This is a genomic window from Flavisolibacter nicotianae, from assembly GCF_003628535.1.
Classification (GTDB): Bacteria; Bacteroidota; Bacteroidia; order Chitinophagales; family Chitinophagaceae; genus Flavisolibacter; species Flavisolibacter nicotianae.
Genome location: NZ_RBCI01000006.1, coordinates 114,807 through 170,926 on the forward strand (window position 1 = coordinate 114,807; position 56,120 = coordinate 170,926).

The 56,120-nt window shown below is 49.3% G+C and carries 57 protein-coding genes (1 of these 57 only partly in view); 26 read left to right on the forward strand and 31 right to left on the reverse strand.

Annotated elements, in window-relative coordinates:
- On the reverse strand, positions 1–326 hold the 5' end (the start) of the coding sequence (locus D6024_RS16815; RefSeq protein WP_121355819.1) for an AI-2E family transporter. 823 nt of this gene lie to the left of the window's left edge; only the first 326 of its 1,149 coding nucleotides appear in the window; its start codon is at positions 324–326; its stop codon lies off the left edge, out of view.
- 176 nt (positions 327–502) lie between these two features.
- Between D6024_RS16815 and D6024_RS16820 the strand changes: the two genes are divergently transcribed.
- Positions 503–2,320: a M61 family metallopeptidase gene (locus tag D6024_RS16820; RefSeq protein WP_162944826.1), complete on the forward strand. Its 1,818-nt coding sequence runs from the start codon at positions 503–505 to the stop codon at positions 2,318–2,320.
- A gap of 1 nt (position 2,321) precedes the next feature.
- Here the strand turns inward: D6024_RS16820 and D6024_RS16825 are convergent, their stop codons facing one another.
- From D6024_RS16825 to D6024_RS16835, 3 genes are all read right to left on the reverse strand, one after another.
- On the reverse strand, positions 2,322–2,942 hold the full coding sequence (locus D6024_RS16825; RefSeq protein ID WP_121356023.1) for a GNAT family N-acetyltransferase: 621 nt from the start codon (positions 2,940–2,942) through the stop codon (positions 2,322–2,324).
- Between the two features lie 75 nt (positions 2,943–3,017).
- A complete protein-coding gene (locus D6024_RS16830) occupies positions 3,018–3,416 on the reverse strand; it encodes a response regulator (protein ID WP_121355821.1) in 399 nt (132 codons plus the stop codon).
- An 80-nt stretch (positions 3,417–3,496) separates the two neighbouring features.
- Positions 3,497–4,525, reverse strand: coding sequence for a fatty acid desaturase (locus D6024_RS16835; RefSeq protein ID WP_121355822.1), 1,029 nt, complete (start codon positions 4,523–4,525; stop codon positions 3,497–3,499).
- Between the two features lie 295 nt (positions 4,526–4,820).
- Between D6024_RS16835 and D6024_RS16845 the strand changes: the two genes are divergently transcribed.
- Together D6024_RS16845 and D6024_RS16850 are read left to right on the forward strand one after the other, a co-directional pair.
- The gene (locus D6024_RS16845; RefSeq protein WP_121355824.1) at positions 4,821–5,000 is read left to right on the forward strand and encodes a hypothetical protein; all 180 of its coding nucleotides are present in this window, start codon (positions 4,821–4,823) and stop codon (positions 4,998–5,000) included.
- 162 nt (positions 5,001–5,162) lie between these two features.
- Positions 5,163–5,795: a glycine zipper domain-containing protein gene (locus tag D6024_RS16850; protein ID WP_205573305.1), complete on the forward strand. Its 633-nt coding sequence runs from the start codon at positions 5,163–5,165 to the stop codon at positions 5,793–5,795.
- Between the two features lie 258 nt (positions 5,796–6,053).
- Here D6024_RS16850 and D6024_RS16855 read toward each other — a convergent pair whose 3' ends face one another.
- The gene (locus D6024_RS16855; RefSeq protein WP_121355827.1) at positions 6,054–6,731 is read right to left on the reverse strand and encodes a cytochrome b/b6 domain-containing protein; all 678 of its coding nucleotides are present in this window, start codon (positions 6,729–6,731) and stop codon (positions 6,054–6,056) included.
- Between the two features lie 237 nt (positions 6,732–6,968).
- On the opposite strand from D6024_RS16855, the gene D6024_RS16860 reads away from it, so the two are divergent.
- The 4 genes from D6024_RS16860 (at position 6,969) to D6024_RS16875 (ending at position 9,707) form a co-directional block, all read left to right on the forward strand.
- The gene (locus D6024_RS16860; RefSeq protein ID WP_121355829.1) at positions 6,969–7,259 is read left to right on the forward strand and encodes a DUF1272 domain-containing protein; all 291 of its coding nucleotides are present in this window, start codon (positions 6,969–6,971) and stop codon (positions 7,257–7,259) included.
- Positions 7,260–7,406: 147 nt separating this feature from the next.
- Positions 7,407–7,838, forward strand: coding sequence for a hypothetical protein (locus tag D6024_RS16865; protein WP_121355830.1), 432 nt, complete (start codon positions 7,407–7,409; stop codon positions 7,836–7,838).
- Positions 7,839–7,909: 71 nt separating this feature from the next.
- Positions 7,910–8,953: a sensor histidine kinase gene (locus tag D6024_RS16870; RefSeq protein WP_121355832.1), complete on the forward strand. Its 1,044-nt coding sequence runs from the start codon at positions 7,910–7,912 to the stop codon at positions 8,951–8,953.
- Positions 8,934–9,707 carry a LytR/AlgR family response regulator transcription factor gene (locus D6024_RS16875; RefSeq protein WP_121355834.1) on the forward strand — a complete coding sequence of 258 codons (774 nt, stop codon included), beginning with the start codon at positions 8,934–8,936 and terminating at the stop codon, positions 9,705–9,707. Before D6024_RS16870 ends, D6024_RS16875 begins: the two co-directional genes overlap by 20 nt.
- 30 nt (positions 9,708–9,737) lie before the next feature.
- Here D6024_RS16875 and D6024_RS26790 read toward each other — a convergent pair whose 3' ends face one another.
- From D6024_RS26790 to D6024_RS16890, 4 genes are read right to left on the reverse strand one after another with little or no spacing between them, the layout of a single operon-like run.
- Positions 9,738–9,935 carry a hypothetical protein gene (locus D6024_RS26790; protein WP_162944827.1) on the reverse strand — a complete coding sequence of 66 codons (198 nt, stop codon included), beginning with the start codon at positions 9,933–9,935 and terminating at the stop codon, positions 9,738–9,740.
- Entirely contained in the window at positions 9,907–10,578 is a 672-nt protein-coding gene (locus D6024_RS16880; protein WP_121355835.1) for a sigma-70 family RNA polymerase sigma factor, read from the reverse strand. Before D6024_RS16880 ends, D6024_RS26790 begins: the two co-directional genes overlap by 29 nt.
- Complete coding sequence (locus D6024_RS16885) at positions 10,538–11,023, reverse strand: DUF2231 domain-containing protein (protein ID WP_121355837.1); 486 nt, start codon at positions 11,021–11,023, stop codon at positions 10,538–10,540. The genes D6024_RS16880 and D6024_RS16885 overlap by 41 nt, the downstream gene beginning before the upstream one ends.
- Before the next feature lie 9 nt (positions 11,024–11,032).
- Positions 11,033–11,368 carry a hypothetical protein gene (locus D6024_RS16890; protein WP_121355839.1) on the reverse strand — a complete coding sequence of 112 codons (336 nt, stop codon included), beginning with the start codon at positions 11,366–11,368 and terminating at the stop codon, positions 11,033–11,035.
- Positions 11,369–11,647: 279 nt separating this feature from the next.
- Here D6024_RS16890 and D6024_RS16895 point away from each other — a divergent pair, with 279 nt between their 5' ends.
- Positions 11,648–11,935 carry a GlsB/YeaQ/YmgE family stress response membrane protein gene (locus D6024_RS16895; RefSeq protein WP_121355841.1) on the forward strand — a complete coding sequence of 96 codons (288 nt, stop codon included), beginning with the start codon at positions 11,648–11,650 and terminating at the stop codon, positions 11,933–11,935.
- A 312-nt stretch (positions 11,936–12,247) separates the two neighbouring features.
- Here the strand turns inward: D6024_RS16895 and D6024_RS16900 are convergent, their stop codons facing one another.
- The 4 genes from D6024_RS16900 to fbaA form a co-directional block, all read right to left on the reverse strand.
- Complete coding sequence (locus D6024_RS16900) at positions 12,248–12,730, reverse strand: hypothetical protein (RefSeq protein ID WP_121355843.1); 483 nt, start codon at positions 12,728–12,730, stop codon at positions 12,248–12,250.
- Between the two features lie 203 nt (positions 12,731–12,933).
- Positions 12,934–13,893 (reverse strand): CvpA family protein, encoded by a 960-nt coding sequence (locus tag D6024_RS16905; protein ID WP_121355845.1) that lies wholly within the window; start codon positions 13,891–13,893, stop codon positions 12,934–12,936.
- A 509-nt stretch (positions 13,894–14,402) separates the two neighbouring features.
- Positions 14,403–15,461, reverse strand: coding sequence for a class I fructose-bisphosphate aldolase (locus D6024_RS16910; RefSeq protein WP_121355847.1), 1,059 nt, complete (start codon positions 15,459–15,461; stop codon positions 14,403–14,405).
- A 292-nt stretch (positions 15,462–15,753) separates the two neighbouring features.
- A complete protein-coding gene (gene fbaA / locus D6024_RS16915) occupies positions 15,754–16,821 on the reverse strand; it encodes a class II fructose-bisphosphate aldolase (protein ID WP_121355849.1) in 1,068 nt (355 codons plus the stop codon).
- A 601-nt stretch (positions 16,822–17,422) separates the two neighbouring features.
- Between fbaA and D6024_RS16925 the strand changes: the two genes are divergently transcribed.
- Positions 17,423–19,426 carry a PAS domain S-box protein gene (locus tag D6024_RS16925; protein WP_162944828.1) on the forward strand — a complete coding sequence of 668 codons (2,004 nt, stop codon included), beginning with the start codon at positions 17,423–17,425 and terminating at the stop codon, positions 19,424–19,426.
- Positions 19,427–19,444: 18 nt separating this feature from the next.
- Here the strand turns inward: D6024_RS16925 and D6024_RS16930 are convergent, their stop codons facing one another.
- From D6024_RS16930 to D6024_RS16960, 7 genes are all read right to left on the reverse strand, one after another.
- A complete protein-coding gene (locus D6024_RS16930) occupies positions 19,445–20,518 on the reverse strand; it encodes a hypothetical protein (protein ID WP_121355854.1) in 1,074 nt (357 codons plus the stop codon).
- 9 nt (positions 20,519–20,527) lie between these two features.
- Positions 20,528–21,322: an ABC transporter substrate-binding protein gene (locus tag D6024_RS16935; RefSeq protein WP_121355856.1), complete on the reverse strand. Its 795-nt coding sequence runs from the start codon at positions 21,320–21,322 to the stop codon at positions 20,528–20,530.
- 449 nt (positions 21,323–21,771) lie between these two features.
- On the reverse strand, positions 21,772–22,116 hold the full coding sequence (gene yajC / locus D6024_RS16940; protein WP_121355857.1) for a preprotein translocase subunit YajC: 345 nt from the start codon (positions 22,114–22,116) through the stop codon (positions 21,772–21,774).
- A gap of 24 nt (positions 22,117–22,140) precedes the next feature.
- Positions 22,141–22,605, reverse strand: a complete 465-nt coding sequence (locus D6024_RS16945; RefSeq protein ID WP_121355859.1) for a DUF1573 domain-containing protein — start codon at positions 22,603–22,605, stop codon at positions 22,141–22,143.
- A gap of 39 nt (positions 22,606–22,644) precedes the next feature.
- Positions 22,645–23,571, reverse strand: a complete 927-nt coding sequence (gene nusB, locus D6024_RS16950) for a transcription antitermination factor NusB (protein WP_121355860.1) — start codon at positions 23,569–23,571, stop codon at positions 22,645–22,647.
- 144 nt (positions 23,572–23,715) lie between these two features.
- Positions 23,716–24,000, reverse strand: a complete 285-nt coding sequence (locus D6024_RS16955; protein WP_121355862.1) for a hypothetical protein — start codon at positions 23,998–24,000, stop codon at positions 23,716–23,718.
- A 186-nt stretch (positions 24,001–24,186) separates the two neighbouring features.
- On the reverse strand, positions 24,187–24,408 hold the full coding sequence (locus D6024_RS16960) for a PspC domain-containing protein (protein WP_121355864.1): 222 nt from the start codon (positions 24,406–24,408) through the stop codon (positions 24,187–24,189).
- Positions 24,409–24,541: 133 nt separating this feature from the next.
- Between D6024_RS16960 and D6024_RS16965 the strand changes: the two genes are divergently transcribed.
- The 3 genes from D6024_RS16965 to D6024_RS16975 all read left to right on the forward strand — a co-directional run bounded on the left by D6024_RS16965 (position 24,542) and on the right by D6024_RS16975 (position 27,731).
- Complete coding sequence (locus tag D6024_RS16965) at positions 24,542–26,809, forward strand: aconitate hydratase (RefSeq protein ID WP_121355865.1); 2,268 nt, start codon at positions 24,542–24,544, stop codon at positions 26,807–26,809.
- A gap of 85 nt (positions 26,810–26,894) precedes the next feature.
- On the forward strand, positions 26,895–27,278 hold the full coding sequence (locus D6024_RS16970; RefSeq protein ID WP_121355867.1) for a hypothetical protein: 384 nt from the start codon (positions 26,895–26,897) through the stop codon (positions 27,276–27,278).
- Between the two features lie 69 nt (positions 27,279–27,347).
- Entirely contained in the window at positions 27,348–27,731 is a 384-nt protein-coding gene (locus tag D6024_RS16975; protein WP_121355869.1) for a hypothetical protein, read from the forward strand.
- 17 nt (positions 27,732–27,748) lie between these two features.
- Here the strand turns inward: D6024_RS16975 and D6024_RS16980 are convergent, their stop codons facing one another.
- The 3 genes from D6024_RS16980 to D6024_RS16990 all read right to left on the reverse strand — a co-directional run bounded on the left by D6024_RS16980 (position 27,749) and on the right by D6024_RS16990 (position 31,815).
- Positions 27,749–28,315, reverse strand: coding sequence for a UbiX family flavin prenyltransferase (locus D6024_RS16980; RefSeq protein WP_121355871.1), 567 nt, complete (start codon positions 28,313–28,315; stop codon positions 27,749–27,751).
- A 98-nt stretch (positions 28,316–28,413) separates the two neighbouring features.
- Positions 28,414–30,597, reverse strand: coding sequence for a S9 family peptidase (locus D6024_RS16985; RefSeq protein WP_162944829.1), 2,184 nt, complete (start codon positions 30,595–30,597; stop codon positions 28,414–28,416).
- Positions 30,598–30,771: 174 nt separating this feature from the next.
- Positions 30,772–31,815 (reverse strand): sensor histidine kinase, encoded by a 1,044-nt coding sequence (locus tag D6024_RS16990; protein ID WP_121355875.1) that lies wholly within the window; start codon positions 31,813–31,815, stop codon positions 30,772–30,774.
- Between the two features lie 317 nt (positions 31,816–32,132).
- Between D6024_RS16990 and D6024_RS16995 the strand changes: the two genes are divergently transcribed.
- Both D6024_RS16995 and D6024_RS17000 read left to right on the forward strand, forming a co-directional pair.
- Positions 32,133–32,750, forward strand: coding sequence for a hypothetical protein (locus tag D6024_RS16995; protein WP_121355876.1), 618 nt, complete (start codon positions 32,133–32,135; stop codon positions 32,748–32,750).
- An 11-nt stretch (positions 32,751–32,761) separates the two neighbouring features.
- Entirely contained in the window at positions 32,762–33,454 is a 693-nt protein-coding gene (locus D6024_RS17000; RefSeq protein WP_121355878.1) for a hypothetical protein, read from the forward strand.
- 2 nt (positions 33,455–33,456) lie between these two features.
- Here the strand turns inward: D6024_RS17000 and D6024_RS17005 are convergent, their stop codons facing one another.
- Both D6024_RS17005 and D6024_RS17010 read right to left on the reverse strand, forming a co-directional pair.
- Positions 33,457–33,960 carry a TlpA family protein disulfide reductase gene (locus tag D6024_RS17005; RefSeq protein ID WP_162944830.1) on the reverse strand — a complete coding sequence of 168 codons (504 nt, stop codon included), beginning with the start codon at positions 33,958–33,960 and terminating at the stop codon, positions 33,457–33,459.
- Between the two features lie 119 nt (positions 33,961–34,079).
- Entirely contained in the window at positions 34,080–35,237 is a 1,158-nt protein-coding gene (locus D6024_RS17010) for a BamA/TamA family outer membrane protein (protein WP_162944831.1), read from the reverse strand.
- Between the two features lie 280 nt (positions 35,238–35,517).
- On the opposite strand from D6024_RS17010, the gene efp reads away from it, so the two are divergent.
- From efp to accC, 3 genes are all read left to right on the forward strand, one after another.
- A complete protein-coding gene (efp, locus tag D6024_RS17015) occupies positions 35,518–36,084 on the forward strand; it encodes an elongation factor P (RefSeq protein ID WP_121355881.1) in 567 nt (188 codons plus the stop codon).
- 142 nt (positions 36,085–36,226) lie between these two features.
- A complete protein-coding gene (gene accB, locus D6024_RS17020; protein WP_121355882.1) occupies positions 36,227–36,715 on the forward strand; it encodes an acetyl-CoA carboxylase biotin carboxyl carrier protein in 489 nt (162 codons plus the stop codon).
- A gap of 93 nt (positions 36,716–36,808) precedes the next feature.
- Complete coding sequence (gene accC, locus D6024_RS17025) at positions 36,809–38,146, forward strand: acetyl-CoA carboxylase biotin carboxylase subunit (protein ID WP_121355884.1); 1,338 nt, start codon at positions 36,809–36,811, stop codon at positions 38,144–38,146.
- Between the two features lie 124 nt (positions 38,147–38,270).
- Here the strand turns inward: accC and D6024_RS17030 are convergent, their stop codons facing one another.
- A complete protein-coding gene (locus D6024_RS17030; protein ID WP_121355886.1) occupies positions 38,271–38,777 on the reverse strand; it encodes a DUF1542 domain-containing protein in 507 nt (168 codons plus the stop codon).
- Between the two features lie 373 nt (positions 38,778–39,150).
- Here D6024_RS17030 and D6024_RS17035 point away from each other — a divergent pair, with 373 nt between their 5' ends.
- Positions 39,151–39,936, forward strand: coding sequence for a sterol desaturase family protein (locus D6024_RS17035; RefSeq protein WP_121355888.1), 786 nt, complete (start codon positions 39,151–39,153; stop codon positions 39,934–39,936).
- Between the two features lie 101 nt (positions 39,937–40,037).
- Here the strand turns inward: D6024_RS17035 and D6024_RS17040 are convergent, their stop codons facing one another.
- The 3 genes from D6024_RS17040 to D6024_RS17050 all read right to left on the reverse strand — a co-directional run bounded on the left by D6024_RS17040 (position 40,038) and on the right by D6024_RS17050 (position 42,319).
- Positions 40,038–40,811, reverse strand: coding sequence for an SDR family NAD(P)-dependent oxidoreductase (locus D6024_RS17040; protein ID WP_121355890.1), 774 nt, complete (start codon positions 40,809–40,811; stop codon positions 40,038–40,040).
- A 6-nt stretch (positions 40,812–40,817) separates the two neighbouring features.
- Positions 40,818–41,633, reverse strand: coding sequence for a phytanoyl-CoA dioxygenase family protein (locus tag D6024_RS17045; protein WP_121355891.1), 816 nt, complete (start codon positions 41,631–41,633; stop codon positions 40,818–40,820).
- 98 nt (positions 41,634–41,731) lie between these two features.
- Positions 41,732–42,319, reverse strand: coding sequence for a phosphatase PAP2-related protein (locus D6024_RS17050; protein WP_162944832.1), 588 nt, complete (start codon positions 42,317–42,319; stop codon positions 41,732–41,734).
- 342 nt (positions 42,320–42,661) lie between these two features.
- Here D6024_RS17050 and D6024_RS17055 point away from each other — a divergent pair, with 342 nt between their 5' ends.
- The 3 genes from D6024_RS17055 (at position 42,662) to D6024_RS17065 (ending at position 46,117) form a co-directional block, all read left to right on the forward strand.
- On the forward strand, positions 42,662–42,943 hold the full coding sequence (locus tag D6024_RS17055; RefSeq protein ID WP_121355895.1) for a co-chaperone GroES: 282 nt from the start codon (positions 42,662–42,664) through the stop codon (positions 42,941–42,943).
- 108 nt (positions 42,944–43,051) lie between these two features.
- Positions 43,052–44,692, forward strand: coding sequence for a chaperonin GroEL (groL, locus tag D6024_RS17060; RefSeq protein ID WP_121355897.1), 1,641 nt, complete (start codon positions 43,052–43,054; stop codon positions 44,690–44,692).
- 729 nt (positions 44,693–45,421) lie between these two features.
- A complete protein-coding gene (locus D6024_RS17065; protein WP_121355899.1) occupies positions 45,422–46,117 on the forward strand; it encodes an outer membrane beta-barrel protein in 696 nt (231 codons plus the stop codon).
- A 45-nt stretch (positions 46,118–46,162) separates the two neighbouring features.
- Here the strand turns inward: D6024_RS17065 and D6024_RS17070 are convergent, their stop codons facing one another.
- Both D6024_RS17070 and secA read right to left on the reverse strand, forming a co-directional pair.
- Positions 46,163–46,600, reverse strand: a complete 438-nt coding sequence (locus tag D6024_RS17070; RefSeq protein WP_121355901.1) for a GNAT family N-acetyltransferase — start codon at positions 46,598–46,600, stop codon at positions 46,163–46,165.
- A gap of 285 nt (positions 46,601–46,885) precedes the next feature.
- Positions 46,886–50,224 (reverse strand): preprotein translocase subunit SecA, encoded by a 3,339-nt coding sequence (gene secA / locus D6024_RS17075; protein ID WP_121355903.1) that lies wholly within the window; start codon positions 50,222–50,224, stop codon positions 46,886–46,888.
- A 210-nt stretch (positions 50,225–50,434) separates the two neighbouring features.
- On the opposite strand from secA, the gene D6024_RS17080 reads away from it, so the two are divergent.
- The 5 genes from D6024_RS17080 (at position 50,435) to D6024_RS17100 (ending at position 55,755) form a co-directional block, all read left to right on the forward strand.
- Positions 50,435–51,127 carry a hypothetical protein gene (locus D6024_RS17080; RefSeq protein ID WP_121355905.1) on the forward strand — a complete coding sequence of 231 codons (693 nt, stop codon included), beginning with the start codon at positions 50,435–50,437 and terminating at the stop codon, positions 51,125–51,127.
- Between the two features lie 213 nt (positions 51,128–51,340).
- On the forward strand, positions 51,341–52,171 hold the full coding sequence (locus D6024_RS17085) for a helix-turn-helix domain-containing protein (RefSeq protein WP_121355906.1): 831 nt from the start codon (positions 51,341–51,343) through the stop codon (positions 52,169–52,171).
- Positions 52,172–52,403: 232 nt separating this feature from the next.
- A complete protein-coding gene (locus D6024_RS17090) occupies positions 52,404–53,771 on the forward strand; it encodes a vanadium-dependent haloperoxidase (RefSeq protein WP_121355908.1) in 1,368 nt (455 codons plus the stop codon).
- A 43-nt stretch (positions 53,772–53,814) separates the two neighbouring features.
- Positions 53,815–55,182, forward strand: coding sequence for a vanadium-dependent haloperoxidase (locus tag D6024_RS17095; RefSeq protein ID WP_121355910.1), 1,368 nt, complete (start codon positions 53,815–53,817; stop codon positions 55,180–55,182).
- Positions 55,183–55,212: 30 nt separating this feature from the next.
- Entirely contained in the window at positions 55,213–55,755 is a 543-nt protein-coding gene (locus D6024_RS17100; RefSeq protein ID WP_121355912.1) for a hypothetical protein, read from the forward strand.
- Positions 55,756–56,120 lie beyond the last annotated feature (365 nt).

The following is a 56,120-nucleotide window of genomic DNA, read 5'->3' on the forward strand; positions in this document are numbered from 1 at the left end:
GTGCTCAGGTTGTTCAGGTGGATTTTTACGTTTTCCTTGATCTGTGGGAAGTCGGCCGCCAGGTTGCTGATTTGCGAGGAGAAAAACCAGATCACCAGCGCCACAATAACGATAAGCAGGAGCAGGGACAGGCCAATTGCCAGGCCTTCCGGCACACGGTGTTTGCGCAGCTTGCGGTACACGGGCAGCAGGATAATGGAGAGGAAAAATGCCATTACCAGTGGTGTGATCACGTCGCGGCCGATGAAAATAATGGTGCCTAAGAAATACAGCCCGATCAGTTCAACGGCTCGACGCACAGTTAGCGGAAGCGTATTGGATTCCATGTCTCAGCATACTTTGCGGCACAGCTAATAAAACCAGACCAGCGGTGATCTTTCAATAGGTGTTTCAAAAAAAAGGTCGTTCTGCGTATACAACTTTGACAGTGATGACGTTCAGACTTGCATGCGGAATTCCGGTTTCGGTCGAATGCCTTACTTTTATCCAAATCGCACCTTTGATGAAATCTTTCCTGTTGTTTTGCTGTTGTATCGCTTCTGGCGTTATTGGTTTTACCCAACAAATCCGTTACGATTTTGCTGCACCAAATCTGGCACACCACGAAGCAGAAATTTCGCTGACCGTGACGGGTCTGCCCACCGGCCCTGCATTCTTCCGCATGAGCCGCTCGTCGCCGGGTCGCTATGCCACGCATGAATTTGCAAAGAACGTATACAACGTAAAAGCCGCTGATCAAAACGGAAAAGCTCTCGCCATCGAAAAGGTTGATGCCGATGTGTTCCGTGTAGCGCAGCACAAAGGCACAGTGAAAGTGAGTTATACGCTTTTTGGCAACTATGCCGATGGAACCTATGCCGAGATCGATCCCACTCATTTGCACCTGAATATGCCCGCGACATTCCTCTGGGTAAAGGGCCTGGATAAAGCACCGATCACGCTTCGCATGACGCTGCCCAATCCTGCCTGGACGATTGCCACGCAGCTCAAGCCAACGGCCGATGTGTTCACCTTCACGGCGCCCGGGCTGCAGTATTTTATGGATTCTCCGATCAAAGCAGGTCAACTGTCCGTTCGGGAATGGAAAGTTCTCAATCCCGACCAAAAAACATACACTTTCCGCCTGGCGCTGGAAGCCGATGCAAAAGATACCGCGGTGGATGCGTTTGCCAACAAGGTAAAGACGATCGTGCGGGAAGCGCAGGCCGTCTTTGGCGAAGTGCCGGCATACGATTATGGAACGTATACGTTTTTGGCCAGCATCAGTCCTTATGTGAAAGGAGACGGCATGGAGCACCGCAACAGTACCATGATCACTAACCCGCGTCCGTTTATCAATAGCGCGGTGCTTCCCGGTGTGTTCGCCCATGAATTTTTTCACTGCTGGAACGTGGAGCGTATCCGGCCCAAAAGCCTGGAGCCATTCAATTTTGAAAAAAGCAATCTTTCCGAAGCCCTGTGGATCGCCGAAGGATTTACGCAATACTATGGCCTGCTGCTGATGAAGCGGGCCGGCTTTACTTCCGATGCCGATTTTTACCAGCAGATGGCCGGCTTGATTAATGCAAAGGAGAATACGCCGGGCGGGGCAGGGCACACGCCTGTTGAAAACAGTCAGATGGCGGTTTTTGTGGATGCCGGTGTATCGATCGACCGGACCAATTATCCCAACATGCACACCTCGTATTATTATCACGGCGGTGCACTGGCGCTGGCTCTTGACCTGCAATTGCGGCAGCAGTTTCGCAGGTCCATGGATGATTTCATGCGGGAACTTTGGAAGCGTTTTGGCAAGACGGAAAGACCCTATACACTACCAGAGGTAGAAAAGGCCCTGGGTGCTGTCAGTAGTCCCTCTTTTGCCGCAACGTTTTTCCGGGACTACGTCTACCATCCCGGTTCTGTCAATTATGCTTCGTTGCTAAAACCTGCCGGCCTCCGGCTGGAAAAAGCTGCCGGTGGCAAAGCCTGGCTGGGCAATGTACGTTTCCAGGCCGACCGAAATGGCAACCTGGTAATCGGCGGCAACACCGTTCGCAATACGCCGCTTTACAATGCCGGCGTAGATGTCGATGATGTGCTGCTTCAACTGGATGGAAAGGAATTGAAGTCGCCCGAAGATGTAGATGCCGTTTTGCGCCAGCGCAAGCCCGGTGAAACTTTGCCCCTTGTTTTTTCGCATCGCAGGCAAAAACAGGAAGCAACGGTTACCCTTGCCGAAGATCCCTCTTTCACCGTGGTGCCTTCCGGTACGATTGGGGAACCAGAAAAGGCGTTTCAACAAGGCTGGTACGGTTCTCATGCAACCGGCATTCATTGATTCAGCCATTGGCAGCCTGCCAGGGCAGTTGGGCATACCGGGAAAATACCGTTTGCTTCAGCCCTGGCCATTCTTCTTTCAGAATACTGTAGTAGATCGTTGTTCTTCGATAGCCATCGTTCATAACCGTGTGGCTACGCAGGGCGCCTTCGTACTGTCCGCCGATTTTTTCAATGGCCGTACGGGACGCCGTATTCCGTGCATCTGTTTTAAATTCCACCCGTTCGAAGCCGAGGGTTTCAAAGGCGTAGGAGAGAAGCAAAAACTTGCAGGCACGGTTCAGTCCTGTTCGCTGAAAACGTTTGCCGATCCAGGTCCAGCCGATCTCCAGGCGAAGGTCTTTGTTCGAAACGTTGGCAATCGACGTGCTGCCAGCCGGTTCGCCGGAATTCCTGTCGATAATGACAAACGGGTAGCGAAAGGCTTTTTGCCGGTCGGCCAGTGAGTCCTGCACAAACCGGTGCAAATTTTCCGGTGTATGGATTTTGTAGGGTGAATACAAGACAAGGTCACTGTCGCTTGTCGCCACAGCTTCCAGCAGCAAGGCGTCTTCTGGCGTCATGGGCCGAAGGAGAACATCGGCGTTCTGCAGGAGAATATCGGTTGCGAAATCAAAGGTCATTTTGGTCGTTTGTGCTGCAAAATAAAACTGTCCCCACAAGGGGGACAGTCAGAGTTCAAAGTTTATAGTTTGTGTTCATCTTACGCAAAATTTCACCAGGCGTTGCACGGCTTCCTTGAGATTGGCGTATTGCGGCGGTTTCGTGATCATCTCCACACCGTTTCGCTTGCAATAGAGTTTGTCCATCTGGCTGCTCGACGTTGTAAAAAAAACAACCGGGATCACCTTCAGCTCTTCGTCTTTTTTCAACTTGGCCAGCGTTTCTTTGCCATCCAGGATGGGCATGTTCATATCGAGGATAATGAGGCAGGGGAGGTCGTCTTTTTCCTTTGCTGCCTTCAGGTAATCCAGCGCTTCCTGCCCATTGTGCACTTCGCTAATGTTGTAGTCATCGCCCAGGTCATGCAGTACATGACGCATCAGCATCAAATCATCAATGTCATCATCGGCCCACAGGATATGTCGGTTGTTCATGGTCTTCTTATTTGGCACAGGTGGTTTTGGTTATTTGCCCGCTTGATATATGGTTTGGCAAGCCACAATCATTTTGCCGGTCAGGCAGTTTTCACGAGTTCTTCCTCTTTGGCCTCTACAACCACCATATCAATGTCCGGTTTCGATTCGTCTGTCAGTTTTACTTTTCCGCGGTTGTTCCGGATAATCCGTGACCACAATGAAAGTTCCTTATCAAACAAAAAGCGGAAGAACAGTTTCGTCCACGACATATGGTAATGCAGCGTGTCGTAGTGCTCCGTCGCCTGTTTGCGGATCAATGGCAATTTGTTCCAGGGAATGGACGGAAAATCGTGGTGTTCGTTGTGATAACCCACGTTAAACGCGATCTTGTTCAGCGGGCCGTAGTAGCTATATGTTTCCTGGTGACCTTTTACAAGATAATGTTCCTGGATCCAGCGGCCGCCCAGCGGGTGAAGACCCACGGAGAAGAAAAAGCTAAGTGTCAGGAAAGCCACGGCTTTCCCACCCAGGAAATACCAGATGGCAGCGGTAAACAAAATATTGGCCGCCCAGTTCAACGCCATCCAGCCGTCGAAAGGTTTGATTTCTTTCAGGCGGGCAACGCGGAAGGCCTGGAAAAGCGGGTAGAAAAGAAACCAGATCGCTTTGCCGATAAAATAATTGTTGATCAGTTTTGCCTCCCAGCGGTTCGGCAGGTCGGCATCGAGCTCATGCACACCCTGGAAGGAGTGGTGCTTGATATGGTAGCGTTCGAAGGCAACAGAGCTTGGGAAGATCTGCGGCATATTGGCCAGGATTCCCGCCAGCCGGTTGGCAACGGTTCCCTTAAAAATCAGTTTGTGCGTGGCTTCATGGATCATGACGAACAGCGAGTGGTCGGCAAAGGCACCGGCAAAATAGGCGGCACCGGCGATCCACCACCAGGACTTATCGTTGACAAACCAGGCAAGGGTAACCTGGAAGCTTACTAAAAAAAGTATGGCAAAAATGCTGTACACGTTTTTTCCAATCAGGGTCCTGATTTCGGGGTGTTGTTTCAGGATTTGTTTGGTACGAAGACGGTGGGGCTCGGGTGCGTTCGAGAAAATAAAATCATTTGGTTTCATGCCTTCCTGTTTTTTGTAAAGGCGTAAAAGTAAAAACCATGAGGCATAACGGCGCAATATTTCGTTGAAGCCATGAAAAAAGGGGATATAACAACCATTGTTTTTTCATGGGTTTGCTTGCCGCATGGTCCTATTCCTGCGCAAATGCAGCACGAGAAAGGGTTTGCGGGAATTGGTCGAAGAAATTTCGGGTTTTGCCGATGAAGGGAATACCGTTCGGTTTCGGAGCCTACTTTTGCCACCAGAATACCTTGTGTAAAATCCATATAAAAACCCATCTTTAACTATTCGGCACATGAAACAATATTTTACTGAAAAGAATGCATTAACGGTCTCGGTCAGCGTTTTTTGCTTTGTAATGATGATCATCGCTTTTGTCAGAGATCATTCCATTTGGCAGGGGATTGCCTTTGCGCTGGCGTTTAGTTTTTCCATCGAAGTTATTTGCCACCGGGCCAAAGAAGCAAAGCGATAAACCCCGGACCATCCGGGGTTTATCGCTTCCTGTTTTCCTGCTCTTGTCATATTTCAGAAGTCATTCTTTAACGGTTTTTAACAAGAACCTATCAAACATTGGTGTGCTTTTGGGGTCTATTGGTCTGCAAGTACGAACTTGCGAATACATAAAACCAAAAGCATGAAACAATATCTCCCCATCTTATCTCTCGCATTGTTCGCAGCGGCGTGTAACAGCAAACCTGCAGAAACAGAAACCCGCACCATCCAGTCTACGCAAACGACGACCATGGCGGCCGATACGACCGGCCTGGCAGAGTTCCAGCACTGGAAGGCGCAAAACGAGTTGGCTGCCGCCAACGAGTCGCAGCAAACCCAGCAGGCTCAGCAGCAAGCGCCGGCACCAACGAAAACGGTTACCGTTATCCGCGAAGTGCGGGTGCCACAGCAGACGACTACCCGCCGCACAACTAAATCAGCATCGCCTAAGACTCCTGCTCCTGTAAGTTCGGAGCCGCAAACAAACCCTGCACCTTCGGGCACTGCTTCTACCGGAACCGGTGACCAGGGAGCGGCAACAGGTGGCGCCTCCGGAACAGCCTCTGCACCGGCTACACAACCTGGCGCAACACAGGACAAAGGCTGGAGCAAATCCACAAAGGGCGCTGTCATTGGCGGAGCCGGTGGTGCCGTACTGGGTGCGATCCTGAATAAGAAAAACCGGGCAGCCGGTGCCGTTATCGGTGGTGTGCTGGGTGCCGGTGTCGGATATGGCATCGGAAAGAGCAAGCAAAAAAAGGATACAACGAATTAGTAAAATACAAAACACCTCCTCCTCAAAGAGTCTGCAACTGCAGGCTCTTTTTGTTTGGATGACCGTGTGTCTCGCAGGAAAACGCCTGTCAAAATGGAAGGTGGTTGTGATCGCCGGTTTGTTTGCCCGCTTACCTAAGATGCGCAATAAGATTTTCCAAAGAAGAATGGCTAAAAATGCAGGGAAAAACCTCAGCCGGTGATTGCGGTGAATGGACGCCTGTTTCGAACCCGTTACAAAGAACAGCAAAACGACTTATCAGCATACGTCTGCTCTCCGATTTGGACTTCTTTCTTTCTCTTTGGCGACGGGAAGTTCTCCGCCGTGGATCATTGCCGAAACAAGGTTTTTGTGTTGTCTTCGTTCGGCCCTGATGACTCCGGCCAAATGCACGAAAAGAAAGACCAGGAGCACAAAGAAACATTGCTGGTGAAATTCTTTAACCGCATGAACCGCATCGGCCGATGCGGTTCTCGTGAATGCCAGCCAGCATCCGCTGGCAACGATGGCGGTCAACAGCAGGTAGAAAAGGCTATAAATCGCGGGAACAAGAAAGACCTGCCATGATCCTCTCTTTTGGCCCTTGCGCTCTCTCCATGCTTTTCTAAAACGGGATGCGAGTGTTTGTTTTTTAGGTTGGAAGACTTCAATGACAATCCGGAATACAAACAAGCCTGCAAGAAAGTAACCAAGCACGGTATGTAACTGCCAAATGGGTTTACCGATAGCATCGGAAACGGAGAAGGCTTCGCCCATGTTGACGGCAACGCCCTGTTTTGCCAGGCGGTCTTTGATCAGGAACCCGTTTGTATAACTGTTCAGGAAAAACTTGCCTGCCAGGACGGTCGCCAGGAGCAGTGTGACGACCAGGAAGGTTGACCAGTGCCACAGGCGAATGCCTTTTGAGTAGTTGCGTTGTAAAGTGAGCGTTTCCATTGTATTGTTTTGTGCTGTTCGCGGAATCGGTTGTTGCGATGCCGTTCCGGTCTACAAAGATTTCTTCTGGTTAATCCAAAGGCAAGAGGAGTACACCCCGGTTCGCCAAAAGACTGTGTGAAGTTTCGTTTCGCCATCGCGAATCGTAGGTGTTGCGTTGCACTGTAGCGGACGGAAAAGTTGGCGGCCTTTGTGCTGTTGCTGTGAATCCTATTTTTGAATGCCTAAATAGTGCTTATGCTGGAAATGCGACCTGTATGTGAAAACTGCGGCAAAAACCTGCCGAACGAAAGCAGGGAAGCCATGATCTGCACCTTCGAGTGTACGTTCTGCGCTGACTGCGTGGAAAAAGTCCTTCACAATGTTTGTCCCAATTGCGGTGGTGGATTTGAAAGGCGTCCGGTGCGACCCAAAGAACTTTTAGAAAAGTACCCGGCCAAAAAAGACCCGCTGGTGAAACCGGTGCAAATGGAAAAATTTGCAGCCCGGCTGGAAGCGTATCGGAACATTGCGCCGCAGGACCGGTAATGCGCTTTCCGGATTTGTTAAACAGTGTTTCGCACCTTGATTCGATCGGTTGACTTGAACGTTTGGTCGCTTTGCGCATACTGCTCTTTCTTTCACTGTGCTGCCGTTCTACCTTGCCCCTGTTTAGTAAGCCCAAAATCGTTCACAATGAAAAAACTCCTCGCCACATCCGGAATTTTATTCCTGCTGGCTTTTTCGTCGCAGGCGCAATGTGAAAAAAGCCTCACGCTGACGTCTGCCAAAACGGAATTCATCGATTCGGAAGGGAAGGTGGCAGATGTGAAGGACCTGCCTACGACAGTGGAACTGACGCCGCGCCACATCATCGTCCGTTTAAAGCAGGGAGACGATGACATCATCGAAGGCGATGTCAAAAACCTCAAGTGCAACTGGAAAGAGGCATACAAAAGTGGGCAGGTAACTTTCGGTTCACTCCTGGCCAAGACAAACGGGGAAACAAGGGAGGCAACCTTTGTACTGGAAGCAAAGGATGGCAAACTTTTCCTGACCGTGGCGATGGAAAAAATGAGCGACCGGAAAATGCGTTTGCAGATCGATAGCTATAAGGAAAGCCGGTAATTTCCTGCTGTTTGGCGTTCATCATTTCGGCATGTAAAGAAAACGTTTTAAGTTTCGTGACAAACAGGTACATGGATCGTTTCAACGACAAGTGGATACGGGTTGGCGGGGTAGCGCTCTTGCTGCTGAATCTTTTTATTGCCGATTCGGGCGGGGGGAAGCGGCCGCTGGGGGCAGAGATAGTTTATATCGCTTTATACCTTGTTTTTGTCCTGGTGATTTTGGAAACCGGCCGTTTCATTATTCTTGCAATGCATCGAACGTTTCCCGCTTTCGTGCAGGGACGGAAACGCTTCTGGACAACCTGCCTCTATCTTTTTATCAGCAATGCGATTTTAATCCCGCTTACGTTCAATCTCTTTCACTGGGTTCGCGGGATGCACGCCGGCAACCAGCCGCAGTTCTTTGTCCTGTCAGCGATTGGCGGCCTGTTGCTGGCCCTGTTGCAAACAGGTATCTACGAAGGATTTTCCAATTTTAACCGCCTGCGCAAACTGGAACAGGAGCGGGAAGAATTGTTGCGGCTGAATCTCCAGAGCCAGTTTGATTCGTTGAAGCAGCAGGTAAACCCGCATTTCTTGTTTAACAGCATCAATACCGTTTCATCGCTTATCAGCATCGACCCGCAGAAAGCAAAAAAATTTCTCGCGGAAATGAGCAAGGTTTACCGCTACCTTTTAAAAGCCAACGAGGCCGAACTGACGTCGCTGCAGAAAGAACTGGATTTTGTGCAATCCTATTTTCACCTTTTAAAAACCCGCTTCGGTGAAGGCCTTCACCTGCAGGTGCAGGTGGATGCGGAAAGCCGGGCCAGTCTGTTGCCGGTATTGAGCCTGCAACTACTGGTGGAAAATGCGGTCAAGCACAATACGATTGAGGCCGCGCAGCCGTTGACGATCACGATTGCCATCACGTCCGACCGGCAGTTATGCGTGTCCAACAATTTGCAGAAAAAGATCAATGTGCTGGAGTCCAACAAAGTTGGCCTGAGCACGATCATGACGAAATACAAACTGCTCAACCAGCAGGAGCCCGTTATTCGCGAAACGGCTGATGAATTCATCGTCATTCTTCCACTTCTTCAAACCAACGTATATGAACGTATTGATCGTTGAAGACGAAGCACTGGCCGTAGAAAAACTGCGCAGCACCTTGCGTGCTGTCGAAGCGCAAGCCGCGGTTGTCGGCGTGACCGGAAGCATCCGTTCATCGGTAGAATGGCTGCGAACCCACCCGGCGCCGGACATGATCCTGATGGACATCGAACTATCCGACGGGCAAAGCTTTGAGATCTTCCGCCAGCTACAGGTGAGGAGCCCGGTTATCTTTACCACCTCGTACGATGAATATGCGATCAGGGCCTTCAAGGTAAACAGCGTGGATTACCTGCTGAAACCAGTGGAAGAAGAAGACCTGAAAGCAGCCATGCAGAAGTACCGCGATGTTCACCAAAAGCAGCCCGCATTGCCTGCATTCGATGTAAATGTATTGGTGAAAGAGTTGCAGGCACAACTGAAACAGCCGGAGTACCGCGAACGATTCCTGGTGAAGCTGGGGCAGCGGTTTGTGACGATCGATACCAGTGAAATTGCCTATTTTTTTGTGGACGGTCGATTGTACTACCTGGTCACTGCCGACGGCAAGAAATACACGATTGACTACACGCTTGAAGAACTGGAACAGATGCTTGATCCGAAGTTTTTTTTCCGTGCGGGACGGAGTTACCTGGTCCATCTTCGTTCCGTTGTGCAAATTCACAGCTATTTCAACGGAAAACTTAAGCTGCAGCTCAAGCCCGCCGTTTTGGGCAGCGATGTTGTCATCAGCAAGGAAAGAACCGGCGAGTTTAAGAAATGGATGGGCCGGTAGCAAGGAATAAACGGCGGCTCCACCATGAGCTCATTGTTTTTCGTAAAACACGGAAACCACAATGACAAAGCGTCCCTGCTTTTCGCACTGCGACTGCGTCACGTAACAAACCTTGATCTTCTGGCTGGGCAGCCAGTCGTTGAGTGCTTTTTCGGCCGCATCGGGGCTGTTGTGCACAAACATTTTTACTTCCATAACATTATTGCTGGTAACGGTTGATCTTCTCAAAAACAGCGTTTACAATGCCATCACAATACACAAGATTGAATTCATAGATATCAACGGCCGAGTAATACTTCTCCAGGTTTTTTTGCAGCATTGCTTTTGCCCTGTTCAGCCGCACTTTTACATTGGTGGGTGTAAGACGGAGCAGGTCTGCCGTTTCAGACACGCTGAATCCTTCTATCTCCCGCAGCACAAAAACGCTGCGATAGGAAATAGGCAGTTGTTGCAGGCATTCTTCGAGCACCTTCGCCAGTTCTTTGTTGATTACACTCCGCTCCGTGTTCTGTTTGGCCGGTCCATGCATGGGTAGCGTGTTTTCCGTGAGCAAATCGTTATTGGCTTCTTCGTATTTGCCAAAGCCATAGTTCAGTTTATGATAGCATTGATGAAGCAGGATCCGGGTAAGCCAGGTTTTATAACTGGCTTCATTGCGAAACGTCGCGAGCCTGGTATAGGCCGCAAAATGCGTTTCCTGCATGACGTCTTCCGCGTCGTGGTGCTTGAGTCCATACGAACGGGCTATTTTGTAGAGCAGGGCATTGTACCGCCTGATCAGCACTTCAAAAAACGCTGTCTCCCCCTCCAAAATCTTCCGGATGATTTCTTCATCGGGCAACAGGCCTGTTTTCATCTGCAGTTTTTCCATGTTCTAATTGTTTGTGTTCGATGCCGATAAAATGGCGGTAGATCAACTGGCCACCTAAGTAATTTCCGATAAAAAGCGCTAGCACCAAAATTCCTTTCACAGCCAGGATAGAAGGGGTAATCACAAAAGGCTGCGGGTATACCTTCCACTCTTTATACGCCATCACGCCAAACGCCAGGAGCAGGAACCCGTTGGTAAATCCATGGACCAGGGCACTGCCAAGGGCCGGTTTGTTTGACCGGGGAATGGTTGTTAGCTCCAGTAGCCCTGTTGCAATGGCAGCGAGGCCGGTCATCATGCCGCCGGCAAGGCAATAATATCCTGCGAGTGCAAACCGTTCGTTTCCGGTGGAGAAATGCAGAAACGACAACACAAGATCCATCGGCAGCAGGGCTGTCGGGAAATGGATAAACAACGGGTGAAGTGGATGTCCAAAAACTTTCATGTTTCGGGTTTAAAGTACGTTCAACAGGAGAAAAACAAAGCCAGTAACGGCAATCAGTCCATGCGCAACCGCCAGCCAGGTAGGGCTGAACTTTCCCTTTCGATCGCGGAAAAACATGTAAAGTCCGCCTGCCGCCGCGGCCGCAAAAAAGACGAAACTTGTGCGTAGTGCCGTATTGGGATGCCGGATGACCTGGATGAGCAACAACAGCACTGCGATGGCTGCAAACAAGCCGTGTACATAAATGACGGTGCGTGGTGTGTTGGACGATGTCAGCCAGTTTTTCAGGATCAGGATACCCAGAACGGCGGCCAGGGCAAATAGAACGATTGCGGTAAATAGCATAAACTCCTTTTCCAAACAGTGTAAGCAAGATCGAAAAAGGTTACAGGCAGAGAAAAAAAGATTCAGAATTTTCTCAAACACCGTCGTATTCGCGATGGCTCGGTTCTAATTCCAAATAAAGTCCGTTGCCTGTGCGTACGTCAAGAGCAATGGTTTGAATGCTGGTCCTGTTTCCAGCGGCTTGAGCCATAGCAACGCCGCCTGTGGTATAAACATTGATACTCTTCCTGCGTAGGAAAGGAAGATGCGAAGGGATTGTACACATTTAAACGAAAAGCAATGACACTTATCGGATTTTTAGTTCTCCTTTTGATTGCCGCTATCTGCGGTTCCATTGGCCAGTCGCTGGCAGGTTACGACCTGGGCGGATGCCTTGTTTCGATTATTGTTGGCTTTATCGGTGCCTATCTCGGCCTTTGGCTGGCCGCGAAAATGGGCTTTCCCAGAATTTTTGAAATCACTATTGAAGGCAAACCTTTCCCGGTTGTTTGGGCGGTGATTGGTTCGGCGATTTTTACTTTAATTGTCGCGCTGATTCGACGGGCGGTGAGCGGGCCGCGGTATTAGGTTCTGCCCGTAAAAATCCTGTTTCTCTAAACTACCGGGCTGTGACCGTCACCGGGGCAGGCCGGCTATCTGCAGAAATGAGCAGGTCGTGTTGATTTTTGCTGTAGCCAATCGACCAGGGAAATGGTGGAAGGCGCATGCATTTTTTGTAACAAACCTTCCATGAGGATTTTAGCGAAGAATTGTTTTGTTGCCTGTGATCTTGGCATGTAATGGTTGCATGAAGTCCCTGGATTTTGTTATTGCGGTTCTCTAAGACCAAGTGCCTACTCGCTGTCGATAGTGAAAACCAGCACTAAGGTGTGAAACTGCTTAGGCAAGGTCCACATCACTATAAATCCATTGGGATTTAATTTTCCGCAGCTTGATTAAATACGGAATAAGTACTGCCAGTTCGAGTCGTAAATTCAGGACAAAAGCTGAGTGGTTGTTTACAAAAGGTGCTATCGCTGTGATATAAACGCAAATAGCAATTCCCACCATTGCATCTGCCATTCCCAATGTTATAGCCCAATCTTTTTCAGTCCATAGGCCAAAGGCAACAATCCCTTTCAAAATGAACAACAGCAGGATAACCATTCCAGGGAATGACAAAGAATCATTGCTTTCCAATCCATAGAGTGCGAGTCGAAGTTTGGTACCTGAAAGTCCAGCCAACAGGCAGACGGGTGCTATAACGCCAATGATCATGAAAATCCAGATAAAAACTTTCATCCATACAGGGAGAAGGTCGCGTCTCTTTCTTTTATTTACATTGAGGAGGGTCTCTAAAAGCAGTTGTTCTTGCTGTTCCATAGCCTTTGGTTGTTTGCGTCAACATGCTGGAGTTTGCATGTTTTTCGTCCGGACAATGATAACGACTTTGCAGCGAATTTCATAACCCAGAAGCATGATCGCTAGCAGTTTCGTTGTTTCTGAAATCACTCGTTCGTAGCATATGCGTGCATTCAGAAGCAGGCAAAACCCAGTCGTAACTGCCGGGAAATTTTACTAATCGGTTAGTTCCTGAATTCCTGCGAGATCATCAGCCCATAGATGCCGCCATCCTGGATGCCGATGCCCAGCCTCCCGAACGAAGGATTCAGAATATTGGCCTTGTGGCCGGGAGAGTTCATCAGTCCTTCGTGGCAGATCTTCAGCGTTCGGCCCAGCGCCAGATTTTCGCCGGCGGCGAGAAACGTGATGTGCGCTTTTTTCATCCGGTCGAACGGGTCGGCTTTTTCGGGTGTGTAGTGCGAAAAATAGCCGCGGGCAAACATGTCGGCAGAGTGAGCACGGGCAACCGACGAAAGCGCTGGGTCTGGCTTCAGCGCAGGCAGGCCGCGACGAGTCCGTTCCTGGTTCACCAACACCAGCATCTGCGCTTCCAGGTCGGGACGCACCTGCGGATCTTTTACGGTGTAGTGAAGGTCCACGGTTTCGTCCGACTCCGATGGCTTTACCGTCAGCCGGTTCATGGTTTCCTTCGCAGCTTCACCAAAAATGGGGGAGAACTTTTCGTCGAGCCAGGCTATCTGCACACCCAGTTGGTTGGCGATCTTGCTTTCCCTTGCTTCTTTGGCCAGGCCGTTCCACATGGGCACACTCAGAAGCAGGGCCGCAACGATTGCGGCATAGATAGAACCGGTAATAAGGCCCGGGATCACACCGAAGGCCCTGTTGGCCGTTGACTGGTGTACGTCCGGGTCTGTGCGGTGAATAAATAAATTGAAGATCAGTGAGAGGACAATACGTGATAAAACAACCGTGACCAAAAAACCAATGGGAAAAAGCCAGGCACCAGAGGCCGGGATGAGTTTGTGCAGTCCTTCAGCTACATTCTGGTAAAAGATAAATCCGGTGAGCAAACTTCCAAGCCAGATGACAAGGTCGGTAATGCCGACAATAAATCCTTTTACCCAACCTGCCCACATGGCCAATGCCACGATCAGTAGCAGCATAACATCAATCAGGTTCATATACGCCGCGTTTTTCTTCGGTTAACATCGCCGATCCTGTTGCTTCCGGTCCAGTCTTGCTGAAAGCGGTTTTGTCATTAACCATGTGACGTAGGCACGGTGGCGGTTTCCATTGTCGCACGATCATCGTTCCGATTTTTTTCACAGGCGGTGATAGAATTGTACATTAATTATAATGCCAAAGATTGATCCGCCGATCCGCCATTGCAGAATCTGCACACAGCACAATTCCCTGCCAGACGTCCTGCCCGTTCGCTTTTCGGGGGCAGTAAACTATAGATGATTTTACGTTAAAGAAATAATACGACAACCGGCTTTGCCTGTTACACTATGGAGTCCGTACTTCTGTTTGCGAACCGGTTTGAACTTCAACAGGAGAATGACGACGACCCTTATGCTATTTAAAAATGAGAATACGAAGGCGTTTGCAGTCGGGTCACCATCCTTGCCAATTGCCGATTGCTGACCTGTTGCAACACAAAGATGTTACCGTTGTGCATCCGGCAACATTACGCGATGGTAATGCTTTCGTCGAGGTAAACATCCTGGATCAGGTTCAGGAACTGTACGCCTTCTGCAAACGGACGCTGAAAAGCTTTCCGGCCCAGGATAAGACCCATGCCACCCGCCCGTTTGTTGATCACCGCGGTGGCCACGGCTTCCTGCAAATCGCTTTGGCCCTTGCTCTCGCCGCCGCTGTTGATCAGGCCTACCCGTCCGCTGTAGCAATTCAAAACCTGGTAGCGGGTCAGATCAATGGGATGATCTGAGGTGAGTTTTTCGTAGACCAGCTTGTGCGTCTTACCGTGTTTGGTAGCCAGATAGCCGCCGTTGTTGGTGGGCAATTTTTGTTTGATGATATCGGCCTGCAGTGTTACGCCGAGGTGATTGGCCTGACCGGTAAGATCGGCCGATGTGTGGTAGTCAACACCATCGACTTTAAATCCATTGTTGCGGGTATAGCACCAGAGGATGGTGCACAGGCCGAGTTCGTGAGCCAGTTGAAACGCTTCGGCAATTTCCTTCAGTTGCCGTGCACTTTCGGCACTGCCCCAGTAGATAGTGGCACCGATGCCCACGGCACCCATGTCCCAGGCGCTTTTTACGGTACCGAAAAGAGTTTGGTCGTACCGGTTGGGCATGCTCAGGAATTCATTGTGGTTGATTTTGACGATAAAAGGAATTTTGTGTGCATACTTGCGGCTCATGATACCCAACACACCAAATGTGGAAGCTACAGCATTGCAGCCGCCTTCAAAAGCCAGGCGAATGATATTTTCCGGGTCGAAATAAATGGGGTTGGGTGCAAAGGCCGACCCGGCGCTGTGTTCAATTCCCTGGTCTACCGGGAAAATGCTGCAATACCCGGTGCCGGCAAGCCGTCCGTGGTTGAGAAGGTTTTGCAGGCTGCGTAAAACCTGGTTGTTGCGATTGCTGGCGATCCAGATGTCATCAACATGCGTGGGTGAAGGCAGGTGAAGATCGATTTTGGGAACCGTAGTAGATACATGGTTTAGCAGGAACTCAGCCTTGTCGCCGAGGAGCTCAAGAATGTGTTTGGAGGCCATATAGTTTGGGGTTTATAGCAAGCTAAAAGGGTTGTGCAAAGATAGGAGAGAATGAACCGCAGACCCGGTGAACAAGGATAATCAAACGTTGCAGTGCTTCCTTTCTTTACCCCTTGTTTCAACGAACAGGCTGACTGAAGAAAGAAAGATGAAACGGAAATACATCTAAAATCAGCAATTCTTTATTCACCTGTTTTGCGAGGCATTGGAAAAAATAAACCCCTGCAAATTCGCAGGGGTTTGATAAAATAAACTTTTCGCCGGTTTGACGTCTCACGCCTGCCGTTTGACATCAAGCGTTGCGGTTAATGCAGTTCAGGTCGTCGAAAGCCACTTCCAGGCGCTTCGAGAACGTTTCCTGCCCTTTGCGAAGCCAAACCCGTGGGTCGTAAAACTTCTTATTGGGTTTGTCTTCTCCTTCGGGATTGCCCAGTTGGCCCTGCAGGTAATGCTCGTTCTTTTTATAGAAGCCCAGCACGCCTTCCCAGAAGGCCCATTGGAGGTCGGTGTCCAGGTTCATTTTGATTGCCCCGTAACTGATGGCTTCGCGGATCTGGTTTTGCGGCGAACCACTGCCACCGTGGAAAACAAAATATACCGGCTTCGGACCCGTACCGAATTGTTCCTGGATATATTGCTGGCTGTTATTTAAAATTTCCGGACGCAATTCCACATTGCCCGGTTTGTACACACCGTGAACGTTGCCGAAGGCAGCGGCAATGGTAAACAGGTCGCCGACTTTGCGCAACTCTTCGTAAGCATAGGCCACTTCTTTCGGTTGCGTGTACAGCCTGTCATTTTCCACGCCGGAGTTGTCCACGCCGTCTTCTTCACCACCGGTTACACCGAGCTCGATCTCGATTCCCATACCCAGGGGCGCCATGCGTTTGAAATACTGAACGGAGGTTTCCACGTTTTCTTCGATCGGCTCTTCCGAGAGGTCGAGCATGTGGGAAGAGAAAAGAGGCTGGCCTTTTTCTTTGTAAAACTGCTCGCCGGCATCGATCAGGCCACTGATCCAGGGCAGCCATTTTTTGGCGGCATGGTCCGTGTGCAGCACAACCGACACGCCATAATATTTTGCCACGTTGTGGATATGCAGGGCGCCGCTGATGGCACCGGAAATGTTGGCCTGCAGGTTGTCATTGGGCATTCCTTTACCGGCAATGAATTGTGCACCGCCATTGGAAAACTGGATGATAACAGGGGAGTTGACTTTGGCAGCCGTTTCCAGCGTGGCATTGATGCTGTCTGTGCCAATGGTGTTCACAGCCGGCAAGGCGAAGTTGTTGTCCTTTGCGTCCTGTAAGAGTGCTTTGAGTTCTTCTCCAAAAAGCACCCCGGTTGAGTATTTCTTCATTTTTTACGTTCGGGATGTATAGTGATTAATGATTAACGAACCAAAGCAGGCAATCGTAAAGAGGGGCTAAGATAAGGATTTTGAAATAGAGTGAACGAAGACAAAACCGGTGGCACCTTCTCAACGGTTCGATTGCTTAACGGCCGTTTGCCCTGCGATGGCCACCTTAGGTGCGGCTAGGTAGTTTCCATTAATTAGTGAAAAATCCGGTCTGTTCTTCCCTGTGGTTACATGATTATTTTTACTTTCCTGTTTTGATTTGTCGGTTTGCTGCCCGGCTATCCTGCTGCAGCATCCAGAAGGCAACCAATGCAAACACCACGAATATGAAACACTGCCGTATAAGCCTGTGCCAAGGAAAAACACTCCTTGTTCTCCTTGCCTATCCACCCGCTCAGGCTTTTTCAAAAACAGCATCCCGGTGATCTTTTTTGTTCGTGCCTGATTCTATCAAACTTCTTTTCATGAAAGCCGATCGATTTTCTTCAGCATATGATCATGTGAGTATGGCGCAATACGCCTGTTTTGACCAGCAATGTTGTCGAGTAGGTTGCCCGGGTTTACCGGATTCTTCACGATTTCAACCTGTATTTCCCAGGCCATGAACTTGTTTTTAAAACGAAACCGCACCTTCATGGGCCTGCTACTGGGCCTTTACCTGTTGCTAAATTTCCTGATCTGGACGCAACTGACACGGCAGATCGAAAGCGACCGCAACGAAACGATCAGCGCTGCCATCCAGCACAGCAGCAACCTGGCGATTGCGCTGGAACAACACACCATCCGCACCGTTCGCGATGCGGATGCGACCTTGCGGCTGATAAAAGCGGAATACCTGCAACAGGGACATAAGCTCGACTTGAACCGAATGCTGAACAGCGGTGTACTCTCTGTCCCTGCGTTCAATGGACTGATCATTACCGACAGCACGGGAAAGGTCGTACTGGGATACCCGTTGCGACTGGTGTCTCTTAACCTCAACATCGGCGACCGGCCTTTTTTCGCCATTCACAAAAAAACACCGGATTCGCTGGTCATGACCAAACCGTATATGTCGCGCAGCTTAAAACAGAATGTGATTGTGTTTAGCCGCGGCATCCGCGACAACAGGGGGCGGTTCCGCGGTTGTATTGCCATACAGTTGCTGCCGTCAAATTTCATGTCATTTTACTCGCAGGCCAGTTTAAATGAGAACGATATTCTTTCGCTCATTTCGCCTGACGGGATTACCTACTCCCGGCGCACCGGTATGAAAGAGAGCAGTGGCGAGAACATCCGCAAAAGCCCGCTTTTCGGGCATGTCGGTGAAAGACCGATCGGTAACTATTATGCACGGGATGCGATCCGCAACATCCCGACTTTTTTCAGCTACCGCAAACTGAAATTTCTTCCAATTATTGCCACGGTTGGAACCAGTGAGAGCGATGTGCTGGCCAAGTTTCACCTGCGGGCAAAACGGGAATATTTCTTTGGGGCCGCCATCAGCCTCCTGCTTTTCATTTTTCTCCTGGCCGTTTTCATTGCATTCCGGGAACGGAAACGCACGTTGAAAGTGGTAAAAGTAAGCGAGGCAAAATACCGTTCCATTTTTGAAAGCAGCCAGGATGCCATTTTGCTTCTGCAACCGGACGGCTACGTGCAGGATATGAACCCTGCCGCAATCAGGATGTTCGGGCTTTCGGTCATGAATGGACAAAATATTTCCTTCCTGCAGCTTTTCGCAAAGGCAGAGCCGGAAGTGGATTGGGTGAATGAGGAAGGCACAGGCCTTCGTTTACAGGATAATGAAGTGTTGTTTCATTGCCTGAATGGCGGCAAGTTTATCGGTTACATCTCCTCGTCGCCGCTACAGGATGGCCGCGATCAAAAAAATACCCTGGTCATTATCCGCGATATTACCCAGCACAAACGGATAACGCAAAAACTGCAAAATGAACAGAAGCGGTACCAGCGCATCCTGACCAAGCAGATCATCGTGGCGCAGGAACGGGAGCGGGAAAGCATTGGGCACGAACTCCACGACAACGTGAACCAGATCCTGACCACCGTGAAGCTTTACCTTGAAACAGCGCTGCAGCGTGAAGAAGGACGGCAGGAGTGGATCCGCCGTTCTATTGATTTCCTGATGCTTTGCATCAAAGAAATCCGCAGCCTTTCCCATAGTTTATCGGCACCAACGCTGGGAACGAAATCGCTTATCGATTCCCTCCAGGCCCTGTTCGAAAATGTTTCCGACTGCACAACGCTGAACATTGATTTTACCGTCGGGAAATACCGCCATCCCATCGGCAAGGAGGTGAGCCTTGCGCTTTACCGCATAGCGCAGGAGCAAATCACCAATGTGGTCAAACATGCAAAGGCGACCACCGTGAAGGTGAGCTTGTCGCAAACAGAGACGGAAACACACCTGGTGATCGAAGACAACGGAAGGGGTTTTGAACCTGGTGGCCAGTACAGCGGTATTGGGCTGAATAACATTTCCAGCCGGGTCAAAGCGTTCAATGGCAAACATTCAATACAATCGGCGCCAGGGAAGGGATGCCGTCTTTCGGTGCACTTGCCCCACGTGGATGAACTGGAACTGGTTGATTCGGACTGGAATTGATCAATAGTCTTTGCTGCGTCAGTCAATGATTTTTCCAAGGTTTCGCTGGATGCGGGAAAGGTAGGGGCGCAGTGCAACGCGAAGCACGGTCTTCACCAGTTCTCCCATGGTCTTGCACCGGTTGAACGCCGTTGTCTGGAAATGCTCGCCCAGTTCGTTTTTCAGTTGTACCCTTTTTTCGTCGGTAGAGATCTGGTCTTTCGACATAATCTTCAGCAAGTCCATAATGCGGTAGCGTGAAGCGGCGATCCGGTAGGCGATCAGGGTTCGTTCTTCTGCCCTGTATTGTTCAATGGATTCAGCATTCAGGTATTTGAGCGTCAGTTCGACAAAGGGATTGTTTTCCTTGAAAAACTGCGGCAGGTAAAGATTTTTACGTCCTTCATACGACTGCTGGTCGAAGTCAATGGCTCTGATGCGGTACTGGTAGTCCTCGATGTCGGGTGTGATGGCCACTACGAAATTGTAGCTGCGCATGTCGCCGAGCAGGCGCAGGAAACAGCGTTCATTGAACTTCACAAATTCTTTTGCAATGCGGATCTTGTTGGTTTCGGTGCGTTCGAAATAATCCCGGATAAACACGTCGCCCGGAATTCCGGCAATATGTTCTTCCACCAGCGTTCCCTTGTGCGTGTAAAACGACATCCGGTTGGGCGATAGAATGTGCTCGAGTTCGAGGCCATACACACGGGATGCATCCTCTCTTTTGATATAGTAGTGATCGTAATTATCGTTGTAGCGGTTCACGATGCGGATGCGGAACGGGTGCGAGTTGCCAAAGGTGCAATAGTCTACCCGGGCCACGTCGAGATGCTTGGTGAAACTGTAATCGCCTTCAGTTTTTAAAATTGCATACAGGTTGATCAGTCCCTGCTTGATGTTCGACCAGTGCTCTTTATCGTACAGTGCTTTTTCCCACAGGGTGTCTTTTCCTGCTTTATCCAGGATCGGAACGGCATAGGCAATGTGCAGCAGGTCGTTGTAGGAGACGGGCAAGGCCGTTTCCCTGCCGTGGGTTTTGAGGTAGTACCGCAGATCGGTGTTAATGGGGAAAAACTGCTTTTTCCGCGAAGGCTTATCGCTTTCCTGCATGAGCCGAATTTACTGCAAGGTCCCGATTTGCCGGTGCAGTTGGCGAAAATAGGCTGGTGCCAACAGCAGGCGGCTGCCATACCAGCTAAAGAATTCGCCATCGGCAAGAACTACTTTAGTATGCGGTAAAAGGGCCTGCAATTCGTTCAGGTGTTTTTGGCCGAAAGGGTAGGGCTCGGAGGAGAGGAGAAGGACCTCGCAGTTCAGCTCTTTCAGCGCGGCGATACTGGTTTCTGGATACCGCTGCCGGCCGGCAAACAGGTTTTGAAAGCCAGCTTTTTCCAGCAGGTGATGAATAAAGGTGTCGTCACCCACCGTCATGTACGGATCTTTCCAGATAAGGTAAGCTGTTCGGAGCCGTGCCTCAGGGACATCAAGTTCTTCAAACTCTGTTTCTATCCGGGCCGCAAGTTCTCCGGCCTTTTGCGCAGTGCCGGTCAGATGGCCAATGCTCCGGGTCATTTGCAACGCATCGTCCAGGTTCTGCACATCACTTACCCACACCGGGAATCGCTTCGCCAGTTCGTCGACCTGCTCACGGCTATTTTCTTCTTTGTTGGCGATGATCAGGTCGGGTTGCAACGCACAAATTTTTTCACGATTGAGATTCTTGGTGCCACCGATGCGCTCTTTGGTGCGGAACCAACGCTCGGGATGCAAGCAAAATTTGGTGATGCCGATCACTTCTTCGTCTAGGCCAAGGTCGTACAGCAATTCGGTTTGGGAAGGCACCAGGGAAATGATGCGGCGGGGAGTTTCGGGAATTTCTATGGTTCTGTTCAACTGGTCGGTGAAGACAGGCATGAGCAAAGATACACCTCACTTCTAACCCTCTCCTCTAGAACACGGAACTGCTGCGCACAGGGCCCGCTTGGGCAAGATGATTTTTTTATCGAAGAATTCCATCCCTTCAAGGGATGGAATTCTATTTTGTCCGGCTGCGTTCCGAACGCTGAACGGAGCGTCGCAACAGAAGCTCAATGGTTATTCTGTTGCTGGTGACATAAAAAAATACGATCCTACGAAGCTTTTTCCCTTTACTACTCTTTCTTTCTATTAACACGATGCCCCTCCGGGGCAAAAGAAAATGCCGTTGGTAAAGTCACCAAACGGCAGCGAAAAGCCTCCACCTTAAAGTATGATGGAGGCTTTGAAGTATCGTGCAAAAGCAAGGGTCTGTGCCGGGCCAATCCCTCCTTTGGAGGGCGGGGAGGCTTTTGAGGGATCGAGGAGGCCTAGTGCCGGGGCGCGGATTATTTCTTTTCCGTTGTTGCCGGCGCAGTGGCAACCTTGTTGACCTGCTGTGTCATTTCCAGGGAAATGGCACTTTTTTCCATTTTGATATAGCTGCCCGGATTGATTTCCAGCTCAATGGTACCGTCGTCATTCACGCGGTTGATCTTGCCGTGAATACCGGCGATGGTAACAACTTTGTCGCCTTTCTTCAGGTCTTCGATAAACAGCTTTTGCTGCTTTTGTTTTTTGGCTTGCGGACGAATGAAAAACAGCCAGAAAACCAGCATGATCATACCCATGAAAATCAGTGACGACATGCCGCCGAACGGGCCTGCTGGTTGTGCTTGTAGTACGTAAAACATTATCGGTTATTTAAAATTGAACGGTTATTTAATATCGGCTGTAAAGGTCAGCTTGTTGTCGGTGCTGTTGTTCCGGTTGCTGTTGTTGGCCTCTACATACACTTCCTTGTTTACATGCCCGCTGAAATTGCTGCTGTTGAATTTGGCCTTTATTACGCCTTCGGCACCGGGAGCGATCGGCTCTTTGGGAGGATCGGGAGTGGTGCAGCCGCACTGCGCATGAACATTGGTGACATACAGGGGCTTGGAGCCTGTATTGCGAAACTTCCAGGTGATTTCGGCAATTTGTCCTTTTTCCATGCTGCCCAGGTTTTGGACTACAGGATCCAGCCATTCGATGGTCGTGCTCTTTGTCGAGTCGCCCAGTGCGTCGCGACCTTCGTTTTCTATTACGGCACGTTTTTCAGCGTCTTTGCCGGTCGCCTTTTTGTCGGATACGTTGCAGGCAAGCAACACGCCGGCAAACAAGAATAGCAGGATGGACTTCATGTCAGAAAATTTTGCGAAGCAAATGTATAGAGGAAATCCTCACGCTTTTTTAAAATCGCTTTTTTGCAACTGGTTGGTGCGTATTAATTCTTTGTGAATATTGTCGAGAATACCGTTCACAAACTGCCCACTTTGCTGGGTGCTGTACTCCTTACTGATGTCGATGTACTCGTTGATGGTTACTTTGGGCGGGATGGTTTCGAAGTATAAAAATTCGGCGACGCCCATTTTCATGATGATCATGTCGAGGGCGGCAATACGCTCCGGGTCCCAGTTTTTCAGGCGGGGAATAATGAAAGATTCCAGGTGTTCTCCTTTTTCCAGCACCGTGGTCAATAGTGATTTGGCAAAGTCCCACTTGTCGGCCGGAAGTGTTTGGCTAAAATTTACCGAGCCGGGTTTTTGCAACAGGTCGTCCAGGGTTTGGATCACCATGTCACCGTCGTCGTCCCAGTTGATAAAATTTTCTTCGATGTGCGAAATGAAGGAATCATTCTGCAGCATCAGGTCGCGAAAAATAAAATCCAGGATCTCTTTTTCACTTTTGCCATTCCTTTCATTGGAAGAAATGTATTGCTTGTATTCTGCGGACTCGGTGAGTTGCTGGTAGATTTTCCGCACCAGGTCTTTGTCGATGCGATGTTCGGGCTTGGAGCGTTCCACTTCCTGGCGGAAAGAAAGGTCTTCCTTGATTTTCCAAAGCAGCTCGTTGCCGGCAATTTTGGTATTCACATTCAGGTCTTCGGCCGATGGCAGGTGTTTGGAGCGGCGCTGGTACGAATCCTTCTCCGCATAGCCGGCCACTTCAGTAAGGAAAAAACTCAGGTATAGAAGAAGGTCTTTCGACTGGTCAAAATGTTTTTGCAGTGCTTTAACGGGTTCACCCGGTTTGAGTTGGTGGTCAAGGGTCGACAAGGTGTAAATCGTCTGCATCACTTTCACTCGAATATTCCGTCTGCTGATCATTTTCAAGAACGTTTGGGGCGGCGAAGATAGGAACAAAGAGCGAACCTCCTTTTTGCTCTTTGCTTGTGCAAAAAGAAATAGTTGAAATCAATCATTACAAACGCAACGCCGGCCGTTTTTTAACATTGCAGGCCCAGAAAACCCTTACTGTTTTTTCCGTTTGGCTGATGTTGAATCCTTTCCCAGCGCTGCATACCCGCCGTTTACCGGTGTGGCTTCGTTGCCTGTTGGCGTGGAACGCTGTCCATCTTTAAAATGGTAAATTTTCCGGTTGTTCAACACCTGGGAGGGTTGTTTTCCTTTTAAAGCTTTTGGTGTGACCGTATCTTTTTTTGCTTTTGCTGCAGCCGCAGAGTTTTTGTGTGTTTGAGCCGAGGCTCCGGCTGCCAGTCCCGCAATCAGCATCGCCGATAAAATCAATCGCTTCATATTCCTCTTTTGCTTTGGCGGTACAAACCGGGGGCCAAAAGAACGACAGAACATATAAAACAAGGAATAATGAGTGTCGAGTTATTACCGGTACATCTTTGCTTTCAGCTTGCAGGCAGGCGGTTAAGAAGGCTGAACAGAAAACGAAACGTCTGCCTTCTATGTTCCTTTTATCTGTGCGAAATTCTACAGGTACCGTACCGGATTTCTGCGGGCCGCGAGGATATACCGCTTGATGTTCATCCAGAACGCCAGGATCATATAAACGATGATAGGAGAGCCGAGAGTTAAAAAGGAAATGTACATGAACCACATGCGGATGCGTGACGTGGCAATCCCCATCCTCTCACCAATGGCGGTACAGACGCCAAAAGCTTTCCATTCAATGAAATTTTTCAGCCGGTTCATGGGGCTAAAATAGCGGTTTTCGTTAAATCAATCCAAAGGCAGTGGGAAATTCTTGCCTGCTTTTTCGTAATTTCGCACCACTTTTTAACAGGCTGCAAACAAAGTGCCTGACATAAACCCAACAATAGATACTATGCTTTTCGATCTTGACTTGATTAAGAAGGTATACAGCGAACTTCCGGTTAAGGTAATGAACGCCAGGAATCTTCTCAAACGTCCAATGACCCTTGCGGAAAAAATCCTTTATTCACACACGTTCATTCCTGCCACGAAGACATTCGAGCGGGGAAAAGATTATGTTGATTTTGCACCGGACCGCGTGGCCATGCAGGATGCAACAGCCCAAATGGCGCTTTTGCAATTCGACACCTGCGGCCGCGAAAGAGTAGCGGTCCCTTCCTCCGTGCACTGCGATCACCTGATCCAGGCCAAAGTCGGCGCCGAGCAGGACCTGCACACGGCAATCGATACCAACAGGGAAGTGTATGATTTTCTGTCTTCGATTTCCAATAAATACGGCATCGGCTTCTGGAAGCCCGGTGCGGGCATCATTCACCAGGTAGTGCTCGAAAACTATGCTTTCCCCGGCGGGATGATGATCGGCACCGACTCGCATACACCGAATGCCGGCGGCTTGGGAATGATCGCGATCGGCGTTGGTGGTGCCGACGCGGTGGATGTGATGGCTGGTTTACCCTGGGAATTGAAAATGCCCAAGCTGATTGGTGTAAAGCTAACCGGCAAAATGAGCGGCTGGACTTCGGCCAAAGACGTGATCCTGAAAGTGGCCGGTATTCTTACTGTAAAAGGCGGTACCGGTGCCATCGTGGAATATTTTGGCGAAGGCGCCGATAGCCTGAGCTGTACCGGTAAAGCCACGATCTGTAACATGGGTGCAGAGATTGGTGCAACCTGTTCTCTCTTTGCCTACGATGATAAAATGGCTGCCTACCTCGCTTCTACCGGAAGAGAGGATGTGGCTGCGTTGGCCAACAACGTAAGAGATTTCCTGCGTCCGGACGTGGAAGTCTACAGCAGCCCTGAAAAATATTATGACCAGGTTATCGAGATCAACCTGAATGAACTGGAGCCCCATGTAAACGGACCGTTCACGCCAGACCTGGCCACGCCGATTTCGAAAATGGCCGAAGCCGTAGCAGCAAACGGATGGCCCGATGCGGTGGAAGTGGCCCTGATCGGTTCCTGCACCAACTCTTCGTACGAAGACATCAGCCGTTCGGCCTCGGTTGCCGCGCAGGCAAAAACAAAAGGACTGAAAGTTGCCAGCGAATTTACCGTGACACCCGGTTCGGAACTGGTACGTTATACCATCGACAAGGATGGTTATCTTGCCACCTTCGATGAAATCGGTGGCGTGGTGCTGGCCAACGCCTGCGGACCTTGCATTGGGCAGTGGGCCCGTCACATTGACGATCCTTCACGCAAGAATACCATTGTCACATCTTTCAACCGCAACTTCGCCAAGCGTAACGATGGCCTGGCTTCGACACATGCGTTTGTGGCGTCGCCGGAGATTGTAACGGCTTATGCCATTGCCGGCCGCCTGTCGTTCAATCCCCTCAAGGATAAACTGCTGAACGAGAAAGGCGAAGAAGTGATGCTGGATGAACCCAAAGGTTATGAACTGCCGCCGAAAGGTTTTTCTGTGGACGATGCAGGCTACCAGGCGCCGGCTTCCAGCGGTAAGGACGTTGTCGTGGCCGTGAGCCCTACATCCGACCGTCTGCAGTTGTTAAGCCCGTTCGCTGCATGGGAAGGCACCGACATTACCGGTCTTCGTCTCCTGATCAAGGCCAAAGGAAAATGTACGACCGACCACATTTCAATGGCAGGGCCATGGTTGAAATACCGCGGTCACCTGGACAACATTTCCAACAACATGCTGATTGGTGCCGTGAATTATTTTAACGGCCAAACCGATCATGTGAAGAACCAGCTTACCGGCGCATACGGTCCCGTACCGGCGACTCAGCGTGAATACAAAGCCCGCGGCATCGGTTCGGTTGTTGTCGGCGACGAAAACTATGGTGAAGGTTCTTCCAGGGAACATGCTGCCATGGAACCGCGCCACCTGGGCGTTCGTGCGATCCTGGTGAAAAGCTTTGCCCGCATCCACGAGACCAACCTGAAAAAGCAGGGTATGCTGGCACTGACCTTTGTCAACAAGGATGATTACGAAAAAGTGCAGGAAGACGATACCATCGATATCCTGGGACTTACGGATTTTACGCCGAATAAACAATTGACCGTGGTATTAAACCATGCCGACGGTACAAAAGATAGCATCAAAGTAAACCATACCTACAACGAACAGCAGATCGAGTGGTTCAAAGCCGGAAGCGCCCTGAACCTTATTCGCAAACAGTTCGGAAAAGCGTAAGGTTTGCAAAAATTGTTTCAACCGCATACGAATCCTCACAGGGCACTTAACCTGTGAGGATTTTTTTTATCAAAGTTTAATTATCATGAACGCCCATAGCCTGCTTCCCATTTTCCTGGTTGTTGCACCCTTTGCCATGGCTTTTTTGCTGGAAGCCGTGGTGATCTATTTTTTCAAATTCAAGCGGCTTTTGCCCAGCGTGGGCATTTCTGTATTTGTCAATATTCTTTCACTGGGCCTGTTGTACATCAGTAGCCAACTCTTGTTGAAACTGGGGTATAACTTTGACGGGCTGCGTGTGCCGCTGCAAATTGTGTTTGCGTTTTGGTGGCTTTCCATCGTGATGGATGGATTGCTTCTCCAGCTTTTCCTGCCACAGGTCCAGCGGAAAACAATCTACCTGGCATCGCTTGTCATGAATACGGTGTCTTATCTTTTCCTTTTCTTTTTTATTGCCAACAGCCACTAAGTGGTTACGGTTTCCTTCCGGTTGGTGACAAACGTTCGTCATCAGATTTGTAGTTCATAACCAACCGAAATGAAACAAAAAAGAAATGTACTCGCCCTGGCCGCTCTTGCCATTGTGTTCGCTTACTCCTGTAGCAAAGACAATGGCACCAATGGCACGAATTCTCCCGGCAACACCGGTGGTCAAACGGGACCGCTATTTAACGCTGTACGCGATGTATTGGGCAGCAACTGTGCGCTGAGTGGCTGCCACGCAGGTTCCAGTCCGCAGAACGGCATTGATTTTAACAACAGCGCCACTATTGTTGCCCAGGCAAACAACATCAAGGCAAGAGCCGTGGACCAGGCCGGCACAGCAACGCAAATGCCACCACCGCCGCGACAGGCTTTGTCGGCAGCCGATCGAAAGAAGATCACCGACTGGGTCAATGCAGGTGGACGTGCGTCTGACTAAAACACAAAACTTAAATTCTATCGTTCAAGTGTGCCCCACCGGAAGCTGCTGATGGAAAGGCCGGCAAGGTCCAGCACCCTGTCCACAACCGTAGCTGCGGCTGATTCTAGGGAAGTGGGTTTGCTGTAAAACGAAGGAGAAGCAGGGCAGATGATGCCACCGGCCAGTGTCACTGTTTCCATATTACGGATGTGAACCAGGTTATAGGGTGTGTCGCGAATGACGCAGACCAGCTTTTTCCGTTCTTTCAACATGACATCGGCACCACGGGTAATCAGGTCGTTTGAAACACCCGAAGCGATGCGGCCCAGGGTACCCATGCTGCACGGAATGATGATCAGCGCATCGTATCGTGCCGAGCCGGATGCAAACGGTGCCGTGAAATCCTTGGTGGAGAAATAGCGGGCATCAAACTGCTGAAAGCTTTCATCTTCCAGTTCCGTCTTCCAAACTTCCTTGGCATTTTCGGTCATCACCACCGACACTTCTGCCAATTGCTCTTTCAGGAAGGATAGCTTTTGCAAGAGAAGCTTTGCATAGATGGACCCGCTGGCCCCAGTGATAGCGACCGCAATTTTTTTCATATTCTTCCGATGAAGATACATACGGTGAAAGGATTTGTTCCGCGGCAATAAAAAAAGGAGACCACAATGGTCTCCTTTTTTTCGTTTCTACGTCTACTTTAAAATCCTTTCTGTTCGTTAATGCTGTTGCCGACCGGTGTGCGGTCAACGTTTTCATTGCCCAGGTTTTGCAGGATCCAGTTGGTCATTTTTGCATAAAGATGCAGCGTTGTATTGTCGCCTTCCCCGCGAATCCCGTGGTTCTTGTTGGGATAATACATCGTTTCAAAATTCACGTTGGCTTTTACCAGCGCTGTCACCATCTGCGTGCTGTTTTGAAAATGCACGTTGTCATCGGCCGTGCCATGGATCAGCAGGTATTTACCCCTGATCTTGTCCACGAAGTTGATCGGTGAATTCTCATCGTAGCCTTTGGGATTTTCCTGTGGCGTGCGCAGGAAGCGCTCTGTATAAATATTGTCGTAATAACGCCAGGAAGTCACCGGCGCTACCGCTACCGCCGCCGTGAAGACGTCGGCTCCTTTGGTAATGGCCAATGAACTCATGAAACCGCCAAAACTCCAGCCCCAGTGACCAATGTTTTTTGGATCGACGTTCGCCTGCTGGCGCATCCATTTCGCCGCATCGATCTGGTCTTCGATTTCATATTTGCCCAACTGCAGATAGGTTTTCTTTTTAAAGGCTTCGCCACGGCTGCCGGTGCCGGTGTTGTCGATACAGACCACGAAAAAGCCGCGTTGTGCCAGCATGCGCAGCCAAAGATTCCGGTTCGCAGATGCAGCCCCAAAGCGATTCACTGCCTGCTGGTCGCCGGGACCACCATAGGTGTAAAAAAGCACAGGGTATTTTTTCGATGCGTCAAAGTTTGAAGGCCGCAGCAGCATGCCATTCAGGGTGTCGCCATAGCGGTTGGGTACACGGATCAACTGGAAGTTGGTGAAACCATAAGCGGCCGCCGTTGCATTCAGCCTTGCATTGTCAGCCAGCTTTTTTGCTTCGGTGGCTGTGACAATGTCTCCGACTTTGCGGAGGTTGAAGCGAGTTACTGTTTCCGGCATGTTGAGTGTCGAGTAGCGGTCGATAAACTGTGTAAAGCCGGCATTCATTTCAACCCGGTGCCAACCGGGACCGCTGGTCAATTGCGTCGTGTGCTTTCCTTCCAGGTCTGTTACAAACAGGTTGCGGTCGAGAGGAGTGGGGTAGGCAACGGTGTAGTAGACAAGGCCTGCTTTTTCATCCACACCCACAATTTCTGTTACGTCGGCTGCTTGCCTGGTCAGTTCGACAGACTGTTTGCCATCCATGCTTTGCAGGTAAAGACGGTACCAGCCGTTTTTCTCCGAACCATAAAGCAGGTGACGGCCGTCCTTTAAAAACTGCCAGTCATCGTTGATGTCGACATACCATTTGTTCTTTTCCTCGTAGAGGGTCGACGCCTTGCCGGTGGCGGCATCAGTCAGCAAAAGACGCAGGTTGTTTTGCAGGCGGTTCATCCAAAATACGACCAGCTTGTTCTCGCTTTGCGTCCATTTAATGCGGGGAATATAAATGTCGCCCTTCGGGAACTGGGCCGAAACCGTTTTGCCTTTGGCTACATCGTAGATATGGATGCTCACCGTTGAATTACTGTCGCCTGCTTTGGGATATTTGTAGCGGTAATCCTTGTTGTAACGGTCGTCGAAAACGGTGAAGTTGTACTCCTTCACACGACTTTCGTCAAACTTGTAAAAAGCAAGATAGGCACCATTCGGACTCCATTGGTAAGCCTGGCTAAAGCCAAATTCTTCCTCGTACACCCAGTCGGCATTGCCGTTGATGACAAAATTCCATTTGCCGTCTTTTGTAATGGCCCTGGTTTGTGCCGTGTGGACATCGTAGAGGTAAAGATTGTTGTTCAGTACATACGCTACTTTGCTGCCATCTGGCGAAAAGCTGGCGTGTAGCACTTTGCCGTTTGTCAGGCGGCTTGTTTTCCGGGTTGTGGCGTCGTAGATATAAACGGTAGCTTTTGACGAGCGCCGGTAGATGGGCTCATTCTCTGTCGAAAAAAGAACGTGCTTTTTATCCTGGCTGGCCGTAAAATCGGAGAAGGTGAGACGCCGGCCACTTTCGTCTTTTATGTCGCTTTCTTTGAAAAGGTCATTGGTACGTTCCTCTTCAAATCCTGCTACCTGCTCACCGCGAAACGTATTTTTTTTGAAAATGTCTTCAAGGGTAATCGGCTTTGTTTGTGCATAGGTTAAGACAGGTAGCAACAGGGCTGCCCACAACATTCTTCTCATGTAAAAAAAAGATTTAAGCGGTAAAAATAGCGTAAACAGCAACATGGCGACGAAGGCGGTTGCCCGATGGTCGGGAATTCCGTGAATTAGGAAAACCTACATCGTTTGCATGAATCACCAGCGGTGTACCAGGCTGGGGGCGGGAGGTCTGCGCCAGGATGTTTTGCTGCCTGGTCATTCGGCTGGGAGCTGCATGATGAATTCTGCGCCTTCGCCCTCTTTCGATGAAACCCACAAGTTGCCGCCATGTCCTTTGGTGACGACGTCAAAACTCAGCGAGAGTCCCAGGCCTGTACCTTCCCCGGTGGGTTTGGTGGTGAAGAAGGGTTGGTAAATTTTAGAAAGTGCTTTTTCGGGAATTCCCAGGCCATTGTCCCTGACCGAAACTTCCACTTTATTTCCCTTTTTGCAGGTTCTGACCTGCACCACGGGTTCGTAATTGTTTCCTGCCAGTTTTTTCTTCTGGTGTACGGCGTAAAAGGCATTGTTGAAAAGGTTCACCAGCACACGGCCAATCTCTTGCGGAAGGACGTTTATTTTACCGGCAGCGGAATCGTAGTGGGTTTCAAGCGTTGTGTGAAAGGTGTTATCTTTTACACGGTAGCCATGATACGCCAGTTTGAGGTATTCGTCGGTCAAAGCATTGATGTTCACTTCTTCTTTCTCTCCCTCGGCCTTGCGACTGTGCTCCAGCATGCTTTTTACAATGGCGTCGGCACGCTTGCCATGGTGGGAGATTTTTTTCAAATTGACGGTTGCTTCATCCAGCAGGTCCATCGCTGTTGTTGGATGGCCGGCTTTGATTTCTTCCTTGACCTCGTTGAGCATGTCGACGCTCAGGTCCGAAAAATTGTTGACAAAATTGAGCGGGTTTTGAATTTCGTGTGCAATGCCGGCGGTCAGTTCTCCCAAAGAGGCCATCTTCTCGCGTTGTATCAATTGGAGCTGGGTGGCCTTTAATTCGGAAAGTGATTTTTGCAGTTCCTCTTTTTGGTGCGACAGTTCCATCGTTCGCTCGGTCACTTTTTGCTCCAGTTGACTGTTTTGCCTGCGCAACAGCTCCTGTTGCTCGGCCTGGAGTGCGTGAAGTTTTTGATGATACTGCAGTTTGCGGCGTTGGCCGCTGATGAAGGCGATCAGCAGGCTGACAAACAGTAGCAGCATGGCCGAAATGCCGATGATGACCTGGTTTTCTATGTCCACTTTCAGCAAAAACATCAGTGACGCAGCTTTCTGATTGTGCGGGTAGACGCCTTGTGTTTGGTTCGTTTAAGATAGTGAAAATTGTTTAGCCGCGCTTCGAATATGTGGGCCAGGGTTCACTGATTCAGTACTGATTTGCTGCATTGCTTCGACAGCGGATTTGCTGCTTTTCCGTGTGTGCATTGACGGAGGATACTGACTGGTGTATTCGGTCGGGAAGGAATAACACATGAGGGAGTTTTGAAATATAAAATTGCCTGCTTAATTTCAGCAGCGATTTCCTGCCTGCTTGAAAATTTTCACCTTTTTCTTTCACAGTAAATAAGCAAAATATGCTACTGAAAAAAATGCATTGGCCGGGAGCAATTGCGCTGTCATCCTCCTGTATTCTGCTTTCTTTCTTTTTTGCAACGTGTAAAGAGCCCAACCGTGATACAGGCCCGACAGCGACAGGCAGTCTCGCTGCTGATTCGATTAACCGTGGATTAAAATTTTATTGTGTTCGCCTGGATAGCGCCGATATACAACGCCTGTTTCGAAAAGGGTCACCAAAACTGCCGGGTGGATCGGCCGACCGTATTTTGCTGCAATTGTATACGCCAGACTCGCAGAAAAATGACAGTCTTGGCCTGGTTGCATATCCCGCCAAAGGATATGATACGGTTGATACAACCAATAGAGTTGTTTTACATGTTGTTGACTCATGTTACCGGGCCGTTTCCGGTGAACTCATTCTGAGCAACAATTATGTTTCATTGAAGAAATTGAGTTTGCAGGACACGACGCTTGGCGTTCCTGCGGATATAAAATACATCACATTTACGCCAACGAAGGCATACGATAAAGGGAATTACCTGATTTACGATGTGGAAGTCACGAAGAGTTCCGGTGAAAAGATGCTTTACCCTAAGACGTCTGATCCCTGCCCGCCCTATTGTCCATTGTATTGAAGAAGCAATTTATGCTGACAACGATCCGCAATTGGTCGGAAGCCTGGTCGTTATTGATCCCCCTGCTCGTGATCGTCTTTCAGAAACGGGTCCGGGCGGAAATGTACCCCCTGTTTATCTACGTATTGATTGCCTTTGTACTGAATTTGACGGCAACGACCATTTTTGCGATGAACAAGAGCATGCCTGCGTTTTTAAAGAACAACAATGTTTTTTACAACCTGCATTCGATTACCCGTGTGCTTTTCCTGGGCACCTATTTTTTTGGTTTACAGATCCTGCGGTTTACCCTTTTTTACAAAATTCTTTTGGTGGGCTATATCGGTTTTATTCTACTGGACTTCCTGTTTTTTGAATCGCTGTTTCGTTTCAGTAATGTTTTGTTTACTGTCGAAAGCATCCTGCTGCTGATCGTTTGCCTTACATTTTTATTCCAGGCGATGCGGGATGAAAGCCAGGTCGACTGGATCAAGCACCCGGCATTCCTGGTTTTTACGGGTGTAGGCCTTTACGAGGCGGTCAACTTTTTTATTTTTCTTGCCTTTTACGACCTGGTGGAAAAAGACCGGCAGTTTGGCAAACTGACAATGACCATTCACAACATGACCTTCGTGGTGTTCTGCATTTTGCTGGCTCTCGCTTTTTATAAATATGAAAAAAGGTCGCCGGTATACCGGCGACCTTCTGCAGATGCAGCACTTTAATTTTAACGGCCTTCTTCGAAGGCCTGTAATATTTTATCGAGTCCCACACTTCCTTCAAACGTACGGATCAGCGCACCTTTTTTGTTGTAAAGCGCCATGAATGGCAGGTTGCGGATTTGGTAAAACGAAGGCAAAAGGTAATAGGGATCTTTGGCCACCACTACATTTTTCATTCCGGTAAGGCCATATTTATCCGCAAAGGCCTGCATTTTATAAATGGGAAGGGTTGTGGAAAGAATAATATGAATGTCTTTGAACGCTTCCTTGTTGAGCACCAGTTGTTCGGCCTCGTGCTGGCAGTGCTCGCAATCCGGGCTGAAGAGCATCAGCAAAACCGCTTTCTTTTTTGGGACGTTGTCTTTGGTGTACTTCGTAGTACTGTCGCCAAGTAAAAGCTGCAGGGTTGGCAGCGTTGGAAAGCGTTTGTATGCAGGCTGAATTGTATCGGTTTGCCCGAAAACGGTTGCTGCGAAACAGAAGAACAGAATGGTGAAAAAGGCCTTCATGCGCTGTTGAGTTTCCGGCAAATTTACTTGCCGGTGCAGCATGCACCCATTCTCCTGCAAATTTTCTGTTTTTGTTAGGCTATGGTAAGCAGGCTATCTGTTATTCTCCAATGTGTTGTTCAAAACGATGTTCCGACAGAGAAGTGCAGGCGCCTGTCTTCGTTGGAGATGGCATACATTGTCTTAACGGTCACTTTGTCCATCGGCGCCAGGATCAAGCCGGCCCCATAACCAAAATGCAGTTTGTCGGATGACTCACCCGGCAGCCATACCCGGCCCAGGTCGTACAAGGCTAACAGGCCCAGGTGTCCGTAGATGCTTCCTTTATCAAAAGCAGCAATCCACCGTAACTCGTTTTGATTGTAAAAAGCGGTCTTGCCATAAAACCGCCACCGGTGATAGCCACGCAATGTGCTGGTGCCGCCGATCGCATTGTACATATAAAAGTCGGGATTGCCCGTGAGGGTGGATACGCCTGCCCGGAAGGCATAGGAAACTTCGGACGAAAAGGGGAAGTAGGCTTCGGCATCGGTGGAGTACCGTGCAAAGGAATGGCCGCTTCGCTTTACACTTTCCTGGTATGAAATAGCCGTGTTCCACGTCAGTCCCTTTGTGGGCAGGTGGGGATTGTTTAAGTGACGGTACGTATAGCTCAGCCGGTTACCGGTAAAATATTGCCATTCAAATTCGGCAGGGTCAATCGTGCTGCGACTCTTGGCAATAAACCGGTCTTTGTCGTCGAGTACCTGTACCGCATCATAAAGCAGGCTCCAGTTCACTTCATGCTCCGCTCCAAAAACACGGCTCAATCCCAGCATGGCGTATTGGTGATGGGTGCGCAACCAGTTAAAACGGATATTGTCGGTCGTCCGTCGCACGTCGTTTCCCATGCCAAAATAGTTTGCCCGGCGGATCTGGTCGTAACCAATTTTTGAGAAAATGCCCCACTTGGCAATTGCTTCCGGGAACAGGTTCTCATAATAAGGGTGAAATGAATTTTCGGAAAGGGAGTAATTCAGACCCACCGTATGGCTGGCTGCGTAAGGCACCTTTGACGTGCTGTGTTTTACGATGCTGTACGAAAGACCGCCGTAGATGCGGTAGTTGGGATCACTGCCAGCCGTTGGTTTAAATCCACGGACAACCGTATCTTTTTTATCGGTGGGTTTGTAGATCGTTGTTTGCTGCGATAGGGCTGCAGGGATAAAAAATGCAAGCGATACGGCCAGTGCCGAAAGGTGGGAAAGCGTTCTCCTGCGAAAGGACAGGTGGGACATGGTCATCGTATTTGCAAGTCGAATTCGGAAAAAGCGGTTGGATCTCATATCCATTACCCACAAAATCACGGGCCGCATATTGATTGAAGGTAAAAAAAACTGCGTGCACTTCGAAGGAGGAGGTATGGCTGCGAGGTATGAAGGGATAGGAATTCCGGCCGTTGAAAAGACTCCCTTCCGCAAACAACTGCCTTTCCGGATTTGAGGCCGGCTTTCCCCGGTGCTGTTTTTCCGCTACGAATGACTTACATTTGCTGCCCGTAATTCTTAAAACTCATTTATGGCAAGTACAGCAGATATCAGCCGCGGCCTCATTATCAAGCTTGACGGCAGCCTTTACAAAGTGGTGGAATTTGGCGAAAACAAGACGGCCCGTGCCGCCGCCAAAGTATGGGCAAAATTAGCGGGTGTGGACAACAACCGTTCGATTGAAAAGACCTGGAACAGCGGTGATACCATCTACCCCGTTCGTGTTGAACGCAAAGAGTACCAGTTTTTATACAAAGATGAAAGTGGCTACAATTTCATGGACAACGAAAGCTTTGAACAGGTAGCCGTTGCCGAAAACCTCATTGACGCGCCGCAGTTCCTTCGCGATGGCGATGCAGTTTCTGTGTTGTTCAATACCGAAACGGAGCAGCCCATGAACGTGGAATTGCCGGACAAAGTGGTGATGAAGGTCACCTATAGCGAACCAGGCCTGCGTGGCGATACGGCGACCCGTACACTGAAGCCAGCCACCGTGGAAACCGGGGCAACGGTAATGGTTCCCCTGTTTGTCAACGAAGGCGATACGATCCGTGTGAACACAAAAACCGGTGAATACGTCGAAAGAGTAAAAGAATAATTTCATACTGTGCGATAAGAAAGCTCTCTTTACGGGAGCTTTTTTCATAGGCGTTTATGCGCCGGCAGCGGTTAATTTTGGAGGACAAGAATTGCCTATCTTAGCCGCCTGTTTTCATCAAAACCTAAATAAATTGAAACAAATGGATTTCAAGCAGATTCAGGAGCTGATCAAAATGATCAACAAATCAAATATCGGAGAGGTAAGCATCGAACAAAAAGATTTCCGAATTACCATCAAACAAAAAGAAGAAGCCATCACACACATGGTTTCTGCTTCAGCCCCTGTTGCAGTACCGCACATGGTACATGCCGCACCGGCAGCTTCCGCTGCACTGCCCCAATCTGACGAAGCCAAACCAACCGCGCCGGCAGCCCCCGCGGCATCGAACCTGCTGACCATTAAAAGCCCCATGATTGGAACCTTTTATCGCCGGCCTTCGCCCGACAAGCCCAATTTTGTCGAAGTGGGCGATGAGGTAACGCAAGGCAAAGTGGTCTGTATCATCGAAGCAATGAAACTGTTCAACGAGATCGAAAGTGAAGTCAAGGGCCGGGTTGTGAAGATCCTGGTCGATGATTCTTCTCCGGTCGAATACGACCAGCCGTTGTTTTTGGTGGAACCAGCTTAATTAGCAAATGTGCAAATCTGAAAATGTGCAAATGGATGGAACGAAACTCATTTTCATATTTGCTAATTTTCAAATTTTCAAATTCATTCCTCTGTGTTTAAAAAAATTCTGATCGCCAATCGTGGCGAAATCGCGTTGCGGGTAATTCGTACCTGCCGTGAAATGGGAATCAAAACAGTTGCTGTTTATTCCACTGCCGACCGCGACAGCCTGCACGTAAAGTTTGCCGATGAAGCGGTTTGTATCGGTAAACCGCAAAGCAGCGAGTCTTACCTTAATATACCGCACATCATGGCGGCAATCGAAATCACGAACGCCGATGCCGTGCACCCCGGTTATGGCTTTTTGGCCGAGAATGCCAAGTTTTCCCAGATCTGCGCAGACCATGGAATCAAGTTTATCGGTCCCACCGGCGACATGATCAATAAAATGGGCGACAAGATCACGGCCAAAGAAACCATGATCCGCGCCGGTGTCCCGGTCATTCCCGGCAGCGAAGGCCTGCTCGGCAGCCTGGAAGAGGCAAAGGGCATTGCCCGTGAAATGGGCTATCCTGTCATTCTCAAAGCCACTGCCGGTGGCGGCGGAAAGGGGATGCGCATTGTGTGGGAGGAATCCGAAATGGAACGGGCCTACAACACGGCCAAAGCCGAGGCAGCCGCCGCTTTTAAGAATGACGGCATCTATATGGAAAAGTTTGTTGAGGAGCCCCGCCATATCGAAATCCAGGTAGCCGGCGACCAGTATGGAAACGTTTGCCACCTGAGTGAGCGGGATTGTTCCATCCAGCGCCGTCACCAAAAGCTGGTGGAAGAATCGCCTTCGCCTTTCATGACCCGAGACCTGCGGGAGAAGATGGGTGAAGCGGCAAAAAAAGCGGCCGGCGCCATCAATTACGAAAGCGTTGGTACCATTGAATTCCTGGTTGACAAGCACCGCAACTTCTACTTCATGGAGATGAACACCCGTATCCAGGTGGAGCATTGCGTGACGGAAGAAGTGATCAATTTCGACCTGATTAAAGAGCAGATCAAAATTGCGATGGGAGAGAAGATCTCCGGGATGGATTATGAACCGCAGCAGCATGCCATCGAATGCCGTATTAATGCCGAAGATCCGTACAACGATTTCCGCCCTTCACCGGGACGTATTTCGGTGCTGCACCAGCCAGGCGGCCACGGCGTCCGGGTCGACAGCCATGTATATGCCGGCTACGTGATCCCACCCTATTACGATTCAATGATTGGTAAACTGATTACGGTTGCCCGGACACGTAGCGAGGCGATCGACACCATGTACCGGGCCTTGAGCGAATACGTGATCGAAGGAGTGAAGACCACCATACCGTTTCACCTGCAACTGATGCAGAACGAACGGTTCCGTTCGGGGGATTTCAATACCAAATTTTTGGAATCATTCAAAATGCAATAGATTTTCTGTCAACGAGTCTCATTTCCTACTAATAAAAAACCTCCTGGCTTCCAGGAGGTTTTTCGTTTCAACGTTCCGGCTTTGCCTTTACCTGCCTGTGGGCAGAGGCAATATTTTCGAAGGACTAGTCATCATCCCTGTCCCGACCGTTTTTCCAGTTTTTACCACCGTTGCCGTGCGGGTTGCCTTTTCCCTTATACCAACCTTTGTGCTTTCCGTTATCTTTTCTTTCGTAGCGATCGTTATCGTAACCATTGTCGTATCCACCTCCACTATATTGGCGATTGATCTGGTCGATTCGTCGTTGCCTGTCTATTTCCAGTTGGCGGATCATGCGTTGTTTTTCCTGGTTACTCAGGTAAGAGTTATTGCGAATAGAATAGATTTTGGAATCGTATTCACGGTTCACCTGTTCAATCTGGTATTGCCTGTCGTTTCCATAACTGCCATTCGGGTAGCTGGGATATTGTCCGTTATTACCCTGGCCCAAAACAACGTCACGGTTTCCGTTTCCATAAGTTCCATTGTTTTTGCTGCCGCCCAGGATTACCCTGCGTGTTTCTTCCCTGGACTGGGCATGAAGGGTAGCAACTGCACCCACAGCGATCAAAAGTGTAAGGATTTTTTTCATGGTGAATGTGTTTCTTTTTTTACTCGAAAAACAATGCCAATCAATTAAATAGGGTCCAAGAAACTGTTAAACATCAGGAGGGAAAACGATACTTTATGCTGATTTTTATCGCCGATGGGCCCCGTCTTTTAGAACGTCATTTCTTCCCGCAAACTGAGCCGATAAAATGATTGATAACTGGTCGCTGTTGTCACGAGAGTGATATTGCGCTGTTTTTGTCCAATCGCTTTGCATTGCAAATAGGAGAGGGTATGCCTAATCCGGCTGGCCAGGTTTCTTCTGTAAGGTAAGGTCGGTCATGCGCCATCCAGTTTCCAGTTTTTCCTGCTGAACGATCGCGGGAATAACTTGTTACATTTACCAGACATCAATTATGGAACTACCCGACCTGTCATCCCCGCTTTGGTTTTTGATCGCTGCTACCGTGGTTTTTGCCGTGGTCATTGGCCGGTATTTCCTGATTGCAGGTTTGTTCTACTTGGTTTTTTACAAATGGCACAAAACAAAATGGCAGCCCCGGAAAATCAATGAACGAGACTACAAACAAGGTCAGTTTAGGAAGGAGGTCGGCTGGAGCATGCTCACCGCTGGCATATTTGCCGTCTCTGGTGCCGTTCTCGGCTTGCTTTGGCAGAAAGGGTATACAAAGATTTATACCAACCCGCATGACTACCCGATCTGGTGGTTGCCCGTTAGTCTAGTGATTGCCCTCTTCGTACACGAAACCTATTATTACTGGCTTCATCGTTGGATGCACTGGCCCCGCATTTTCCGGTTCGTTCACAAAGTGCACCACGACAGCAATATCACCTCCCCGTGGACGGCCTTTTCCTTTCACCCGCTGGAAGGATTGCTCCAGGCCCTTTTCCTGCCCCTGCTTTTGCTTTTACTGCCCATGCACCTTTATGTCCTGGTAATCCATTTAACCATCATGACCTTCAGCAGCGTTATCAATCACCTGGACATCGAAGTATATCCCAAAGGTTTTCATCGTAATGCGCTTGGCAAATGGCTTATCGGGGCAACCCATCACTCCCTTCACCACAAGCAGTTTAAATACAATTACGGTCTTTACTTCACCTTCTGGGACAAATGGAAAAAGACGGAAAGCCCGTTGTTTGAAAAATTATTCGAAGAGAAAACAGGCAGGAAACCTTGAGGCCAAGGGGACCCTCATTGAAAAAAAAGCCTCCCGGGTGAAGGAGGCTCTTCAATTTATTTGTTTTACAGGAAGATTTTAGTTGACAAATACCATTCACATTACTGGTAAAGTTTGGCCGTGGTTGACTCCACAAACTTTTTCGGCAGCAGCCACGATAGGAATCCACCAAGTTTATTTACAACGCCGACAATCACTTCGGCCTTCTTTTTAAACATGCTCTCCACCGCCACCTGGCCAACCTGCGCCGGCGTCATAATCACTTTTTCCGCGGCTTTCATGGCTTTGGGACCAATTTGCGCTCTCGTGTTAAACTCCGTGTCGGTAGCACCCGGGCTAACGCAGGTAACGCTGACGGATGTGTTGCGCAGTTCGTGACGCAATCCCCGGGTAAACAACAGCACAAGGGCCTTGGTGCCTGCATACAAACTAAGGTAGGGAACGGCCTGGTAGGCCGAAGACGATGCGATGTTGAGGATGTAAGCCTGTTTTTGCTGTTTTAAACGGGGCAAAAACAGGTAGGTCAGTTGAACCAGTGTTGTGCAGTTTACCTGCACCATGTTCACATGTTGTTCCAGCGGGTAGCTTTCGAAGGCGCCGCTTAGACCAAAACCAGCATTGTTGACCAGGATGGAAACGGCAAAACCGTTTTCTTCCGACCAGCGAAAAACCTCCTGTGCCGCAGCGGCCGTTGAAAGGTCGATGCTGAGGTAGGCAATGTTGACATTGTACCGGGCTTTTATTTCTTCGGCAATCTGTTGCAGAAGGGATTCGCTACGGGCCACAATGGCCAGGTCATAACCTTTGGCGGCCAGTTCAAAGGCAATGGCTTTACCAATGCCTTTGCTGGCGCCGGTTATCAACGCATACGACATGCAAAACTAATTTTGAACGGTAGAAGCCAGGCGGTGATAGAACGGCGTCTTGCTGTTCTTGTCTTTCGGCATGTACTTGCCCGTTACCACAGGGAAGTACATCACGCGGCGACGGCTCTTTTCACCGATGAAAGGAGACTTCTGTACACGGTGCCACAGGCGTCCGTCATGCACAGTCAGGTCGCCGGCCTGGATGTCGAAGCCCACTTCTTTCGGGTCGGGGCGGTGGTCGATGAAGTATTTCTTGCCAAACAGGAGGCGAAGCATGCCCTGTTTGTGCGTGCCCGGAATAATGCGCAGGCCGCCATTTTCAAACGGCACCGTATCCAGGTGAAGGCCAACATTCAACATCGGCATGATCTTCTGGCCCAGGAACAGGTCTCTCGGGCTGTCGGTATGCCATCCCATTTGTGAGAAAGCACTGTCATCTGTGCGAACGTAATTATTTAAGACAAGGCCGTCTTTTTCGTTTTCGCCAATGCGGCCTTCGTACGGCTTTACCAGGTCCAGCAGGGCGGTAACCCGGGGATCCGCTAAAAGGCCCTTCAGGACGGGGCTATATTGGGTTAAAAAGCAAAGGCGTTGAATGCACCTGTTGCCGTTTTCGTCTTTACCAAATTTCAGAGGAATACCATTGACTTTGTCAATGCCAGCCTCTAACCATTCCCGTTCGATGCGCTGGGTATCGGCGATGATTTCCTTTACCAGTTCAGGCGTAATAAAATTCCGGAATAAAATAGCACCATATCTATCGAAAAATTCCAACTGCTCGGCAGTCAATTTGGTTCCCAGTTCAAAGTAAGGAACAGTTAACTTTTTCATGGTTGTAAGGTTTTTATGTTAACTGAATTGGTTTTTAAAAATAAAACTTCTTTTAAAACGGTAAAGAAAAAGATATTTACATCGCTTCATCACGGTTATTAGTCAGATACCAGTTTTTTAGCGACGAAATAGCATAAATATGAAAATAACGGTGCTGCCACAACATCAATCGTATAGTGGATGTGTTGGATTAGAATCAGGATGCCGATGACAACGCTGCAAAGCAAGGCAATGATCTTATCCCTTTTTTTATCGAAGCAAAAGAAGAACAAAAACTGAGATGCCGTGTGGCCCGAATAGAACAGGTCTTTCGTAATGAAACTTTGTCCATAGAAAGAATTGCTCAACGGGTCGGCCAGCGGGATCAGGTTGGGCGGTGTATCCAACGGAACCAGGGAGATAGTGATAAAACGGGTGCACAGAAAGATACAGAAGGCACAAAAAAACAGCACGGCCAGTTGCGGGTTGCGGATGGCCTTCACGAGCATCCAAAGTCCCGTACCCCACAGGATGGAAAAAATGCCGACGGAAACGTCCCGGGCCGGTAATGCTTCCAGCACAAAATCGTTCAGCACGATACCCTGCCTTGCCTGGATGATCTGAAAGAAAAAGGGGAGGACGGAGAGACAAATCAAACAGCCACCAAAGGTTATAAAAAGTTTCCGGCGAAAAACCGGGCTTCTCATTGCCTGCAACCAGTTTTGTTGATCCTTTGAAAATGTCTTGATAGCTGCGTCCATTTATGCCTTGAAAAAAATAAGGGTGCGAAGATAAGCAATCGGGAAGGCATGGCTGCCATCAATGCATTCTAAATCTTGCTTTTCGTTCAAATTTTGACATTTTGTAAGTCATTGGAAACTTATGGCAGTCGCTAAGGGACGAAAGGGTGCTCTTTCCTGAAATTTTTTCCGTTTCTGACGGGGTGGCACAATCTTCGTTTACCTTTGCCCGCCTTCAGGGTAATGGCGTAGCGCCGGATGGTCTGAAGAAATGACATCTTTTCATTTAAACCAAAAAATCATACACGTATGGCTAACAAAGTAAATGTTACCCCTCTGCACGACAGAGTGATTGTGAAACCCGCTGCTGCAGAAGAAAAAACTGCTGGTGGTATTATTATCCCCGACACTGCCAAAGAAAAGCCCCAGCGTGGCACCGTGATCGCTGCAGGTCCCGGTAAAAAAGACGAACCGGTAACCGTAAAAGAAGGCGATACCGTTTTGTACGGTAAATATGCCGGAACAGAGATTTCCATCGAAGGCGAAGACTACCTGATCATGCGTGAAAGCGATATTCTCGCTATTGTGTAAACTGTCTGGAAACAGCGATCGGCATCCAGCAAAAAAAGCTGAAAGCTGACAACCGATGGCTGAAAGCAAAACTTCAAACATTAAACCTTAAACTTTAAACATTCAAATATGGCAAAACAACTGTTTTTCGAAACTGATGCCCGTAATAAAATGAAGCGTGGCGTAGACGTTCTCGCCAATGCTGTGAAAGTAACCCTCGGTCCTAAAGGCCGCAACGTGGTGATCGAGAAAAAATTCGGTGCTCCCTCAGTCACCAAGGATGGTGTTTCTGTGGCAAAAGAGATCGAACTGGAAGACGCGATTGAGAACATGGGTGCGCAAATGGTGAAAGAAGTGGCTTCGAAAACCGCTGACATCGCCGGTGACGGTACAACGACAGCCACCGTGCTGGCGCAGGCCATCATTACCGAAGGCCTGAAAAACGTGGCTGCAGGTGCAAACCCCATGGACCTGAAGCGGGGTATCGACAAAGCCGTTAAGGCTGTGGTTGAAAACCTGCATGCTCAAAGCCAGCAGGTGGGCAACGACAACCAGAAGATTCAGCAGGTTGCGGCCATCTCTGCCAACAATGACGAAGAGATTGGTAAGCTCATTGCCGAAGCCATGGCGAAGGTGTCCAAAGATGGCGTAATTACCATCGAAGAAGCAAAAGGTATCGAGACTACGGTTGACGTGGTAGAAGGTATGCAGTTCGACCGCGGTTACATCTCTCCCTACTTTGTAACCAACAGCGAAAAAATGCAGGCCGAACTGGAAAATCCTTATATCCTGATCTACGACAAAAAGATCAGCAGCATGAAGGACATCCTGCACATCCTGGAAAAAGTGGCCCAGCAAGGTGCTCCGTTGCTGATCATCTCCGAAGATCTGGAAGGTGAAGCACTGGCTACCCTGGTTGTAAACAAATTGCGCGGCACCCTGCGTGTGGCTGCTGTAAAAGCTCCTGGCTTTGGCGACCGCAGAAAGGAAATGCTGCAGGATATTGCGATCCTGACAAAAGGTATCGTGATCTCCGAAGAGCAAGGATACAAACTCGAGAACGCCGACCTGACTTATTTGGGTAAGGCGGAAAGGGTTGTGATCGACAAAGACAACACAACTGTTGTTGGCGGCCGTGGCGAGAAAGAAGGCATCCAGGCTCGGATCAACCAGATCAAATCCCAGATCGAGAATACAACGTCTGATTACGATCGCGAAAAACTGCAGGAGCGCCTTGCCAAGTTGAGCGGTGGTGTGGCTGTGTTGCACGTTGGTGCTGCCACAGAAGTGGAAATGAAAGAAAAGAAAGACCGTGTGGATGATGCCCTGCATGCGACCCGTGCGGCTGTGGAAGAAGGAATCGTTCCCGGCGGCGGCGTGGCTTATGTTCGCGCTATTGAAGCCCTGGGCTCGATTGACACCTACAACGCTGACGAAGCTACTGGTGTTCAGATTGTTCGTCGTTCTTTGGAAGAGCCTTTGCGCCAGATCGTAGAAAACTGCGGTATCGAAGGCAGCGTGGTTGTCAACAAAGTTCGCGAAGGCAAGGCTGATTATGGTTTCAATGCTCGTTCAGAGCAGTACGAAAACCTGATCGCTGCCGGCGTAATCGACCCAACCAAGGTTAGCCGTATCGCATTGGAAAATGCAGCATCGATTGCCGGTATGTTGCTGACCACCGAATGTGTGGTTGCCGACAAGCCTGAGCCTAAATCCGCAGCTGGTGCTCCTGGTGGCATGCCTGGCGGAATGGGTGGTATGGATTATTAATCGATCCCCGGTTGGCAATTGCCAACCCGCAAATAATAAAAGCCTCATCAATCCTGAGCTTGCCGAAGGATGGTGGGGCTTTTTGCTGAATTTTATGGCGGGCCGAATGACAAATAAGTTTTATCTTGTAAACAGTTGAAAAAACTGTTTCCTGCGTAAACGGGTTTTGGCGCTGTTCTTGCCGGTTAGTCTTTCCCTTCCGAAAACTGAAAATCAATTTTTAAACGTTTAAAACCACTTGCCATGTTATCAAGATTTTTCGGCTGGATACGCCGCCGCTTTTCAAAAGGAAAAAAGAAACGCAGTAATGGTTTTAACGACAATCCGTATTTGATACTCTGATTCCGCAAGACTTTTTCGGGAAAAGATCCCCGTCACTCTTTTATAGTAAATAGCCGTTCTGAAACGAACGGCTATTTTACTGTCCGAAAATCGGGTCACCGGATGCTATTATTTTTTTTAATTCCCTCTTGACATGCGTTCATCAATTCTTTACATTCGTATTCGCGACAAAGCCAATACCTGTCATACCTGTTAATCTTGCCGGAGAAGAACCCGGTATCCTTGCCGGCAGGTATCGCTCAATCTGACAGAGCGATTCAGGTGAAGCCAACTATGCACAACGTTTTTGTAAGCTCCCGGTCCGGGAGCTTTTTGTTGCTGTAATCTTTTCCTGTTTTCACTTCTGGCAAGCCATTTGTGAAATGAGTGGCAAATAAAAAGTACAACATGAAAATCAAGTTTCTGACGTTGACTGCTGCATTCGTTTCATTCGGGATGATGGCACAAGCGCAAAAAACACAGATCAGAGGTGGCGTAAACCTGGCCAACGTGTCGGTAACAGACAACGGCCGCGTAGATAAAGCCAACCAATTGACATCTTTCCAGGTTGGGATTTTAACCGACATCCCTTTGGGTAGCAATGTTCTCACCCTTCAACCGGGACTTCTCTACACAGGAAAGGGTTCGAAAGTACAGAAAGGCACGTCCGGACAGGCCGGTTATTTCAAGCAAACATTCAACCCGCAATACCTGGAACTGCCGGTCAACCTTTTGTTCAAAGCCCCGATTGGCGGCACCAGCCGGCTCTTCGTGGGCGCAGGTCCTTATGTTGCCATGGGTATTGGTGGTAAAACAAAAACCGAAGGCACAAGAGCCCTAACCGGGAGCTACAGCTACGAGAGAGATATTACGTTCTCTAACGATGATCCCACAACGTTCAACGAAGAAGAAGGTACAGGCCTTGGTGTCATTCGTCGATTCGATTATGGCCTGAACGGAACTGCAGGCATAGAAGGCAAAAGCGTTGTCCTGGGTGTCAACTACGGATTGGGTTTGGCCAAACTGCAAAGCGGTACCAACAGCAATGCCGATAACAACAATAAAAACCGGGTACTGAGCCTTACGCTGGGTTTTAAATTTTAAATGATCTTTTCTAAATAAAACGGCCACCAGGATGGTGGCCGTTTTTTATTGCGAAAGCTTCCGTTGAAAAACGATTTGCTGCTTTATTTCCTCGAAACCAAGAGCCTTGTAAAACAGGTGTGCTTCTTTCCGTTTTACCTGCGACCGCAGGCGAAGGGTTGGAATGTTTTGTTCGTGGCACCAGTGCATTACAGCCTCCACCAGATTCTTACCAATACCATTTCCCCTGTGTGCTTCGTCTACCACCAATCCGCCGATTTCCACAAATGGCAGGCTTTCGATATAAAGCGGTTTGAAAGCATGAATCCATCCTGAAACAGCTCCATTCATCGTTGCCACAAAGGCAGTATGTTCTTTATTTGTAAGAACGGCTTCCAACTGTGTTTGGGTCTGTTCTTCCGACAAGGCGTACCCAAGCTGATGCGAAAGGTGGCTGACAGCAAAGGCGTCCTCAATGCGCATTTTCCGAATAATGGGTTGCATGTTTAAACCTACTACTAAATTGGCAATCTCGTGAAGGTTGAATTAGCAACAGGTTAGGTGTCGGAGAAGATAGTCCGCACTGCCCTTTCCGTGCAGCATACAAGCCAAAGCCTCGTAAGGGTTGTGCAGTTTTAGAAGCCGGAAAAGTTTGCATTGAGATGGCCCTTTTGCCGAAGGCGTTTTCTGCGTTGACGCCTGTAGGGTGCATTGCCCAGTCCTGTAGATAACAAAAACAAAAATGCCGCAGATATGACTGCGGCATTTTTTTATCAGTGCTTGATGATTTTAAGCCTCTTTGCCATGGCAGTTTTTGAATTTTTTGCCACTGCCACAGGGACAAGGATCGTTGCGGCCGATTTTGGGACCGACCTTGATCGGTTCCTGCCGCACAGCGATGTTGCCGGCCGGGCTGGAAGGATCGTAGTAATCTTTGTCGTTCGCCGCATAATCTTCACCGGCGGCTTCGATCTCTTCTTTGTTTGCATGCAGCTTGCTCATATCTGTTTTCTGCTGCTGCCCTTCACGGAGTTGCGGTGCTTCTTCCTGCTGCATCGGTAATTGCGAATGGCACAGGAACGAAACGATTTCGCGGTTTAGGTCCGAACTCATTCTCCGGAACAGGTTGTAGGCTTCCATTTTATAGATAACCAGCGGATCTTTCTGCTCGAGGTAAGCTGTCTGCACACTTTGTTTCAGGTCGTCCATGGCACGCAGATGTTCTTTCCAGCTATCGTCAATAATGGCCAGGGTGATGTTGCGCTCCATGGCATTGCACAATTCCTCGCCACCGCTTTGCAGCATCTTGTCCAGGTTCACCAATACATTAATTCCTTTTCGGCCATCGGTGAAGGGAACAACGACATTTTCGATATGTGCACCCTGTGTGTGACGAATGTTCTGGAACACGGGAACAGCTTCCTGCTTTACATCGTCCTTATGGCGCTGGTAGTTTTCAATTGCTTCCGTGTACAGGCGTTCCGATAGGGTATTGCTGTCAGTGGTCCTGAATTCTTCGGCAGAAATCTGGAAGTCCAGGCCGAAATTGACAATACAGGAAAGCCGGAAACCTTCAAAATCGTCCTGCTCTTTATAGGTGCTGATCGTCTCTTCGGCAGTGACGGAAAACGCGTTGTCAATATCCAGGGCCAGGCGTTCGCCAAACAGGGCGTGATTTCTCCTGTCGTAGATAGCGTTCCGCTGCATGTTCATCACGTCGTCATACTCGAGCAAACGCTTACGGATACCGAAGTTGTTTTCTTCCACTTTGCGTTGTGCCCGTTCGATGGATTTGGTGATCATACTGTGCTGGATCACTTCACCTTCCTTGTAACCGAAGCGGTCCATCAGGCCGGCAATGCGTTCACTGCCAAACATGCGCATCAGGTCATCTTCCAGCGATACATAGAACTGTGACGTACCGGGATCTCCCTGGCGACCGGCACGACCACGCAACTGCCTGTCCACACGGCGGCTTTCGTGGCGTTCCGTACCGATAATAGCCAAGCCACCAGCTTCTTTCACGCCGGGGCCAAGCTTGATGTCCGTACCACGGCCGGCCATGTTGGTGGCAATGGTAACGGCACCGGCCAGGCCGGCTTCGGCAACGATCTGCGCTTCACGGGCATGTTGTTTTGCGTTCAGTACGTTGTGCGGGATCTTCTTTACCTGCAACATGCGGCTGAGTAATTCACTTACCTCTACCGAGGTTGTACCCACAAGCACAGGGCGGCCGGCATTGCGAAGTGCTTCGATTTCGTCGATGACGGATTTGAATTTTTCTTTCCGTGTTTTATACACCAGGTCCTGCTGGTCCTGGCGGATTACCGGGATGTTGGTTGGAATGGTCACAACATCCAGTTTGTAAATGCTCCACAATTCCGCTGCTTCCGTTTCGGCTGTACCGGTCATACCGGCCAGCTTGTGGTACATACGGAAATAGTTTTGCAGGGTTACGGTCGCATAGGTTTGCGTTGCTGCTTCGATCTTCACGTTTTCCTTTGCTTCAATGGCCTGGTGCAAACCATCGCTGTATCGACGGCCTTCGAGGATACGGCCCGTTTGTTCGTCAACGATTTTGACGGCGCCATCCATAACCACGTATTCCACGTCTTTTTCAAACAGCGAATAGGCTTTTAAAAGCTGTTGCACCGAATGGATGCGATCGGCTTTTGCCGCGTACTCATTTAAAACCGCCTCTTTCTGGTGCATCTTTTCTTCCGCCGGTGCTTCCGATGTTTCGATCTCGGAAAGCCGCAGGTTGATATCCGGCAGTACAAAAAACTCGGGGTCTTCGCCGGCATGGGTCAGCATGTTGATGCCCTTGTCGGTCAGGTCTACCGATTTGTTTTTTTCGTCGATATGGAAAAGCAGGTCTTCATCCACGATGTGCATGTTGCGCTGCTGATCCTGCAGGTAATAGTTCTCTGCTTTTTGGAGTTTCACACGAATACCGGGCTCACTCAAAAACTTGATCAGCGGTCCGTACTTCGGTAAGCCGCGGAAGGCTCTGAACAACATCAGTCCACCGCTTTTAGGATCGTCATCGCCTTCGGCAAATTTCTTTTTGGCTTCGTTCAAAAAGCCGCGGACCATGCGCTCCTGGGCTTCCACCAACTGTTGCACGCGGGGACGAAGAATGTGGAATTGCTGGTCGTCGCCTTTGGGCACCGGGCCGGAGATGATCAACGGCGTACGGGCATCATCGATCAAAACAGAGTCCACTTCATCCACCATGGCATAATGGTGCTTGCGCTGCACCATTTCTTCGGGGCTGTGTACCATGTTATCACGCAGGTAGTCGAAGCCGAATTCGTTGTTGGTACCATAGGTGATATCGGCCATGTAGGCGCGACGGCGGGCTTCGCTGTTGGGTTCGTGCTTGTCGATGCAATCGACCTTCAGTCCCAGCCATTCGAAAATCGGACCGTTCCACTCACTGTCGCGACGGGCCAGGTAGTCGTTTACGGTAACAATGTGAACGCCTTCGCCGGCAAGGGCATTGAGATAAGCGGGGAGAGTAGACACAAGGGTTTTACCCTCACCGGTGGCCATTTCGGAAATCTTTCCCTGGTGCAACACGGAGCCACCAATCAACTGCACATCGTAGTGTACCATGTTCCAGGTTACCTGTCCGCCGCCGGCGGTCCAGGAATTCTGGTAGGTGGCCTCGTCGCCGTTGATTGTAATATAATTCTTGGTAACACTTAATTCTCTGTCGAGGTCCGTTGCTTTTGCCGTGACCGCGGTACTCTCCTTAAAGCGCCTTGCAGTTTCTTTTACAACAGCAAACGCCTCCGGGAGCAATTCTTTTAAAATTTCCTCGATCTTCTGGTCGCGGTCTTTTTTCAGTTTGTCCACTTCCTGGTAAACCGCATCTTTGCCAACCAGGTCATTAAACGGCAATTCGTCTGCACGCTTGTTGGTTTCTTCAATCTGGGCATCCACGTCTTTCAGGTGGTCTTTGATGCGGGTGCGGAATTCAACCGTTTTATGGCGCAGATCGTCATTACTCAATCCCTGGTAAGACTGAAAATGTTCGTTGATTTTGGTTACCAGCGGCAAAATGGCTTTCACGTCTTTTTCCGACTTGCTGCCACCGAATAGCTTTGAAAAAAATCCAATCATACGTTGTATGGGGTATTGTTATATTTCAAATAATAGAGAAATTTGGTTGTCAAAAAAGGTGCTAAGTCTCCTTAGTAGCCAGATTGACAGAGCGGCCAAAGATAATCCATTTAGGCGGGCTTTCGTCTACCCCGTTCATTCTTAACGATAACCAAAGAAGCAGACTCTTAACTGATCCTTTGCCATTGCTGCAAATCAAAGAAAGCCCTTATGCGTTACCTGATCATTTTCTCCTTTTTTTTTAGTTTTTTAACCGGCTGCCAAAACGGCGAATCGGGTCGGTCCAGGCGTCACAAACCGGTTGCTGTCTTTCACGATTACCAGGTTTCTGCTGAAGAGGGGCGGGCCGATGCCACGATCAGGCTGCAATACAAAGCAGGAGACGAAAACGGAGAAGCCTTTGCATTGGAGAAGCCATCGAGGGTTCTGTTCGATGGGGTGGAACTACCTGCCGACAGTTCGCGTTTAAGCGGGCCTTACTATGAGCTGATCAAACCGGTCGGTTCGCTACGTGGCCACCATATCATTTTGTTTGTCGATGCAAAAGGAGGAAAGCACCAGGTGGAGTTCTCGTTCATGCCCTTTTCCCTCGCCACCGAGTTACCGGAAAAACTGGGAAATAAACCGTTTGTCCTACACCTGGATGATCTTCCTACCGACCCGACAGTTTTGCGGGTTGTGATGACGGATACGTCCCTCCATTCAGCGGGGGTCAACGAAGACGTAGAGGTAAAAAATGGCGACCTGCATGTTGACGAAGGCCTTTTGAAAAACCTTTCGGCAGGGCCCGTGACAATGGAGATTTCCCGCGAAGAACTGCGACCCCTCGAAAACCTGTCCGGACAAACGGGTCGTTTGTTGCTGACCTATACTATCAGGCGACAATTTGAACTGGCCCGGTAAAAACAGCAAATCTAATTCCCTTCTTTATTCTATACTATCCTAGGGTGATATGATATTAAAATGTAATTTTAAGTTTGGCGCCACCACTCATTATCCTCTGATCAGCCCCGCATCAATTTCTAATGGTCTTACACTGTGAACCAAACACTCCCAGCCAGCGAAAATCAATGATCGGTTGTATTTGTGTTTTGATTACCAGAAAAATGAAGCGGTATGTCCCGGTTCACTACTTTTCGCCCTTGCCCGGAGCTGAAACCTTTTGTGCAGTATTATTCTGCTTTTGAAAGAAACGGTAGTAAGGACAAGCCGGTGGTGGAGGAAATGCTGCCCATGAATATGCCGGGACTGAATTTTCTATCCGACGAGACAGCACATTATATCCGCGTGGATTCGCAATCTTTCATCCCGCTTCACCCAGTGTCCGTAATGGGGCACCTCGCCCAAAAATCCTATCACCAGTTTCGCGGTCGAAGCCACGGGGTGCTGGTGATTTTTACATCTTATGGACTTTACAGGCTGTTTGGCATCCACATGAGTGCACTGTGCAACACGACCAACGATGCAGCCCGTTTTATCGATCCGAAAGAACTGCTCGAATGCCGCGAAAAAATATTCAATACACACAGCATCACCGAGCGGATTACCATCGTTGAAGCCTTTCTTCTGGACTGGCTGCGCAAAACCTCTTTTGAACTTCACAACCTGGATAAAATCATCAATGTCATCAACCTGAAAAGAGGCGCCGTTGAAATCGGGTGGCTTTGCTGCCAGGCGAACATGAGTTGCAAAACACTGGAACGACACTTTAACCAAAAAGTGGGGTTGCCGCCTAAACTGTATTCGGAAATTTCCCGGTTTGCCCATGCTGTAAAAATGCTTTGGTGGAAAAAAGACATTTTTGAAATTCTGGAAGTTTGCGGCTATGTAGACCAAGCCCATTTCATCCGGCAGTTTAAAAAGTTTGCCGGCAACACACCCAGGCGTTACGCAAAAATGATCCAAATAATGGCAGCCTATTTTCTTGCCCTGCCAGTTGAAGAATGACGAATTTGTACAATTTTTCGCCGTATAGATTTTCCACCTTTATACCACCTTCTTGAATACTGCTGCGTAATACCTCCCTGTGATAACATCACACTTGACCCAATAAAAAGACATTGATACCGAGCCCAAAGACAATAGCTCGGCCGGATGCATTCAGAAAGGCTTTGCTTTTAGAAATCGGTTCATTCTGCCTGTGTCTCACGCTTATGAGTTAAACAATAAAATAACAGCCATGAACTTTCCTGTCAAATCTACCACGACAATTTTTCTGCTTTCTCTTGGCTTGTTTACAGCTTGTAAAAAAGAAAGGCAGTCCACGGAAAACAATCAGCAGGAAGCACTGAAAGCGGGAGGGCAGCTACACGGCCACCTGAAGCAAACCAATACCTACTCGTCTGAAGCCGTGAATAAATGGATGGATATGCAAATTCGCCTGATGGCGGCAACGACGGGTGTGGCCAATGTCGCCTTCACCAGGCCTTATGCCTATAGCGGCATTGCTCTGTATGAAACGGTTGTGCCCGGAATGCCTGCTTATCAGAGTTTAGCAGGGCAACTAACGGCCATGCCGGTTATGCCCCAGACAGAACATGGTTTCGCTTATCATTGGCCGGCAGCGGCCAACGCGGCATTGGCCTATATGAACAGGCACTTTTTCCCATCGGCCAGCAGTGCCAATAAAGTTGCCGTTGATTCACTTGAAAATGCCTTGGAGACACAGTTTCGAAGTGAGGAAAATTCCGACATTGTTACCCGCTCGGTTACGTTTGGAAAAGAAGTCGCGCAAAAAGTTTTCGAATGGTCGGAAGGAGATGGCTATCTGCATGCGAGTGATGATTACACGGTTCCGATGGGACCCGGTTTATGGGTTCCTCCCTCGATACCGATACCGAAAACCAGCACGCCTTACTGGGGCAACTTGCGAATTTTTGTTTCCGGAAGCGGGGACAACGCCCAACCAGGCGCCCCGCTTGCGTATTCCGAAAATCCATCTTCCGGTTTTTACCAGATGGTTAAGCAGGTGTACGATGTTTCGCAAATGCTCACGGCCTCACAAACTGCCATGGCTTTGTATTGGAGAGACGTTCCAGGTGTTACTACTCCGGGCCATTATTTAAGCATTTTGCGGCAGGTGCTTGAAAAAAAACAAGCGACACTGGACAAAGCGGCCATTGCTTATGCCGTTAGCGGCATCACATCCTTCGATGCCTCTGTCAGTTGCTGGCAAACCAAGTATCATTATAATCTGGTACGGCCAATTACATATATCCGAAATGTGCTGGGCCATCCTGCATGGTCTCCATTAATTGCGACACCCGCACACCCCGAGTATTCGTCGGCCCATGCTGTTTTATCGGCTGCAGTTGCAGAAACGTTCACCACTGTTTTCGGCGACAATTACTCCTTCACCGACCATACGTACGACTACCTTAATATGAGTCCCCGGTCTTTTTCTTCTTTCAGGGCTTTCGGAGAGGAGGCCGGCGCATCGAGACTCTATGCCGGAATTCATTATCAACCCTCAATTGATGCCGGCCTAAAGCAGGGAAGAAAGGTGGCACAGAATGTCAGCAACACGCTGAAATTTTTGAAAGAGTAAATAAGCATTCGGAGTCTTTAATTATTCACTTAAAATAAAAACCATGAATGTTTCAAGTAGAATTGCCGGTATCATTCTCTTCCTATCGGCTGGCTGGTTAGCATCCTGCAAAAAGGATTTGCAGTCAAACGGTGATGTTCAACAGGAAGCAATAAACGCGGCGAACCAGCTTCACGGTCATTTAAAGCAAACAAAAACGTATTCTTCCGAAGTTCCAGTCAAGTGGCTGGCGATGCAACTCCGGATCAACCGGGTACCGCCTGGTACGCCTGGTGGCGACCTTGGACGGATGTTGCCCTACTGCGGCATTGCCCTGTATGAAGCCGTGGTGAACGGAATGCCTTCATATCAAACCCTCTCCGGCCAACTGAACGAAATGCCATCAATGCCAACTACCCTGCCCGGTGTTGCCTACCATTGGGCTGCCAGTGCCAATGCCGCCCTGGCTTACCTGAGCAAGAATTTTTTGCCCAATGCAACAGCGGCCAATAAGGCCTCAATGGATTCTTTGGAAAACGCCTTGAACCAATCCTTCGCCACGCAGACAAGCGAGGCTGAACTAAAACGCTCCCTTGAATACGGGACAGAAGTGGCCCGGCGCATTTTTGAATGGTCCAAATCAGACGGTGTGCTCTTTCCGCGGCCACCCTATGTTCCACCGGTCGGTGTAGGTCTTTGGGCACCTACGCCGCCCAATTTTGCACCAGCCGTGAATCCATATGCCGGTCTCAACCGCCTGATGGTCGTGGGCAGTGGGGACGGGGCAGAGCAGCCGCGACCCCCAATGTATTCAACAGACCCGTCTTCTGCTTACTATGCCATGGTAAAGGAAGTGTATGATGTCTCTCAAACACTGACACCGGAGCAAACGGCAATCGGTTTGTTCTACCGGAGTAACCCGGGCTACCCCGGTGCGGGCCAAATCGTTTCGGTGCTCCACGAAATATTGAACCAGGCCAACGTCAGCCTTGATCTGGCCGCAGAAGCCTATGCTAAAGGTGGCATCGGCTCATGGGATGCGATCGCGGCTTGCTTTAAAGCAAAATATACCTATAATGTGGAACGGCCCATCACCTATATTCGTAATGTGCTCGGTCATCCCACGTGGAATGCGCTATTCGCCACACCCAGTCACCCGGAATTCCCTTCAGCGCATTCCGTAAACAGCACGTCGTTTATGACCATGCTGACCACTGTTTTGGGTGACAATTTTCATTTCACCGACCATACATTCGATTACCTGGGCATGGCGCCCCGAAGTTTTACTTCCCTGAATGCCTGGGCGGCAGAAGCTGCAATATCCCGGGTGTATGCCGGCATTCACTACCGGTGGTCGATCGAAAAAGGTAGCGTATGGGGGCAAAAAATTGCCAAAAATATTCTTGCCAAAGTGAAGTTTAAAAAAGAGTGAACAAAAAATAGTCAACCAAAAATCAGTATCATGCAACTGAAAATTGTAAAACTGGCGACCAGGCTCGGGTTCCCTTTGCTATTCATATTTGGCCTGGTAAGCTGCCAAAAATCAATCTCGGGAAATGAAATGCCGCTGCAAGCAACAAGGTCTACAGAAACAGCAAATGCCGGTACGCCGGCTTCTCCGCCATTTAATCTCGAAGTGATCCTCCGCGGGGACAACGGTGCCTTTGGCCACGTCAAATTCAGGCAGGATAACGACGCCGAAAAGATCGTGACGTTGGATACCTGGGTTCGTGACCTTGCGCCCAACCACGAGTACAAACTTCAACGGGCCGTGGATACAAACATTGACGATAATTGCACCAGTACGGCATGGCTTACGCTGGGCGAGGGCTCAACGCCGCAGTCTATTTATACCGATGCCACCGGTACGGGCAGAGCCGGTTTGTGGCGGGATCTCTCCGCCGTTTCTTCCGGTTCCACCTTTGATATCCACTTCCGCGTGATCGATGCCGCTACATCCGCTGTAGTTCTTACCAGCGACTGCTACCAATTCGTCGTGCGGTAGAAAATTCGCTCCGGGCCTTTGCCGCACACCTGCCTTGCCTCCGGACTGTTAGCCGGAGGCAATTTTTTACCGCTTCTATGCGAAAAGGGAAAATGAATGCCATGCTTTCTCCCGGCCATAGTCGCCGTTCCTTCAGCCAGCCGTACCGGTGGCCGGTTCATGGGCACTGCGGACAGGAACAATAATGTTAATTCCTGCCTGTCGGCAGGCAGGAATGAGGGAGTGCCATTTTATTGCTCTCCGGTCGAAGGTTTCCGGCTGAACCAGTAAAAATGCGGGACCCGGTGACAAAAAATCCCAGGAAATTGCCGGTTTTGATTTTTAACGCCGCCTCAGCCTTAAAATCCGGTTCTTTTATGGAATTT

Excerpts from the sequence above, each read along its gene's own strand:
- D6024_RS16820 (WP_162944826.1), top strand. The coding sequence starts at position 503 with ATGAAATCTTTCCTGTTGTTTTGCTGTTGTATCGCTTCTGGCGTTATT.
- D6024_RS16825 (WP_121356023.1), bottom strand. The coding sequence starts at position 2,942 with ATGACCTTTGATTTCGCAACCGATATTCTCCTGCAGAACGCCGATGTT.
- D6024_RS16830 (WP_121355821.1), bottom strand. The coding sequence starts at position 3,416 with ATGAACAACCGACATATCCTGTGGGCCGATGATGACATTGATGATTTG.
- D6024_RS16835 (WP_121355822.1), bottom strand. The coding sequence starts at position 4,525 with ATGAAACCAAATGATTTTATTTTCTCGAACGCACCCGAGCCCCACCGT.
- D6024_RS16845 (WP_121355824.1), top strand. The coding sequence starts at position 4,821 with ATGAAACAATATTTTACTGAAAAGAATGCATTAACGGTCTCGGTCAGC.
- D6024_RS16850 (WP_205573305.1), top strand. The coding sequence starts at position 5,163 with ATGAAACAATATCTCCCCATCTTATCTCTCGCATTGTTCGCAGCGGCG.
- D6024_RS16855 (WP_121355827.1), bottom strand. The coding sequence starts at position 6,731 with ATGGAAACGCTCACTTTACAACGCAACTACTCAAAAGGCATTCGCCTG.
- D6024_RS16860 (WP_121355829.1), top strand. The coding sequence starts at position 6,969 with ATGCTGGAAATGCGACCTGTATGTGAAAACTGCGGCAAAAACCTGCCG.
- D6024_RS16865 (WP_121355830.1), top strand. The coding sequence starts at position 7,407 with ATGAAAAAACTCCTCGCCACATCCGGAATTTTATTCCTGCTGGCTTTT.
- D6024_RS16870 (WP_121355832.1), top strand. The coding sequence starts at position 7,910 with ATGGATCGTTTCAACGACAAGTGGATACGGGTTGGCGGGGTAGCGCTC.
- D6024_RS16875 (WP_121355834.1), top strand. The coding sequence starts at position 8,934 with ATGAACGTATTGATCGTTGAAGACGAAGCACTGGCCGTAGAAAAACTG.
- D6024_RS16880 (WP_121355835.1), bottom strand. The coding sequence starts at position 10,578 with ATGGAAAAACTGCAGATGAAAACAGGCCTGTTGCCCGATGAAGAAATC.
- D6024_RS16885 (WP_121355837.1), bottom strand. The coding sequence starts at position 11,023 with ATGAAAGTTTTTGGACATCCACTTCACCCGTTGTTTATCCATTTCCCG.
- D6024_RS16890 (WP_121355839.1), bottom strand. The coding sequence starts at position 11,368 with ATGCTATTTACCGCAATCGTTCTATTTGCCCTGGCCGCCGTTCTGGGT.
- D6024_RS16895 (WP_121355841.1), top strand. The coding sequence starts at position 11,648 with ATGACACTTATCGGATTTTTAGTTCTCCTTTTGATTGCCGCTATCTGC.
- D6024_RS16900 (WP_121355843.1), bottom strand. The coding sequence starts at position 12,730 with ATGGAACAGCAAGAACAACTGCTTTTAGAGACCCTCCTCAATGTAAAT.
- D6024_RS16905 (WP_121355845.1), bottom strand. The coding sequence starts at position 13,893 with ATGAACCTGATTGATGTTATGCTGCTACTGATCGTGGCATTGGCCATG.
- D6024_RS16910 (WP_121355847.1), bottom strand. The coding sequence starts at position 15,461 with ATGGCCTCCAAACACATTCTTGAGCTCCTCGGCGACAAGGCTGAGTTC.
- fbaA (WP_121355849.1), bottom strand. The coding sequence starts at position 16,821 with ATGAAGAAATACTCAACCGGGGTGCTTTTTGGAGAAGAACTCAAAGCA.
- D6024_RS16925 (WP_162944828.1), top strand. The coding sequence starts at position 17,423 with ATGAACTTGTTTTTAAAACGAAACCGCACCTTCATGGGCCTGCTACTG.
- D6024_RS16930 (WP_121355854.1), bottom strand. The coding sequence starts at position 20,518 with ATGCAGGAAAGCGATAAGCCTTCGCGGAAAAAGCAGTTTTTCCCCATT.
- D6024_RS16935 (WP_121355856.1), bottom strand. The coding sequence starts at position 21,322 with ATGCCTGTCTTCACCGACCAGTTGAACAGAACCATAGAAATTCCCGAA.
- yajC (WP_121355857.1), bottom strand. The coding sequence starts at position 22,116 with ATGTTTTACGTACTACAAGCACAACCAGCAGGCCCGTTCGGCGGCATG.
- D6024_RS16945 (WP_121355859.1), bottom strand. The coding sequence starts at position 22,605 with ATGAAGTCCATCCTGCTATTCTTGTTTGCCGGCGTGTTGCTTGCCTGC.
- nusB (WP_121355860.1), bottom strand. The coding sequence starts at position 23,571 with ATGATCAGCAGACGGAATATTCGAGTGAAAGTGATGCAGACGATTTAC.
- D6024_RS16955 (WP_121355862.1), bottom strand. The coding sequence starts at position 24,000 with ATGAAGCGATTGATTTTATCGGCGATGCTGATTGCGGGACTGGCAGCC.
- D6024_RS16960 (WP_121355864.1), bottom strand. The coding sequence starts at position 24,408 with ATGAACCGGCTGAAAAATTTCATTGAATGGAAAGCTTTTGGCGTCTGT.
- D6024_RS16965 (WP_121355865.1), top strand. The coding sequence starts at position 24,542 with ATGCTTTTCGATCTTGACTTGATTAAGAAGGTATACAGCGAACTTCCG.
- D6024_RS16970 (WP_121355867.1), top strand. The coding sequence starts at position 26,895 with ATGAACGCCCATAGCCTGCTTCCCATTTTCCTGGTTGTTGCACCCTTT.
- D6024_RS16975 (WP_121355869.1), top strand. The coding sequence starts at position 27,348 with ATGAAACAAAAAAGAAATGTACTCGCCCTGGCCGCTCTTGCCATTGTG.
- D6024_RS16980 (WP_121355871.1), bottom strand. The coding sequence starts at position 28,315 with ATGAAAAAAATTGCGGTCGCTATCACTGGGGCCAGCGGGTCCATCTAT.
- D6024_RS16985 (WP_162944829.1), bottom strand. The coding sequence starts at position 30,597 with ATGAGAAGAATGTTGTGGGCAGCCCTGTTGCTACCTGTCTTAACCTAT.
- D6024_RS16990 (WP_121355875.1), bottom strand. The coding sequence starts at position 31,815 with ATGTTTTTGCTGAAAGTGGACATAGAAAACCAGGTCATCATCGGCATT.
- D6024_RS16995 (WP_121355876.1), top strand. The coding sequence starts at position 32,133 with ATGCTACTGAAAAAAATGCATTGGCCGGGAGCAATTGCGCTGTCATCC.
- D6024_RS17000 (WP_121355878.1), top strand. The coding sequence starts at position 32,762 with ATGCTGACAACGATCCGCAATTGGTCGGAAGCCTGGTCGTTATTGATC.
- D6024_RS17005 (WP_162944830.1), bottom strand. The coding sequence starts at position 33,960 with ATGAAGGCCTTTTTCACCATTCTGTTCTTCTGTTTCGCAGCAACCGTT.
- D6024_RS17010 (WP_162944831.1), bottom strand. The coding sequence starts at position 35,237 with ATGTCCCACCTGTCCTTTCGCAGGAGAACGCTTTCCCACCTTTCGGCA.
- efp (WP_121355881.1), top strand. The coding sequence starts at position 35,518 with ATGGCAAGTACAGCAGATATCAGCCGCGGCCTCATTATCAAGCTTGAC.
- accB (WP_121355882.1), top strand. The coding sequence starts at position 36,227 with ATGGATTTCAAGCAGATTCAGGAGCTGATCAAAATGATCAACAAATCA.
- D6024_RS17030 (WP_121355886.1), bottom strand. The coding sequence starts at position 38,777 with ATGAAAAAAATCCTTACACTTTTGATCGCTGTGGGTGCAGTTGCTACC.
- D6024_RS17035 (WP_121355888.1), top strand. The coding sequence starts at position 39,151 with ATGGAACTACCCGACCTGTCATCCCCGCTTTGGTTTTTGATCGCTGCT.
- D6024_RS17040 (WP_121355890.1), bottom strand. The coding sequence starts at position 40,811 with ATGTCGTATGCGTTGATAACCGGCGCCAGCAAAGGCATTGGTAAAGCC.
- D6024_RS17045 (WP_121355891.1), bottom strand. The coding sequence starts at position 41,633 with ATGAAAAAGTTAACTGTTCCTTACTTTGAACTGGGAACCAAATTGACT.
- D6024_RS17050 (WP_162944832.1), bottom strand. The coding sequence starts at position 42,319 with ATGAGAAGCCCGGTTTTTCGCCGGAAACTTTTTATAACCTTTGGTGGC.
- D6024_RS17055 (WP_121355895.1), top strand. The coding sequence starts at position 42,662 with ATGGCTAACAAAGTAAATGTTACCCCTCTGCACGACAGAGTGATTGTG.
- groL (WP_121355897.1), top strand. The coding sequence starts at position 43,052 with ATGGCAAAACAACTGTTTTTCGAAACTGATGCCCGTAATAAAATGAAG.
- D6024_RS17065 (WP_121355899.1), top strand. The coding sequence starts at position 45,422 with ATGAAAATCAAGTTTCTGACGTTGACTGCTGCATTCGTTTCATTCGGG.
- D6024_RS17070 (WP_121355901.1), bottom strand. The coding sequence starts at position 46,600 with ATGCAACCCATTATTCGGAAAATGCGCATTGAGGACGCCTTTGCTGTC.
- secA (WP_121355903.1), bottom strand. The coding sequence starts at position 50,224 with ATGATTGGATTTTTTTCAAAGCTATTCGGTGGCAGCAAGTCGGAAAAA.
- D6024_RS17080 (WP_121355905.1), top strand. The coding sequence starts at position 50,435 with ATGCGTTACCTGATCATTTTCTCCTTTTTTTTTAGTTTTTTAACCGGC.
- D6024_RS17085 (WP_121355906.1), top strand. The coding sequence starts at position 51,341 with ATGTCCCGGTTCACTACTTTTCGCCCTTGCCCGGAGCTGAAACCTTTT.
- D6024_RS17090 (WP_121355908.1), top strand. The coding sequence starts at position 52,404 with ATGAACTTTCCTGTCAAATCTACCACGACAATTTTTCTGCTTTCTCTT.
- D6024_RS17095 (WP_121355910.1), top strand. The coding sequence starts at position 53,815 with ATGAATGTTTCAAGTAGAATTGCCGGTATCATTCTCTTCCTATCGGCT.
- D6024_RS17100 (WP_121355912.1), top strand. The coding sequence starts at position 55,213 with ATGCAACTGAAAATTGTAAAACTGGCGACCAGGCTCGGGTTCCCTTTG.